This is a genomic window from Streptomyces sp. NPDC042638, assembly GCF_040647235.1.
In the GTDB taxonomy this organism is placed as follows: Bacteria; Actinomycetota; Actinomycetes; order Streptomycetales; family Streptomycetaceae; genus Streptomyces; species Streptomyces rameus.
In genome coordinates this window covers 1-57,671 of the sequence record NZ_JBEZBT010000014.1, presented here as the reverse complement: position 1 = coordinate 57,671, position 57,671 = coordinate 1, and the positions used below count along the sequence as shown (strand labels likewise).

At 72.1% G+C, this 57,671-nt stretch carries 45 protein-coding genes and 1 pseudogene (1 of these 46 running past the window's edge); 31 read left to right on the top strand and 15 right to left on the bottom strand.

Annotated elements, in window-relative coordinates:
• From AB0B40_RS14420 to AB0B40_RS14405, 4 genes are all read right to left on the bottom strand, one after another.
• On the bottom strand, nucleotides 1-954 hold the 5' portion of the coding sequence (locus tag AB0B40_RS14420; protein ID WP_362264018.1) for a hypothetical protein. It extends 561 nt beyond the left edge of the window; only the first 954 of its 1,515 coding nucleotides appear in the window; its start codon is at nucleotides 952-954; its stop codon lies beyond the left edge, outside the window.
• Nucleotides 936-1,676 carry an ATP-binding cassette domain-containing protein gene (locus tag AB0B40_RS14415; protein WP_345055215.1) on the bottom strand — a complete coding sequence of 247 codons (741 nt, stop codon included), beginning with the start codon at nucleotides 1,674-1,676 and terminating at the stop codon, nucleotides 936-938. Before AB0B40_RS14415 ends, AB0B40_RS14420 begins: the two co-directional genes overlap by 19 nt.
• A 209-nt stretch (nucleotides 1,677-1,885) precedes the next feature.
• Nucleotides 1,886-3,268, bottom strand: a complete 1,383-nt coding sequence (locus AB0B40_RS14410) for an aspartate aminotransferase family protein (RefSeq protein WP_345055212.1) — start codon at nucleotides 3,266-3,268, stop codon at nucleotides 1,886-1,888.
• Nucleotides 3,253-3,771, bottom strand: coding sequence for an Lrp/AsnC family transcriptional regulator (locus AB0B40_RS14405; protein ID WP_345055209.1), 519 nt, complete (start codon nucleotides 3,769-3,771; stop codon nucleotides 3,253-3,255). Before AB0B40_RS14405 ends, AB0B40_RS14410 begins: the two co-directional genes overlap by 16 nt.
• A 206-nt stretch (nucleotides 3,772-3,977) precedes the next feature.
• On the opposite strand from AB0B40_RS14405, the gene AB0B40_RS14400 reads away from it, so the two are divergent.
• Both AB0B40_RS14400 and AB0B40_RS14395 read left to right on the top strand, forming a co-directional pair.
• Nucleotides 3,978-5,417 (top strand): gamma-aminobutyraldehyde dehydrogenase, encoded by a 1,440-nt coding sequence (locus AB0B40_RS14400; RefSeq protein ID WP_345055207.1) that lies wholly within the window; start codon nucleotides 3,978-3,980, stop codon nucleotides 5,415-5,417.
• Nucleotides 5,418-5,600: 183 nt separating this feature from the next.
• Nucleotides 5,601-6,794 (top strand): extracellular solute-binding protein, encoded by a 1,194-nt coding sequence (locus AB0B40_RS14395; protein ID WP_362264017.1) that lies wholly within the window; start codon nucleotides 5,601-5,603, stop codon nucleotides 6,792-6,794.
• Between the two features lie 18 nt (nucleotides 6,795-6,812).
• Here AB0B40_RS14395 and AB0B40_RS14390 read toward each other — a convergent pair whose 3' ends face one another.
• The 3 genes from AB0B40_RS14390 to AB0B40_RS14380 form a co-directional block, all read right to left on the bottom strand.
• Nucleotides 6,813-7,973, bottom strand: coding sequence for a serine hydrolase domain-containing protein (locus AB0B40_RS14390; RefSeq protein ID WP_362264016.1), 1,161 nt, complete (start codon nucleotides 7,971-7,973; stop codon nucleotides 6,813-6,815).
• 288 nt (nucleotides 7,974-8,261) lie between these two features.
• The gene (locus tag AB0B40_RS14385) at nucleotides 8,262-8,951 is read right to left on the bottom strand and encodes a glycerophosphodiester phosphodiesterase (RefSeq protein ID WP_345055200.1); all 690 of its coding nucleotides are present in this window, start codon (nucleotides 8,949-8,951) and stop codon (nucleotides 8,262-8,264) included.
• 70 nt (nucleotides 8,952-9,021) lie between these two features.
• Nucleotides 9,022-10,146, bottom strand: a complete 1,125-nt coding sequence (locus AB0B40_RS14380; protein WP_345055230.1) for an adenosine deaminase — start codon at nucleotides 10,144-10,146, stop codon at nucleotides 9,022-9,024.
• Between the two features lie 98 nt (nucleotides 10,147-10,244).
• On the opposite strand from AB0B40_RS14380, the gene AB0B40_RS14375 reads away from it, so the two are divergent.
• A complete protein-coding gene (locus AB0B40_RS14375; protein WP_362264015.1) occupies nucleotides 10,245-11,168 on the top strand; it encodes a DUF4190 domain-containing protein in 924 nt (307 codons plus the stop codon).
• 61 nt (nucleotides 11,169-11,229) lie between these two features.
• Here AB0B40_RS14375 and AB0B40_RS14370 read toward each other — a convergent pair whose 3' ends face one another.
• Complete coding sequence (locus AB0B40_RS14370; protein ID WP_345055195.1) at nucleotides 11,230-11,799, bottom strand: NADAR family protein; 570 nt, start codon at nucleotides 11,797-11,799, stop codon at nucleotides 11,230-11,232.
• Nucleotides 11,800-12,008: 209 nt separating this feature from the next.
• Here AB0B40_RS14370 and AB0B40_RS14365 point away from each other — a divergent pair, with 209 nt between their 5' ends.
• From AB0B40_RS14365 to AB0B40_RS14340, 6 genes are read left to right on the top strand one after another with little or no spacing between them, the layout of a single operon-like run.
• On the top strand, nucleotides 12,009-13,538 hold the full coding sequence (locus tag AB0B40_RS14365) for a gamma-aminobutyraldehyde dehydrogenase (protein ID WP_345055192.1): 1,530 nt from the start codon (nucleotides 12,009-12,011) through the stop codon (nucleotides 13,536-13,538).
• 52 nt (nucleotides 13,539-13,590) lie between these two features.
• The gene (locus AB0B40_RS14360) at nucleotides 13,591-14,838 is read left to right on the top strand and encodes a spermidine/putrescine ABC transporter substrate-binding protein (RefSeq protein ID WP_345055190.1); all 1,248 of its coding nucleotides are present in this window, start codon (nucleotides 13,591-13,593) and stop codon (nucleotides 14,836-14,838) included.
• Nucleotides 14,835-15,998, top strand: a complete 1,164-nt coding sequence (locus tag AB0B40_RS14355) for an ABC transporter ATP-binding protein (RefSeq protein ID WP_345055187.1) — start codon at nucleotides 14,835-14,837, stop codon at nucleotides 15,996-15,998. The genes AB0B40_RS14360 and AB0B40_RS14355 overlap by 4 nt, the downstream gene beginning before the upstream one ends.
• Entirely contained in the window at nucleotides 15,998-16,927 is a 930-nt protein-coding gene (locus tag AB0B40_RS14350; RefSeq protein ID WP_345055185.1) for an ABC transporter permease, read from the top strand. Before AB0B40_RS14355 ends, AB0B40_RS14350 begins: the two co-directional genes overlap by 1 nt.
• Nucleotides 16,928-17,728: an ABC transporter permease gene (locus AB0B40_RS14345; RefSeq protein WP_345055182.1), complete on the top strand. Its 801-nt coding sequence runs from the start codon at nucleotides 16,928-16,930 to the stop codon at nucleotides 17,726-17,728.
• Between the two features lie 36 nt (nucleotides 17,729-17,764).
• On the top strand, nucleotides 17,765-19,195 hold the full coding sequence (locus tag AB0B40_RS14340) for an FAD-dependent oxidoreductase (protein WP_345055179.1): 1,431 nt from the start codon (nucleotides 17,765-17,767) through the stop codon (nucleotides 19,193-19,195).
• Nucleotides 19,196-19,199: 4 nt separating this feature from the next.
• Here the strand turns inward: AB0B40_RS14340 and AB0B40_RS14335 are convergent, their stop codons facing one another.
• Complete coding sequence (locus AB0B40_RS14335) at nucleotides 19,200-19,376, bottom strand: hypothetical protein (RefSeq protein ID WP_362264014.1); 177 nt, start codon at nucleotides 19,374-19,376, stop codon at nucleotides 19,200-19,202.
• Between the two features lie 130 nt (nucleotides 19,377-19,506).
• Between AB0B40_RS14335 and dnaA the strand changes: the two genes are divergently transcribed.
• The 3 genes from dnaA to AB0B40_RS14320 all read left to right on the top strand — a co-directional run bounded on the left by dnaA (nucleotide 19,507) and on the right by AB0B40_RS14320 (nucleotide 23,823).
• Nucleotides 19,507-21,348: a chromosomal replication initiator protein DnaA gene (gene dnaA / locus AB0B40_RS14330; RefSeq protein WP_362264013.1), complete on the top strand. Its 1,842-nt coding sequence runs from the start codon at nucleotides 19,507-19,509 to the stop codon at nucleotides 21,346-21,348.
• 122 nt (nucleotides 21,349-21,470) lie between these two features.
• Nucleotides 21,471-21,929, top strand: coding sequence for a hypothetical protein (locus tag AB0B40_RS14325; protein WP_345055173.1), 459 nt, complete (start codon nucleotides 21,471-21,473; stop codon nucleotides 21,927-21,929).
• Nucleotides 21,930-22,014: 85 nt separating this feature from the next.
• Nucleotides 22,015-23,823, top strand: a complete 1,809-nt coding sequence (locus tag AB0B40_RS14320) for a glycoside hydrolase family 18 protein (protein ID WP_362264012.1) — start codon at nucleotides 22,015-22,017, stop codon at nucleotides 23,821-23,823.
• A gap of 79 nt (nucleotides 23,824-23,902) precedes the next feature.
• Here the strand turns inward: AB0B40_RS14320 and AB0B40_RS14315 are convergent.
• Nucleotides 23,903-24,145 (bottom strand): annotated as a pseudogene (locus AB0B40_RS14315) (hypothetical protein); the annotation flags it as partial.
• A 663-nt stretch (nucleotides 24,146-24,808) separates the two neighbouring features.
• Nucleotides 24,809-26,143, bottom strand: a complete 1,335-nt coding sequence (gene gabT, locus AB0B40_RS14310) for a 4-aminobutyrate--2-oxoglutarate transaminase (protein WP_362264011.1) — start codon at nucleotides 26,141-26,143, stop codon at nucleotides 24,809-24,811.
• 291 nt (nucleotides 26,144-26,434) lie between these two features.
• Here gabT and AB0B40_RS14305 point away from each other — a divergent pair, with 291 nt between their 5' ends.
• From AB0B40_RS14305 to AB0B40_RS14290, 4 genes are all read left to right on the top strand, one after another.
• A complete protein-coding gene (locus AB0B40_RS14305; protein WP_362264010.1) occupies nucleotides 26,435-28,915 on the top strand; it encodes an ATP/GTP-binding protein in 2,481 nt (826 codons plus the stop codon).
• A gap of 108 nt (nucleotides 28,916-29,023) precedes the next feature.
• Nucleotides 29,024-30,601, top strand: coding sequence for a PucR family transcriptional regulator (locus AB0B40_RS14300; protein WP_345055164.1), 1,578 nt, complete (start codon nucleotides 29,024-29,026; stop codon nucleotides 30,599-30,601).
• 191 nt (nucleotides 30,602-30,792) lie between these two features.
• Nucleotides 30,793-32,238, top strand: coding sequence for an aldehyde dehydrogenase family protein (locus AB0B40_RS14295; protein WP_345055161.1), 1,446 nt, complete (start codon nucleotides 30,793-30,795; stop codon nucleotides 32,236-32,238).
• A gap of 305 nt (nucleotides 32,239-32,543) precedes the next feature.
• The gene (locus AB0B40_RS14290; RefSeq protein ID WP_362264009.1) at nucleotides 32,544-34,481 is read left to right on the top strand and encodes an acyl-CoA dehydrogenase family protein; all 1,938 of its coding nucleotides are present in this window, start codon (nucleotides 32,544-32,546) and stop codon (nucleotides 34,479-34,481) included.
• 12 nt (nucleotides 34,482-34,493) lie between these two features.
• On the opposite strand, the gene AB0B40_RS14285 is transcribed toward AB0B40_RS14290, so the two are convergent.
• Nucleotides 34,494-34,952 carry a lamin tail domain-containing protein gene (locus tag AB0B40_RS14285; protein ID WP_362264008.1) on the bottom strand — a complete coding sequence of 153 codons (459 nt, stop codon included), beginning with the start codon at nucleotides 34,950-34,952 and terminating at the stop codon, nucleotides 34,494-34,496.
• A 187-nt stretch (nucleotides 34,953-35,139) separates the two neighbouring features.
• Between AB0B40_RS14285 and dxr the strand changes: the two genes are divergently transcribed.
• The 6 genes from dxr to AB0B40_RS14255 all read left to right on the top strand — a co-directional run bounded on the left by dxr (nucleotide 35,140) and on the right by AB0B40_RS14255 (nucleotide 42,424).
• On the top strand, nucleotides 35,140-36,411 hold the full coding sequence (gene dxr / locus AB0B40_RS14280; RefSeq protein ID WP_345055155.1) for a 1-deoxy-D-xylulose-5-phosphate reductoisomerase: 1,272 nt from the start codon (nucleotides 35,140-35,142) through the stop codon (nucleotides 36,409-36,411).
• Nucleotides 36,408-37,709, top strand: a complete 1,302-nt coding sequence (locus AB0B40_RS14275; RefSeq protein WP_345055153.1) for a site-2 protease family protein — start codon at nucleotides 36,408-36,410, stop codon at nucleotides 37,707-37,709. The genes dxr and AB0B40_RS14275 overlap by 4 nt, the downstream gene beginning before the upstream one ends.
• A gap of 171 nt (nucleotides 37,710-37,880) precedes the next feature.
• Nucleotides 37,881-39,038 carry a flavodoxin-dependent (E)-4-hydroxy-3-methylbut-2-enyl-diphosphate synthase gene (ispG, locus tag AB0B40_RS14270; RefSeq protein ID WP_345055151.1) on the top strand — a complete coding sequence of 386 codons (1,158 nt, stop codon included), beginning with the start codon at nucleotides 37,881-37,883 and terminating at the stop codon, nucleotides 39,036-39,038.
• A gap of 173 nt (nucleotides 39,039-39,211) precedes the next feature.
• Entirely contained in the window at nucleotides 39,212-40,060 is an 849-nt protein-coding gene (locus AB0B40_RS14265) for a GNAT family N-acetyltransferase (protein WP_345055148.1), read from the top strand.
• Nucleotides 40,061-40,080: 20 nt separating this feature from the next.
• The gene (locus tag AB0B40_RS14260; protein WP_345055146.1) at nucleotides 40,081-40,611 is read left to right on the top strand and encodes a GNAT family N-acetyltransferase; all 531 of its coding nucleotides are present in this window, start codon (nucleotides 40,081-40,083) and stop codon (nucleotides 40,609-40,611) included.
• A 109-nt stretch (nucleotides 40,612-40,720) separates the two neighbouring features.
• Nucleotides 40,721-42,424 carry a proline--tRNA ligase gene (locus AB0B40_RS14255; protein WP_345055142.1) on the top strand — a complete coding sequence of 568 codons (1,704 nt, stop codon included), beginning with the start codon at nucleotides 40,721-40,723 and terminating at the stop codon, nucleotides 42,422-42,424.
• A gap of 150 nt (nucleotides 42,425-42,574) precedes the next feature.
• Here the strand turns inward: AB0B40_RS14255 and AB0B40_RS14250 are convergent, their stop codons facing one another.
• The 3 genes from AB0B40_RS14250 to AB0B40_RS14240 form a co-directional block, all read right to left on the bottom strand.
• Nucleotides 42,575-43,477 (bottom strand): aminoglycoside phosphotransferase family protein, encoded by a 903-nt coding sequence (locus AB0B40_RS14250; RefSeq protein ID WP_345055140.1) that lies wholly within the window; start codon nucleotides 43,475-43,477, stop codon nucleotides 42,575-42,577.
• A gap of 284 nt (nucleotides 43,478-43,761) precedes the next feature.
• Nucleotides 43,762-44,226, bottom strand: a complete 465-nt coding sequence (locus AB0B40_RS14245) for a ferritin-like domain-containing protein (RefSeq protein WP_345055228.1) — start codon at nucleotides 44,224-44,226, stop codon at nucleotides 43,762-43,764.
• A gap of 32 nt (nucleotides 44,227-44,258) precedes the next feature.
• On the bottom strand, nucleotides 44,259-44,765 hold the full coding sequence (locus AB0B40_RS14240) for a hypothetical protein (protein ID WP_362264007.1): 507 nt from the start codon (nucleotides 44,763-44,765) through the stop codon (nucleotides 44,259-44,261).
• A gap of 216 nt (nucleotides 44,766-44,981) precedes the next feature.
• Between AB0B40_RS14240 and rimP the strand changes: the two genes are divergently transcribed.
• From rimP to AB0B40_RS14195, 9 genes are all read left to right on the top strand, one after another.
• The gene (gene rimP, locus AB0B40_RS14235) at nucleotides 44,982-45,491 is read left to right on the top strand and encodes a ribosome maturation factor RimP (RefSeq protein ID WP_345060310.1); all 510 of its coding nucleotides are present in this window, start codon (nucleotides 44,982-44,984) and stop codon (nucleotides 45,489-45,491) included.
• Nucleotides 45,492-45,493: 2 nt separating this feature from the next.
• Nucleotides 45,494-46,480 carry a transcription termination factor NusA gene (nusA, locus tag AB0B40_RS14230; RefSeq protein ID WP_345060312.1) on the top strand — a complete coding sequence of 329 codons (987 nt, stop codon included), beginning with the start codon at nucleotides 45,494-45,496 and terminating at the stop codon, nucleotides 46,478-46,480.
• Nucleotides 46,481-46,570: 90 nt separating this feature from the next.
• Nucleotides 46,571-46,867, top strand: coding sequence for a YlxR family protein (locus tag AB0B40_RS14225; protein ID WP_345060313.1), 297 nt, complete (start codon nucleotides 46,571-46,573; stop codon nucleotides 46,865-46,867).
• Between the two features lie 145 nt (nucleotides 46,868-47,012).
• Nucleotides 47,013-50,102 (top strand): translation initiation factor IF-2, encoded by a 3,090-nt coding sequence (gene infB / locus AB0B40_RS14220; protein WP_362264006.1) that lies wholly within the window; start codon nucleotides 47,013-47,015, stop codon nucleotides 50,100-50,102.
• 194 nt (nucleotides 50,103-50,296) lie between these two features.
• On the top strand, nucleotides 50,297-50,590 hold the full coding sequence (locus AB0B40_RS14215) for a DUF503 domain-containing protein (protein WP_345055441.1): 294 nt from the start codon (nucleotides 50,297-50,299) through the stop codon (nucleotides 50,588-50,590).
• 40 nt (nucleotides 50,591-50,630) lie between these two features.
• Nucleotides 50,631-51,086, top strand: coding sequence for a 30S ribosome-binding factor RbfA (gene rbfA / locus AB0B40_RS14210; protein ID WP_345055443.1), 456 nt, complete (start codon nucleotides 50,631-50,633; stop codon nucleotides 51,084-51,086).
• The gene (truB, locus tag AB0B40_RS14205; RefSeq protein ID WP_345055445.1) at nucleotides 51,083-51,988 is read left to right on the top strand and encodes a tRNA pseudouridine(55) synthase TruB; all 906 of its coding nucleotides are present in this window, start codon (nucleotides 51,083-51,085) and stop codon (nucleotides 51,986-51,988) included. Before rbfA ends, truB begins: the two co-directional genes overlap by 4 nt.
• A 368-nt stretch (nucleotides 51,989-52,356) precedes the next feature.
• A complete protein-coding gene (locus AB0B40_RS14200) occupies nucleotides 52,357-56,394 on the top strand; it encodes a hypothetical protein (protein ID WP_362264005.1) in 4,038 nt (1,345 codons plus the stop codon).
• Between the two features lie 131 nt (nucleotides 56,395-56,525).
• A complete protein-coding gene (locus tag AB0B40_RS14195; protein WP_345055449.1) occupies nucleotides 56,526-57,473 on the top strand; it encodes a bifunctional riboflavin kinase/FAD synthetase in 948 nt (315 codons plus the stop codon).
• Nucleotides 57,474-57,671: the final 198 nt, after the last annotated feature.

Below are 57,671 nucleotides of genomic sequence, written 5' to 3'. Positions count from 1 at the left end.
GGCGGGCGCTGCCCGGGGAGGCTGCGGGTGAGGGGCGGCCAGGTCGGCGTCCGGTGCGGCCGGGTCGGCCTCGGTCACGCCGCCCCGCGCGGGCCGGCTGCCCTCCCTCACCGCCGCGGCGGCCGTACGACCGTCCGCGGGATGACGCGCGGACCGCTCGCCGTCGTCCCCGTCACCCGCGCGCGGGCCGCCGGGCCGCTCGCTCTCGTCGGTGCTCCCCGCATCGCGGCGGCCGGGCAGTTCTCCCTCGTCGGTGCTCCCCGGCGGCCGTGCGCCATCGGTGGTGCGTCCCGGCGGCCGTGCGCCATCGGTGGTGCGTCCCGGCGGCCGGTGGCCGAGGCGGGCGCCGAAGCGTCCGTACGTCCCGAACGTCTCCTTCGCCGTCGCGTCGCCGTACGCCCCGAAGCGGCCGAAGCCCCGGGCTCCCCGGACGGCCGGGCGGGGGTCCCGGGGGCGCAGGGTCACGGCCACCGCCGTGGTCGCCGTGGCCGGGAGCAGGGCCAGCAGGGTCAGCGTCGCCGGGACGGGAAGCGGGCGGTCAGCGGCCAGGAGGTCCGCCGCCGCGCCGTCGAACGGCATGCCCGACAGGTCGCCGCGCAGATGCAGGAAGACCAGCAGGGCGAGCGTCGAGCCCAGGATGCTGGACAGGGCCGTCGTCAGGGCGGAGACGGCCATCAGACGGGCCGGTCCGAGACCCACGGCGGACAGCCCGGGACGCGGCCGGGTGCCGGGATCGGTGCGGGCGACGGCGAGCGCGAGGTACACCGTGGCGGCGAGCGGCCCCGCGCACCAGGCGAGACGCTGCGCGGCGGCGCCCGCCGCGTCCGGGTGGTCCAGGGCGTGGGCGAGGCAGGCCAGGAGCAGGAAGCCGGTGCCCGCCGAGGCGGCGGCCACCAGCAGGCGGCGCAGCTGGACCGCGGGCCGGGCGGCGCGGGTCAGGCGGAGAGCGAGCACGCGGCCCGGCCTTCCGCGTCGGGTGCCTCGGGCAGGTGCACGGTGTGGACGTGCCGCCCGTCCAGCAGGGCCACCGTACGGTCGGCGAGGGCGGCGGTGTCGGGGTCGTGCGTGGCGAGGACGACGGTGATGCCGTGCGAGCGGGCGGCCGAGGCCAGGGTGCGCAGCACATGGGTGCGGTCGGCGCGGTGCAGGGCGGCCGTGGGCTCGTCGGCGAAGAGGACCGTGGGCCCGGGGGCGAGCGCGCGGGCGACGGCGACGCGCTGGCGCTCGGCGTGCCGCAGCTCGTGCGGGCGGCTGCGGGCCTTGTCGCCGACGTCCAGGCGCTCCAGCCACTCCAGCGCCGCCGCCTTGGCCCGGCGGCGGCCGGCGCCGCGCAGCATCAGCGGGAGCGCGGCGTTCTCCCAGACGTTCAGCTCGGGCACCAGGACCGGCTCGGGGTCGATCCAGCCGAAGCGCTCCCGCCGCAGCCGCTCGCGGGCCATCGGACCGAGGGTGTGCACGGGGGAGCTGTTGAACCAGACCTCTCCGCAGCGCACCGGCACCAGGCCGGACAGGCAGCGCAGCAGAGTCGTCTTGCCGCTGCCGCGCGGCCCGCTGACGGCGAGGATCTCGCCCTCACGCACGCCGAGCGAGACCCCGGCGAGTCCGGGGGAGCCGTCGCGGTGCGTGAAGTGCAGGGAGCGTGCCCAGAGCACGTCGTTGTCCGGCGGGGCCTCCATGGGCGTACACCTCGGTTCTGATCCGTTTTCCCGTGCCTGTTCCCCCGTCCGGGGGAACGAAGGCTGGGCTGATCGGTCACTGGAACGCTAGGCAGCCGTCACCGGGAGGCCGGACAGCACACGGCCCCGGGCCGCCGTTCCCACTCGAACGGACGGCACCGGGGCCGGGTCGATCATCCGATCGGATGATCACAGTCGCCGCTGGCGGCTCAGAGCTTGGTCCACGCCTCCGTGAGGGTGGCCCGCAGGATCTGCTCGATCTCGTCGAACGTCTCCTGGTTGGAGATCAGCGGCGGCGCGAGCTGGATGACCGGGTCGCCGCGGTCGTCGGCACGGCAGTACAGGCCGTTGTCGAACAGCGCCTTGGAGAGGAAGCCGTACAGGACGCGCTCGGTCTCCTCGTCGTTGAAGGACTCCTTGGTGGCCTTGTCCTTCACCAGCTCGATGCCGTAGAAGAAGCCGTTGCCGCGGACGTCGCCGACGATCGGCAGGTCGTGCAGCTTCTGCAGGGTCTGCAGGAAGGCGCCCTCGTTGTCCAGCACGTGCTGGTTGATGCCCTCGCGCTCGAACAGGTCGAGGTTGGCCACGCCCACCGCGGCGGAGACCGGGTGGCCGCCGAAGGTGTAGCCGTGCAGGAAGGTGTTGTCGCCCTTGTAGAACGGCTCGGCGAGCTTGTCGGAGATGATGCAGGCGCCGATCGGGGAGTAGCCCGAGGTCATGCCCTTGGCGCAGGTGATCATGTCCGGGACGTAGCCGAACTTGTCACAGGCGAACATCGTGCCGAGGCGGCCGAAGGCGCAGATGACCTCGTCCGAGACGAGCAGCACGTCGTACTGGTCGCAGATCTCGCGCACCCGCTGGAAGTAGCCGGGCGGCGGCGGGAAGCAGCCGCCGGCGTTCTGCACCGGCTCCAGGAACACGGCGGCGACCGTCTCCGGGCCCTCGAAGAGGATCTGCTGCTCGATCTGGTCGGCGGCCCAGCGGCCGAAGGCCTCCGGGTCGTCGCCGAAGAGCGGCGCACGGTAGATGTTGGTGTTCGGCACCTTGTGCGCGCCCGGGACGAGCGGCTCGAAGGGTGCCTTCAGGGCCGGCAGGCCGGTGATGGACAGGGCGCCCTGCGGGGTGCCGTGGTAGGCGACCGCGCGGGAGATGACCTTGTACTTGGTCGGCTTGCCCTGGAGCTTGAAGTACTGCTTGGCCAGCTTCCAGGCGGTCTCGACGGCCTCGCCGCCGCCGGTGGTGAAGAAGACCTTGTTCAGGTCGCCCGGGGCGTAGTCGGCGAGGCGCTCGGCCAGCTCGACGGCCTTGGGGTGGGCGTAGGACCACACCGGGAAGAAGGCCAGCTCCTGGGCCTGCTTGAAGGCGGTCTCGGCGAGTTCCGTGCGGCCGTGGCCGGCCTGGACCACGAACAGGCCCGCGAGACCGTCGAGGTAGCGCTTGCCCTTGTCGTCGTAGATGTAGGTGCCCTCGCCCCGGACGATGGTCGGGACGGGGGAGTTCTCGTACGAGGACATGCGGGTGAAGTGCATCCACAGGTGGTCGTACGCGGTCTTGCTGAGGTCCTTTGAGCTCACGGTTATCGGGTTCCCCACATGTAGGTCTGCTTCTTCAGCTTCAGGTAGACGAAGCTTTCGGTGGAGCGCACGCCGGGCAGGGCCCGGATGCGTTTGTTGATGACGTCCAGCAGGTGGTCGTCGTCCTCGCAGACGATCTCGGCGAGGATGTCGAACGAGCCCGCGGTCATCACCACGTACTCGACTTCCGACATGGCGGTCAGCGCGTCCGCGATCGACTCGACGTCGCCCTCGACGTTGATCCCGACCATCGCCTGCCGGCGGAAGCCCACGGTGAGCGGGTCCGTGACGGCGACGATCTGCATCACGCCCTGGTCCAGCAGCTTCTGCACGCGCTGGCGCACGGCCGCCTCGGACAGGCCCACGGCCTTGCCGATAGCGGCGTAGGGCCGGCGTCCGTCCTCCTGGAGCTGCTGAATGATGGCGAGGGAGACGGCATCCAAGGTAGGGGTGCCGTTCCTGGACTCGCGGGACGAGTCCCTCTGGTCTGCGCTTCGACTGGCCACGACGTCACTGTGCACGAGGTCTCGACAGTTTTGCAAGCCCTGAGCGATGAAATTCGTTGTCTGGGAGCCCAGAGTGTGCGGATTTCGCAGAAGTGATGGCAGCGGGGGTGTTGAAAACGTCGGTATGGCGATTAGGGTGGGGTGTCTCAGCGACTGGACAGCCGGAGCAGGCTGCACCGGCTGAGCCGCTCGAACCCTCGAACCAGATCAGGAGGCCGGCAGTGAGCACCGAGCTGCGTCGTCTGCGCAACTACATCGACGGTGAGTTCCGGGACGCCGCCGACGGACGGACCACCGAGGTGGTCAACCCCGCGACGGGCGAGGCGTACGCCACCGCGCCGCTGTCCGGGCAGGCGGACGTGGACGCCGCCATGGAAGCCGCGGCCCGCGCCTTCCCCGCCTGGCGCGACACCACGCCGGCCGAGCGGCAGAAGGCCCTGCTGAAGATCGCGGACGCGTTCGAGGAGCGAGCCGAGGAACTGATCGCGGCGGAGGTGGAGAACACGGGCAAGCCGGTCGGGCTGACCCGCTCCGAGGAGATCCCGCCGATGGTCGACCAGATCCGCTTCTTCGCGGGTGCGGCCCGGCTGCTCGAGGGCCGCTCGGCCGGCGAGTACATGGAGGGGCTGACCTCGATCATCCGCCGTGAGCCGGTCGGCGTCTGCGCGCAGGTCGCCCCGTGGAACTACCCGATGATGATGGCCGTGTGGAAGTTCGCCCCGGCCATCGCCGCGGGCAACACGGTCGTTCTGAAGCCGTCGGACACCACCCCCGCCTCCACCGTGCTGATGGCCGACATCATCGGTTCCGTCCTCCCCAAGGGTGTCTTCAACGTCATCTGCGGCGACCGCGACACCGGCCGCGCGATGGTCGAGCACCCGACCCCGGCGATGGCCTCCATCACCGGCTCCGTCCGCGCGGGCATCTCGGTCGCCGAGTCCGCCTCCAAGGACGTCAAGCGGGTCCACCTGGAGCTGGGCGGCAAGGCCCCGGTCGTCGTCTTCGAGGACACCGACATCGCCAAGGCCGTCGAGGACATCTCCGTCGCGGGCTTCTTCAACGCCGGCCAGGACTGCACGGCCGCGACCCGCGTCCTCGTCCAGGAGTCCATCCACGACGAGTTCGTGGCCGCGCTCGCCAAGGCCGCCTCCGAGACGAAGACCGGCCAGCCGGACGACGAGGACGTCCTCTTCGGCCCGCTGAACAACCCCAACCAGCTCAAGCAGGTGGCCGGCTTCATCGACCGGCTGCCGGCCCACGCCAAGGTGGAGACGGGCGGTCAGCAGGTCGGCGACAAGGGCTACTTCTACGCCCCGACCGTCGTCTCCGGCCTGAAGCAGGACGACGAGATCATCCAGAACGAGGTCTTCGGCCCGGTCATCACCGTCCAGTCCTTCTCGGACGAGGAGCAGGCCGTCGAGTGGGCCAACGGCGTCGAGTACGCCCTCGCCTCCTCGGTGTGGACCAAGGACCACAGCCGCGCGATGCGCATGTCCAAGAAGCTCGACTTCGGCTGCGTGTGGATCAACACCCACATCCCGCTGGTCGCCGAGATGCCGCACGGCGGCTTCAAGAAGTCCGGCTACGGCAAGGACCTGTCGGCGTACGGCTTCGAGGACTACACCCGCATCAAGCACGTGATGACGTCGCTGGACGGCTGATCCCCGGCACAGCAGCGCGGCCCCGGACGGGACATCTCCCGTCCGGGGCCGCCGTGTTGCCGCTCCCGTCCTCCCCGCCGCTCCCCGCCGTCCCCCAGGTGTCGACAAGGTGTCGGGCAGGCACCGGCGCGCTCGACGCAGCGTCGATTGTCCCCCCGCCGCGCGGGGCGGCATGCTTCCGGGGTGGCCCAGACATCCTCTCGTACGACCGCGTTGTCCCGCCGTTCCCTGCTGCGCGCCCTCGGCGGCACGGCGGGGCTCGGTGCCCTGGCCGGCTGCGGCGTGCCGGCAGCCTACGTCCAGCCCGGCGACCGGGCCGTCACCGACGAGTCCGCCGCCGACAAGAAGCTGACCTGGGCCAACTGGCCGCTCTACATCGACACCGATGACGACAACCCCAACCGGCGGCCCACGCTGGAGGGGTTCGAGAAGCGCACCGGGATCTCCGTCGACTACGTGGAGGAGATCAACGACAACGACGAGTTCTTCGGCAAGATCAGCCCCTCGCTGATGAACCACCAGTCCACCGGCCGCGACCTGATCGTCATCAGCGACTGGATGTGCGCCCGGTACGTCCGGCTGGGATGGGTCCAGGAGATGGACCGCGCCCGGCAGCCCAACGTGGCCAGGTACCTCGACCCGCTGCTCCGCTCGCCCGCCTTCGACAAGGGCCGCCGCTGCACGGTGCCCTACCAGTCGGGCATCACCGGCATCGCCTACAACCACCGCAAGCTCGGCCGCGAGATCCGGAACGTGCGGGACCTGTGGGCCAAGGACCTCAAGGGCCGCGTCACCCTGCTGTCCGGCCTGGACGAGTCGTTCGCGCTGCTCATGCAGGGCAACGGCGTGGACATCACCCGCTGGCGAGCGGACGACTTCCACGAGGTCTGCGACCAGATAGAGCGGGAGGTCCACCGGGGCCAGATCCGCCGCTTCACCGGCAACGACTACACCAAGGACCTGGTCAGCGGGGACGTCCTCGCCTGCCAGGCGTACTCGGGCGATGTCATCCAGCTGCAGGCGGACAACCCCGACATCCGCTTCGTCGTCCCCGAGGAGGGCGCCGAGCTGTGGTCGGACTCCCTGATGATCCCCAACCGGGCCCGCCACAAGGCCAACGCCGAGCGCCTGATCGACTACTACTACGACCCCGAGGTCGCCGCGAGGCTCGCCGCCTGGGTCAACTACGTCTGCCCCGTCCCGGCGGCCCGGGAGATCCTGGCCGACGCCAAGGACGAGGCCACCGCGGCCCTCGCCGGCAACACCCTGATCTTCCCGGACGCCGGGATGCGCAAGCGCCTCGCCGTCGCCCGGGACATCACCTCCACGGAGCGGACGGAGTACGCCCAGCGGTGGAACAAGATCGTGGGCTTGTAGCGGACACGCCGCGGGCCGTCAGCGGTTGAACGCGGGGTACGCGAAGCGCTCGGCGACGGCCTGGCCGTCGCCCTTCGCGTCCGTGGAGTCGACCGAGTACACCAGGGTGCGGGACAGATCGGGGGTCGCGGCGATCACCGTGGCGTAACCCGGCCGCGAGCCGGTCTTCCCCCAGATCACCTTGCCGTTCAGCTCGAACCGCTCCAGCCCCGCGCCGTACCGCGCCCCGGGCACGTCGGGCAGCGTGAACATCTCCCTCAGCTGCGGCTCGGGCACCACCCGCCCGCGGAACAGCCCCACCAGCAGCCGCTCCAGGTCGGCCGTCGTCGAGATCAGGTCACCGGCGGCGAAACGGTCGGTCATGTTCCAGTCGGTCACGTCGACCAGCTTGCCGCCGATCCAGTCGTACCCCCGGTTGTGCGGCCCGTGGATCCGGGGGTCCGCCCCGGCCGGGAACGAGCTGTCGCGCATGCCCAGCGGCCGGAAGATCCGTACCGCCGCCTGGTGCGCGTAGGAGTCGCCGGTCACCTTCTCCACGAGCATGCCGAGCACGGTGTAGTGGATGTTGCCGTAGTCCTGCCGCGTACCGGGCTCGTACGCCGGTCTCTCCGCCACGGACGACGCCACCACCTGGCGGGGTGTCAGCGTCTCGAAGCGGTGCGGGTAGCCGTCCTCGACGGTGTCACCGAGAGACGCACCGGGGCGCAGGCCGCTGGTGTAGTTCAGCAACTGCCGTACGGTGATCGGCTCGAAGTCCTCGGTGAGCAGGCCCGGCAGATACTGCTGCACGGTGCCGTCGAGGTCGATCCGGCCCTCCGCCGCCAGTTGCAGCACGATCGCGGCGGTGACCACCTTCGTCACCGAACCGGCCCGGAACCGCGCGTTCTCCAGGGCCCGCGCCCCGGTGCGGATGTCCCGTACCCCGGCCGTCCCGCGCCAGGTGCCGTCACCGCCGACCCGGAGCAGCGCCGCGGTGGCGTCGTGGTCGGGCAGTCCGGCGATCGCGGCGGAGAGGGCCTCGGCGTCCGGCCCGGCCGTGGTCCCGGCGAAGGTCACGGAGGAGGGCGCGGCGGACGGGGCCGGCGCGGGCGTGGCGAAGGCGGGTGCGGCCAGCGGGCCGGCGGCCAGCGCGGTGACGAGACCGGCGGCCAGGAGGGCGGAACGACGGGTACGGCGCATGACGGGCTCCTGGAGGAGATCGGGTGCGGATGCGTGATCATCCTCCGGTGGCGGCACGGCACCCCGGATCCTCACGGAGGAGGGCGCGCGACCCTTGCCGTACCCCGAACAACCCGTCCCCGGAACACGGCAGTTGTCCGGGATGGCCCCTAGGTGTGCACGAATCCTGCCGGCGTGGGCACGCCGAGACGATCACCTCTGAAGTAAGGGAAGCGCCTTGCCGAGACCTCCTTCCGCACGCGCGCCCGAGGGGCGGCCCGGGGCCGCCCCGCTCAGCGCGCGGCCCGGCTACCGGTCCGAGGTGCGCAGGGCGTGCAGCGTGTCGATCCGGTTCGTCGTGATCGAGTCGGCGCCCAGGTCCAGCAGGCGGCTCAGCGAGCGGCGGGTGTCCGGGGTCCACACGGACAGGAGGTACCCGTCCCGGTGGACGCGGGCGGCCAGCTCCCGGCTCACCAGGGAGAAGCGGTAGTTGAGCCAGCGCGGGCGGACCGCCGCCAGCAGCGCGGGCCGCGGCGGAGCCAGGGTCGTCCAGGTCAGGGCGATCTCGGCGGCCGGGTCGGCGGCACGGACGGCGAGCATCGCCTCCGCGTGCGCGCTGTAGTAGACGCGGTCCCCGGCCCCGCATCCCCGGACCACGTCCAGGGTCCGCTCGACCGTCCGGCGGTCGACCCGCCCGCACAGGTCCACCATCACCCGGCTGTCACCGGTCGCGGCCAGTGCCTCCGCCAGCGTCGGCACACCGCCGGCCGTCAGCCCGCGCAGTTCCTCCGCGGACAGCGTGCCCAGCGGCCGGTCGACCTCCCACAGCCGCCGCAGCGTCTCGTCGTGCAGCAGCACGGGCACGCCGTCACGGGTGAGCCGTACGTCGATCTCGACGGCGTCCGCGCCCCGGTCGAGCGCGGAACGCAGGGAGCCGAGGGTGTTCTCGCGGAAGCGATAGGGGTCGCCGCGGTGCGCCACGGCGGTCACGGTCTGCATGGCCCCCATTGTGGCCGTCCCGTGGCACCGCGCGGACCCGCGGCGGGTCCGGCGGCGGACCCACGTCGGCTCAGTGGGTGAGCCAGGCGGCCGTGTAGGCGTCGATCTCCTCCGCTATCCGCGCCTTGCCGGCCGCGTCCAGGAAGGAGGCCTCGACGGCGTTCTTCGCGAGGCCGGCCAGGCCCTGTTCGTCCAGCTCCAGGAGGCGGGCGGCCACCGCGTACTCGTTGTTCAGGTCGGTGCCGAACATCGGCGGGTCGTCGGAGTTGACCGTCACCAGTACCCCGGCCCGCGCGAACTCCTTGATCGGGTGCTCCTCCAGGGTGCGCACCGCGCGGGTGGCGATGTTGGAGGTCGGGCAGACCTCCAGCGGGATGCGGTGCTCGGCGAGGTGGGCGAGCAGCTTCGGGTCCCGCGCGGAACTCGTGCCGTGCCCGATCCGCTCGGCGCGCAGCTCGGTGAGCGCGTCCCACACCGTCTCCGGGCCGGTCGTCTCCCCGGCGTGCGGCACGGAGCGCAGCCCGGCGGCGACGGCCCGGTCGAAGTACGGCTTGAACTGCGGCCGGGGCACGCCGATCTCCGGCCCGCCGAGCCCGAACGACACCAGGCCCTCCGGGCGGATCCGGTCGTCGGTGGCCAGCCGCGTCGTCTCCTCGGCCGCCTCCAGACCGGCCTCGCCGGGAATGTCGAAGCACCAGCGCAGTACGGTCCCGAACTCGGCCTCGGCGGACTTGCGGGCGTCCTCGATCGCCTCCATGAAGGCCCGCGCGTCTATGCCGCGCCGGGTGGAGGAGAAGGGGGTGAGGGTCAGCTCGGCGTACCGCACCTGCTGCCGGGCCATGTCGCGGGCCACCTCGTAGGTGAGCAGCCGGACGTCCTCGGGGGTGCGGATGAGGTCCACGACCGACAGGTACACCTCGATGAAGTGCGCGAAGTCGGTGAAGGTGAAGTAGTCGACCAGGGCCTCGGGATCGGCGGGGACCTTGGAGTCGGGGTGGCGGGCCGCCAGCTCCGAGACGATGCGGGGGGAGGCGGAGCCGACGTGGTGGACGTGCAGTTCGGCCTTGGGCAGTCCGGCGATGAAGGCGCGCAGATCGCGGTCGGCGGTGCCGACGGCGGGTACGGAGGTGTCGGTCAAGGGGTCCTCCCCGGGGACGGCGCCCGTGGACCGGTTGCGTGGTCCGGGCGCGGTGATCGGCTGATCGGTGGCGCGGGATCATCGTAGGCCCCGGGCCGGGCCGTCCCGCCCTGCCCGTAGCATGACGGGACGTCCACCAGAGGGGTTCCTTCACCATGTCCGACAAGGTGCCGCAGTCCACGCCGGCGGAGCAGACCGCCGGGCACCGGTCCGCGATACCCCCGGTGTCCCTGGACAAGGGAGCGGCGGCGCCGGCGGCGGACGAGGCTCCGGTGCGGGACGCGACCCCGGCCCCCGGCTCCGTCCACTACCAGCAGACCCTGACCTCGCTGCCGGCGCCCTCGGCTCCGGCCGCACCCATCGACGCCGCCCCCGCGCCGTGGGCGAGCCCCGCCGACGGCCTCGTGTCCCCGGCCCCCGAGCCGCAGCCGAGCCCGTTCGCGCCCCCGGCCTCCGTCCCGCGGCAGCCGAATCCGTTCGCACCTCCGGCACCCTCGCAGCAGAACCCCTTCGCGCCCCCGTCTGCCGGGCAGCAGCCGAGCCCGTTCGCGCCCCCGTCTGCCGGGCAGCAGCAGAACCCCTTCGCGCCCCCGGCCTCGGCTCCCCAGCAGCAGAACCCCTTCGCCCCGCCGGTGCCCCCCGCCGCGCCGTACGGCGGAACGGATCCGGTGCCCCCGCCGCCCATCGCCCCCGACGGTCCCGGCCAGGTGCCGTACGGCTACCCGGGCACCACGGCGGCGTACGGCACCACGGCGGCGTACGGCTACCCGGGCACGCCGAACGCTCCCTATCCCGCCGGGTACGGCTACGACTGGCCCGGTACGCAGCCGGTCCCGAGCAACGGCATGGGTACGGCCTCGCTGGTGCTGGGCATCCTGGCCGCGGTCCTCTTCCTGGCCTGGCCGGTCGCCCTGGTACTGGGCATCCTGGCCGTCATCTTCGGCGTGCTCGGCCGCGGGAAGGCGAAACGGGGCGAGGCCACGAACCCCGGCATGGCCCTGGCCGGTCTCATCTGCGGCGCCGTGGGCTTTGTGCTGGCGCTGGGCTTCTTCGTCCTCATCATCGTCGTGAACACCTGACGTGAACACCTGACACAGGCGGTCGACCGGGCACGGCGTCACCCGACGGCGCCGGTCCGCGTCACCCCGCCGAAGCCCCGCGGGACAGCCGCTCCCGCGCCTCCATCAGCGCGAACCCCAGCAGGTTCGCCCCCCGCCACCGCTCCGGGTCCCAGGCCGCGTCGTCGTCCGCCGCCAGGCCGATGCCCCATATCCGGTCCACCGGGCTCGCCTCCACCAGCACCCGGTCGCCGGTGTTCCGCAGGAACGTCCCGAGGTCCTCGTCGGCCGCGAACTTGTGCACGCTGCCCTCGACCACCAGCCGGAAGCGCTCCCGCTCCCACGTCTCCTCGTCGAAGCCCCGGACCAGCCGCCCCGCCTTCTTCGCCGCGGCGGGGTGCTCCGCGGCCAGCACCCGGCGCTCCGCCTCCGCGTCCCCGAACAGCCGGGCCTTGCCCGCCATCATCCAGTGCTCGGCCGTCGCGTACTCGACGCCGTCCACTACGAAGGGTGACGGCCACCACTGGCTCAGACAGCTCGCGCCGATCCGCCCGTCCGGCAGCGGCCGGTGCCCCCAGAAGTGCAGATACCGGATCCGGGATCCGGCCCGGACCTCCCTGATCAGGGCCTCCAGCCCGTCGATCTTCCCCATGCACGCGAGTGTGGCACGCACCACGGACACTCCGTCCGGCCTTTTCCACCCTGACTCGACACCTGGTCGACAGATTCCGTCGCGTAACCAAAAGGCAACAACGGAATCACTTGTTGGAGTCCTATTGCTCTGTCAGGATCGGCACTCAAATCGAGCTGGAGCTACGCCACCCACCCCCGGGACGGGGTGTACCGGCGGAGGAGAGCGACATGGACAACCCGGGCACCCCGGAACGATTCCCCGCGCGGGACCGGTTCGCGGACGGCGCGCAGTTCATCGCCGGACGGCTGACCAAGGGAACCTCGGGCCGCCACCACGCCGTGACCGACCCCGCCACCGGTGCGGAGGTCTACGCCTACGAGCTGGCCGGCACCGACGACGTCGACGCGGCCGTCGCCGCCGCGCGTGCGGCGTTCCCGGGCTGGGCCGCCGCCACGCCGGGCGAGCGCTCGGACGCACTGCACCGGTTCGCCGCCGTGCTCGCCGACCGCGCCGAGGACCTCGCCCGCGCGGAGTCCCTCCAGTGCGGCAAGCCGCTCAAGCTCACCCGCGAGTTCGACGTGCCCGGGACCATCGACAACACCGCCTTCTTCGCGGGCGCCGCCCGGCATCTGCAGGGGCAGTCCGCCGGTGAGTACTCCGGCGACCACACGTCGTACGTCCGGCGCGAGCCCATCGGGGTGGTCGGGTCGATCGCGCCCTGGAACTACCCCCTCCAGATGGCCGCGTGGAAGATCCTCCCGGCGATCGCCGCCGGCAACACCATCGTCCTGAAGCCCGCCGAGCTGACCCCGCTGACCTCGCTGCTGTTCGCCCAGGCCGCGACGGACGCGGGCATCCCGGACGGCGTGATCAACATCGTCACCGGGACCGGCAAGGGGGCAGGCGAGCACCTCGTCGGGCACCCCGACGTCGCCATGACCTCCTTCACGGGGTCCACGGGCGTCGGCAAGCGCGTCGCCGAGATCGCCACCGCCACCGTCAAGCGGCTGCACCTGGAGCTGGGCGGCAAGGCGCCCTTCGTGGTCTTCGACGACGCCGACCTGGAGGCCGCCGCGCACGGCGCCGTGGCGGGCTCGCTCATCAACACCGGGCAGGACTGCACGGCCGCCACGCGCGCGTACGTGCAGCGCCCGCTCTACGACGCGTTCGTGGAGCGGACGGCCGCGCTGATGGAGACCGTCCGGCTCGGGGACCCGTTCGAGGCCGGGACCGACCTGGGACCGCTGATCTCGCACGTCCAGCGCGACCGAGTAGCCGGCTTCGTGGACCGGGCCCGCGCCTACGCGCGCGTGGTGACCGGCGGCGAGGCCCCTCAGGGCGACCTGAAGAACGGCGCCTACTACCGGCCCACCCTGATCGCCGGCGCGGCCCAGGACAGCGAGATCGTCCAGTCGGAGATCTTCGGTCCGGTGCTGGTCGTACTGCCGTTCGACAGCGATGATGAGGGAATCCGGCTGGCCAACGACACTCCGTACGGCCTCGCCGCCTCCGCGTGGAGCACCGGCGTCTACCGCGCGAACCGGGCCACCCGCGAGATCAAGGCGGGCTGCGTCTGGGTCAACGACCACATTCCGATCATCAGCGAGATGCCGCACGGCGGCTACAAGGCATCGGGCTTCGGCAAGGACATGTCGGTGTACTCCTTCGAGGAGTACACGCAGGTCAAGCACGTAATGTTCGACAACACGGCGGTGGCCGAGAAGGACTGGCACCGCACGATCTTCGGGGACCGCTAGAGACGACCAGGCCGACGACCAGGCCGATCCCTCCCGAAAGGGCACCACGCGCATGGAGCAGTACCAGCCCGACCGTCTGACCCCGCCCCAAGTGGCCGCCATGCGGCGCAGCATGCGAAACGGCCGGGCCGCCCTGACCCGCCGTTCGCTGCTCCGGGCCACCGCGGGCGGCGCGCTCGCGGCCGGCGGCCTGGGGGCCCTGGGCGGCTGCGGTATCCCGGCGGCCGGCAAGGCGCAGGGCGGCACGTCCGCCGAGGACCACTCGGCCCGGGAGAAGAGCGTGAACTTCTCCAACTGGACCGAGTACATCGACGTCGACGACAGCGGCAAGCGCCACCCGACGCTGGACGCCTTCCGCAAGCGGACCGGGATCACGGTCAACTACACCGAGGACATCAACGACAACAACGAGTTCTTCGGCAAGCTCAAGCCGCAGCTCGCCGCGGGCCAGGACACCGGCCGGGACCTCATCGTCCTCACCGACTGGCTGGCCGCCCGCCTCATCCGCCTGGGGTGGGTCCAGAAACTGGACCCGTCCAACCTGCCGCACGCCTACACCAACCTGTCGCCCCAGTTCCGCAACCCGGACTGGGACCCCGGACGGGCCTACTCGTACCCCTGGCAGGGCATCTCGACCGTCATCGCCTACAACAAGAAGGCGCTCGACGGCATCGAGGTGAAGTCGGTCTCCGACCTGCTCGACAACCCCCGGCTCAAGGGGCGCGTCGGCTTCCTGTCGGAGATGCGCGACAGCATGGGCATGACCCTGCTCGACATGGGCAAGGACCCGGCGCGCTTCACCGGCGACGACTTCGACGCGGCGATCGCCCGCCTCCAGAAGGCCGTCGACAAGGGCCAGATCCGCCGCTTCACGGGCAACGACTACACCTCCGACCTCACCAAGGGCGACCTCGCCGCCTGTGTGGCCTGGGCCGGGGACGTGGTGCAGCTGAAGTCCGACAGCCCGGACGTCGACTTCGTCATCCCCGACAGCGGCTACATGACGTCGACCGACAACCTGTGCGTCCCCAACAAGGCGCGCCACAAGACGAACGCCGAGCGGCTGATCGACTTCTACTACGAGCCCGAGCAGGCCGCGGCGCTCGCCGCCTACATCAACTACGTGACTCCGGTCGACGGCGTGAAGCCCTACCTTGCGAAGATCGACAAGGATGCGGCGAACAATCCGCTGATCGTTCCCGACAAGGCCATGCAGGCGAGGTCCCATGCCTTCCGCTCCCTGAGCCAGAAGGAAGAGACGGCCTACGAAGAGAAGTTCGCGAAGCTCACAGGGGCGTGACGACGATGAAGACGACACCAGACAACAGCGGCGACGTCCGCCTCTCCGGTATCTCCAAGACCTACGACAACGGCTTCACCGCCGTGCAGCCGCTGGACCTGACCGTGCCCGAGGGCTCCTTCTTCGCCCTGCTCGGCGCCTCCGGCTGCGGCAAGACCACCACCCTGCGCATGATCGCCGGCCTGGAGGACCCCTCCTCCGGGACCGTGCGCCTCGGCGACCAGGACGTCACCCACCTGCCGCCGTACAAGCGTCCGGTCAACACGGTGTTCCAGTCCTACGCGCTCTTCCCGCACCTCGACATCTTCGAGAACGTCGCCTTCGGCCTGCGCCGACGCGGCATCAAGAGCGTGAAGAAGCAGGTCGAGGACATGCTGGAGCTGGTCCAGCTGGGCGAGCAGGCGCGCAAGAAGCCGCACCAGCTCTCCGGCGGCCAGCAGCAGCGGGTCGCCGTGGCCCGTGCGCTGATCAACCACCCGAAGGTGCTCCTGCTGGACGAGCCGCTCGGCGCCCTCGACCTCAAGCTGCGCCGCCAGATGCAGCTGGAGCTCAAGCGCATCCAGACCGAGGTCGGCATCACCTTCGTCCATGTCACGCACGACCAGGAGGAGGCCATGACCATGGCCGACTCGGTCGCCGTGATGAACGCGGGCCGGGTCGAACAGCTCGGCGCGCCGACCGACCTGTACGAGAACCCGCGCACCACCTTCGTCGCGAACTTCCTCGGCACCTCCAACCTCATCGAGGCCGAGGTCGACACGAAGAACGGCGACGACATCGTGCTCAGGGCGGGCGGCGGCAAGCTGGTGCTGCCCGAGGCGCGATGTTCCGCCCCGACCACGGCCGGCGGCAAGGTGCTGGTCGGCATCCGCCCGGAGAAGATCTCCCTCACCCACGCCGACGACGCCGGCTCCGTCCCCGAGGGCCGCAACCGCATCACCGGCAAGATCGCCGACGCCAGCTTCATCGGCGTCTCCACCCAGTACGTGATCGACACCCCGGTCTGCGACGAGTTCGCGGTCTACGTCCAGAACGTCGAGCGCGACGGCCGGCTCGTCCCCGGCGCCGACGTCGTCCTGCACTGGAGCCCGGCCCACACCTTCGGTCTGGACGCGGACCAGGACATCGACGCGGGCATCGAGGAAGAGGCGGCGGCCTGATGTCCACCCTCACCGAGGCACCCCCGCCGCTCGCCCCCGCCGAGCCGGAGCGGAAGCCACCGCGCAAGCGCGGCCGGTTCACTCCGTACTGGCTGCTGCTGCCCGGCATGCTGTGGCTGGTCGTCTTCTTCGCGCTGCCGATGGTCTACCAGGCCTCCACCTCCGTGCAGCAGGGCTCGCTGGAAGCGGGCTACAAGGTCACCTGGCACTTCGCGACCTACTGGCACGCGCTCACCGAGTACTGGCCGCAGTTCCTGCGGTCCGTCTCCTACGCCGCCGCCGCGACCGTGCTGTGCCTGCTGCTCGGCTACCCGCTGGCCTACCTCATCGCCTTCCGCGCGGGCCGCTGGAAGAACCTGATCATGATCCTGGTGATCGCGCCGTTCTTCACCAGCTTCCTGATCCGCACCCTGGCCTGGAAGACGATCCTCGCGGACAACGGCCCCGTCGTGCACACCCTGAACTCGCTGCACGTCCTGGACCTCACCAACTGGCTCGGCTGGACGGCCGGCGACCGGGTCCTCGCCACCCCGCTCGCCGTCGTCTGCGGACTGACGTACAACTTCCTGCCGTTCATGATCCTGCCGCTGTACACCTCACTGGAGCGGATCGACGGCCGGCTGCACGAGGCGGCCGGCGACCTGTACGCCAAGCCGTGGACGACCTTCCGCAAGGTCACCTTCCCGCTGTCCATGCCGGGCGTGGTCTCCGGCACGCTGCTGACCTTCATCCCGGCGGCCGGCGACTACGTCAACGCCGAACTCCTCGGCTCCACCGACACCCGCATGATCGGCAACGTCATCCAGACGCAGTTCCTGCGCATCCTGGACTACCCGACCGCCGCGGCCCTCTCCTTCATCCTCATGGCCGCCATCCTGGCCATGGTCACGATCTACATCCGCCGGTCCGGGACGGAGGATCTCGTCTAAATGCCCTTCGTCAACTGGTTCAAGCGCCGTCTCGTCGTCATCGCCGGGTTGCTGACGCTCGCCTATCTGCTGCTGCCGAACATCGTCGTCACGGTGTTCTCCTTCAACAAGCCGAAGGGACGCTTCAACTACGAGTGGCAGCGGTTCTCCACGGACGCCTGGAAGGACCCGTGCGGCGTCGCCGACATGTGCGGCTCGCTGTCCATCAGCCTCCAGATCGCCGTGTGGGCGACGGTCGGCGCCACGGTCCTCGGCACGATGATCTCCTTCGCGCTGGTCCGCTACCGCTTCCGCGCGCGCGGCGCCGTCAACTCGCTGATCTTCCTGCCGATGGCGATGCCCGAGGTCGTCATGGCCGCCTCGCTGCTCACGCTGTTCCTCAACATGGGCGCGCAGCTCGGCTTCTGGACGATCCTGATCGCCCACATCATGTTCTGCCTCAGCTTCGTCGTCACCGCGGTCAAGGCGCGCGTGATGTCGATGGACCCGCGCCTGGAGGAGGCCGCCCGGGACCTGTACGCCGGTCCCGCGCAGACCTTCCTGCGGGTCACCCTGCCCATCGCGGCACCCGGAATCGCCGCGGGCGCGCTGCTGTCGTTCGCGCTCTCCTTCGACGATTTCATCATCACCAATTTCAACGCCGGCTCGACCGTCACCTTCCCGATGTTCGTATGGGGCTCGGCGCAGCGCGGAACTCCCGTGCAGATCAACGTGATCGGTACGGCCATGTTCCTCATCGCCGTTCTCCTCGTCCTGACCTCGATGGTCGCCGGCAACCGCCGGAACAAGCAAAAGGCATAGCCCTTTTCGGCAAGTCCTCTGTAGGGAGTTGAAATCATGGCCCCAAGCGCCATGAGCCGTGGCACAGACAAGTGGATCGCCTCACTCTCCGAAGCCCAGCCGGTCCCGTACTGGCTGGAAGACCCCGGGAAGCCACACGCCGAACCCGCCCTCACCGGCACCGAGACCTGCGACCTGCTGGTCGTCGGCGGCGGCTACAGCGGGCTGTGGACCGCGCTGAACGCCAAGGAGCGCGATCCGCAGCGCGAAGTGGTGCTCCTGGAAGGCCGCGAGGTGGGCTGGGCCGCCTCCGGCCGCAACGGCGGCTTCTGCGCCGCCTCCCTCACCCACGGCCTGCCCAACGGCCTCACCCGCTGGCCCGACGAGATCCACAAGCTGGAGGAGCTGGGCCGGCGCAACCTCGACGGGATCGAGGACGCGATCAACCGGCACGGCATCGACTGCGACTTCGAACGCACCGGTGAGATCGACGTCGCCACCGAGACCTACCAGGCGTGGGAACTGCGTGACTGGCACCGCGAGCTGGAGGAGAAGGGGCTCGCCGACGGCGTCGAGTTCCTCGACACCGACGCCGTGCGCGAGCAGGTGAACTCGCCCACCTTCGAGGCGGGCCTGTGGGACCGCCGGGGCGTGGCCATGCTGAACCCGGCCAGACTGGCGTGGGGGCTGAAGCAGGCGTGCCTCCGGCTCGGGGTACGGGTGTACGAGCACACACCCGCCCTGACCTTGAAGAACTACGGCGCCGGGATGGCCGTACGCACCCCGTACGGCGCCGTCCGCGCGCGCAGGGTCGCGCTCGGCACGAACATCTTCCCGAGCCTGCTGCGGCGCGTGCGGTCGTACACCGTCCCGGTCTACGACTACGCGCTGATGACCGAGCCGCTGAGCGAGGACCGACTCGCCGAGATCGGCTGGAAGAACCGGCAGGGGCTGGGGGACAGCGCCAACCAGTTCCACTACTTCCGGCTGTCCGCGGACAACCGCATCCTGTGGGGCGGCTACGACGCGATCCACCACTACGGCGGCCGGGTGCGCGCCGAGTACGACGACCGGCCCGAGACGTACGCCAAGCTCGCGGGCCACTTCTTCACCTGCTTCCCGCAGCTCGAGGGCGTCCGCTTCACCCACGCCTGGGGCGGCGCGATCGACACGTGCTCCCGCTTCTCGGCGTTCTTCGGCACCGCCCACGACGGCCGCGTGGCCTACGCCGCGGGCTACACGGGCCTCGGCGTCGGCGCGACCCGGTTCGGCGCGGACGTCATGCTGGACCTGCTGGACGGGGAGCGCACCGAGCGCACCGAGCTGGAGATGGTCCGCAAGAAGCCGCTGCCGTTCCCGCCGGAGCCCTTCGCCTGGACCGGGATCGCCCTCACCAAGTGGTCCCTGGCCCGCGCGGACGCGCACGGCGGCCGGCGGAACCTGTGGCTGCGGACGATGGACCGGCTGGGGCTGGGCTTCGACAGCTGATCCCTCACGCGTCCCGGTCCCCGGAGGAGCTCTCCCCCCGCCAGGCGGCGTACAGCGTGGACAGACCGATCGCCACGATGGACACCGCCTCCGGTGCGACGCCGGACAGGACGAGGATGACTCCGGTCGACAGGACCGCGAGAAAGGCGACAAGATCGGTTCGCCCTCGGGGGCCGCGCATTGGTATCCCTTTCTGGTCTCCGGTGCGGGGGACAGGACAAGAGACTGGTGCGGTCGTCCGGTGTTGCGCCAGGCGGCACAGTTGCCACCTGCCGCAACACCGGGACGCCCGGCGCGCGAAGGGGGAGGGCATGAGCGTTCTGGTGCCGTTGGGCGGGGATCTCCCGGAGGAGTCGCGGGCGTTGGCGGAGGCGTTACGGCGCCTCTTCGACGGCCTCGGCATCAGTGTGCGGCGCTACGCGGCCCGCCGGCACCGGGACCCCGGCTCCCTCTCCCGGTTCCTCAACGGCACCCGCATACCCCCCTGGGAGTTCGTGCACGACCTGATCCGCGACGTCGCCGAGGAACAGGGCCGCGCCCCGACCCCCGAGGCCATCGAGCTGTTGCGCCGGCTGCACCGCACCGCACTGGCGTGCGGCGGTTCCGCGCTGAACCGGGTCCAGGCGCTGGAGGACGAACTCGCCGACGCCGACCGGCAGTCGATGCGCTCCGCGGCCCTCGTCCGGGCGCTGGAGGGAGCCCTGGCCGACGCCCAGCACCGCGCCGCCGACCTGGAGCTGCAGATCCGTCAGCTGCACGGCCACCAGGACCGCTCCGCCGCCGAGCGGGACAAGACCCTGCGTCTGTACGAGGACCAGGTGACCGCCCTGCTGAGAGAGCGGCAGGACCTCATGGAGCAGGTGGAGGCACTCGGCGAGGATTTGAAGGACGCCCACGCCCGGCGGGTGCGGGCCGAGCGGCGCTGCGAGGAACTGGAACGCCAGCTCGTCGCGGCCGAGGAACACGGGGAGGGGGAGAACCCGCCGGTCGCGGATGCCGCACTCAGGGATGCCCCACCCACGGATGCCCCACCCACGGACGCCGCAGCGAAGGACGCCGTCCCGCGCGGGCCGGTGGCCGAGGACACCGAGGCCCGCCACGGCCTCGACCCGCGCTTCGTCTTCGGCACGTTCGTCGTGGGCGACACCAACCGGTTCGCCCACGGGGCCGCCCGGGCCGTCGCGGAGGCGCCGGCCACCCTGTACAACCCGCTCTTCGTCTACGGGACGTCCGCCATCGGCAAGACGCACCTGCTCTGCGCGATCGGCCACCAGGCCCGGCGGGCCCGGCCGGGCACGCGGGTGCGCTATGTGACGGCGGAGGCGCTCGCCGACGAGTACCGCGGCGCCGGCCGGGGCGCCGGCCTCGACGCGTTCCGCCGGCGCTGTCTGGAGCCGGACCTGATCCTCGTGGACGACATCCAGTACCTCCCGGACCTGGGCGGCCTGCACGAGGAGTTCCGTCACCTCTTCGACGAACTGCACGGCGCGCACAAGCAGATCGTGGTCTCCTCGGACCGACCGCCCAAGCAGCTCACCCACCTGGGTGACCGGCTGCGGGCCCGGCTGGAGTCCGGGCTGATCACCCATGTCCGGCCGCCCGAGCAAGCGGTGCGGGTCACCCTGCTGCGGCGCAAGGCGGAGCAGGAGGGCATCACCGCGCCGCCCGAGACGCTCGACTACATCGCCTCCCACGTCGAGCGCAACGTCCGGGAGCTGGAGGGCGCGCTCGTCCGGGTCCGTGCGTTCGCGGCGCTGAACCGGCAGCCGATGGACGTCCAGCTGGCCGCGGTCGTGCTGCGCGACCTGGTCCCGGACCGCGGCCCCTCCCGCGAGGAGGAGGCGGCCCGCCGGATCATCGAGCTGACCGGAGACTACTTCGGGGTGACAGCCGCCGACCTGCGCGGGAAGGAGCGCGGCCGGGCCCTGGTCACCGCCCGCCAGATGGCCATGTACCTGTGCCGCGAACTCACCGACCTGTCGCCGCCCAGGATCGGCCAGCTCTTCGGCGGCCGTGACCAGTCGGCCGTCGACTACGCGGACCGGAAGCTGCGCGCGATGATGGCGGAACGGCGGTCCATCTACAACCAGATGACCGAACTGACCGCGAGGATCAAGGCCGTCGGCGGGCCGCGCCCCGACGGATGGGTGTGAGCCGGCTCACCCCAACGGGTCGGGCGAACCCGCGTAATGCCTCCGGAGAGTCCCCCTCTCTTCTCCCGACGCGACCGCGTCGCACGAGAGCACGAGAGCGCGAGAGAGAGGGAGGCTTTCTGATGACTGGGGCGAAGACGGCGGTCGAATGGCTGGCATCCGTCGCACCGGACCCCGAGGCCTGCCGCTGGGAGTGGGAACGCAACCCCCTGGGGGTCGCCCTGCTGCCCGCGGGCAGGGCGTGGGACGTCCTGATCCTGCCGGGTGACCTCGGCTGTCCGACCCTGGACGTACTCACCCGGGTCCTGGACCGGCCCGGACCGGTGCTCGTCGACTCCGGCGACAACCGGGTCGGCTTCTTCGTGCCCCCGGGCACCGCGGCCCGGTGGCTCGGCACGGGCATCCGCACCGCCGGACCGGGGACCTGGATCGTCGTGCCGTATCCCGGCCGGGCGACCCACGGTGTGCGCTGGCTGGTGCCGCCGGACGGCTCGGGCACGCTGACCGATCCGGCGCTGCTGGAGCTGGCGATGCACGAGGCGGCGGCGGGGCCGGCCCGGGAGAGGGGCGAGGGCGGGTAACGTCCGCACACCTTGACAACAGGATTGGTCTGGACCAAGTTGTGTGCGCTCCGCTCCTCCAACTCCCCTGATCCCGGAGGCCCTTGTGGACCGCGCCAGATGTCCCAGATTCGTCCTCGCCGCGCTCACGGCCGCACTGCTGGCCCTGCCCGGCATCACCGCGCTCTCGTCGGCCGCCCGTGCGGCCGACGTGGACGTCGCGGTCAACGGCGGCTTCGAGTCCGGCCTGACCGGCTGGACCTGCACCGCCGGCACGACGGTGAACTCACCGGTGCACAGCGGCGGTTCGGCGCTGCAGGCGACCCCGGCGGGCAGCGACGACGCCCAGTGCGCCCAGACGGTGAGCGTCCAGCCGAACGCGCAGTACACCCTGTCCGGTTACGTCCGCGGCTCCTACGTCTACCTCGGCGCGAACGGCACCGGCACCACCGACGTCTCCGCCTGGACCCAGTCCGCCCCCGACTGGCAGAAGCTGAGCACCACCTTCCGTACCGGCGCCGCCACCACCAAGGTCACGATCTACACCCACGGCTGGTACGGCACCGGCGCCTACCAGGCCGACGACATCACCCTGACCGGCCCCGGCGGCAGCGGCACCGGACAGCCGCCCGCCCCGCCGGCCGGCCTCAGGGCCACCTCCGTGACCGCGTCCTCCGTCGGCCTCTCCTGGTCGGCGGCGACCGGCGCGACGAGCTACGCGGTCTACCGCGACGGGGTCAAGGCGCTGACGATGACCGGTACTTCGGCGACCGTGTCCGGCCTCACGGCCTCGACCGCGTACAGCTTCCAGGTCACCGCGGTCAACGACGCCGGCGAGTCCGCGAAGTCCACCGCCGTGACCGCGACGACCAGCGCCGGCGGCGGCGGTGGATCGGGCGGCCTGCCCGCCCACGCGCTCGTCGGCTACCTGCACGCGAGCTTCGCCAACGGCGCCGGCTACACCCGCCTCGCCGACGTCCCCGACAGCTGGGACGTCATCGACCTGGCCTTCGGCGAGCCCACCTCGGTCACCTCCGGCGACATCCGGTTCAACCGCTGCCCCGTCACCGAGTGCCCGAACGTGGAGAGCGACGCCGACTTCAAGGCGGCCGTCAAGGCCAAGCAGGCGGCCGGCAAGAAGGTGCTGATCTCCATCGGCGGCCAGAACGGGCAGGTCCAGCTGACCACGACCGCGGCCCGCGACACCTTCGTCTCCTCCGTCTCGAAGATCATCGACACCTACGGCCTCGACGGCCTCGACATCGACTTCGAGGGCCACTCGCTGTCGCTGAACGCGAACGACACGGACTTCAGGAACCCGACGACCCCCGTGATCGTGAACCTCATCTCGGCCCTGAAGACCCTGAAGGCGAAGTACGGCTCCTCGTTCGTGCTGACCATGGCCCCGGAGACCTTCTTCGTGCAGAACGGCTACCAGTACTACGGCACCGGCAAGTGGGGCGGCCAGGACCCGCGCTGCGGCGCCTACCTCCCGGTCATCCACGCCCTGCGCGACGACCTCACCCTGCTGCACGTCCAGGACTACAACTCGGGTCCCGTCATGGGCCTGGACAACCAGTACCACTCCATGGGCGGCGCCGACTTCCACATCGCCATGACCGACATGCTCCTCACCGGCTTCCCGGTCGCCGGCGACCCGGCCAACGTCTTCCCGCCGCTCCGTCCCGACCAGGTCGCGATCGGCATGCCGGCGTCGACGAACGCGGGCAACGGCTACGTCTCCCCGTCCGAGGTCACGAAGACCCTGGACTGCCTGACGAAGAAGACGAACTGCGGCTCGTACGCGACCCACGGGACCTGGCCCGCCCTGCGCGGCCTGATGACCTGGTCGGTGAACTGGGACCGGTACGCGAACTGGGAGTTCGAGAAGAACTTCGACGCCTACTTCGGCTGAGGCCGCAGACGAGGGACAGGGTGGTCAGCAGCACGGTGCACAGACACCAGCTGGCCACCACGTCCAGCGGCCAGTGCCAGCCCCGGCGGACCAGGCCGTACGACACCCCGAGCACCAGGACCGCACAGCCGGCCACCAGTGAGCGGCGGGCGGCCGGCGAGCGGAGCCAGGGGAGCAGGAGCAGGGTCGCGGAGCCGTAGGCCACGGCCGCCGTGGCCGTGTGCCCGGACGGGAAGTAGCCGACTGCCGGGGGCACCACAGGGGTCCCCGGCCTCGCCGTCCACTCCTTCAGCGGTACGACGATCAACGGGACCAGCGCCATCAGGACGGCCGCGGCGAGCGGCGGCAGCCACCACCGGTCCGTGCCCGCCGCCCGGCCCCGCCACAGGACGCGGGCCACGGCGAGCGCGAGCACCGGGACGGCGACCTGGATGTCGCCGAGGTCGGACAGCAGCTCGGAGAACCGGTCGGGATGGACGAGGGCCCGGCTGAGCCGCGCGTCCAGGCCGAGCAGCGGGCCGTGGGCGAGGACCTGCCAGGTCGCCAGGGTGAGGAGCAGGGCCGGAAGGACCAGGAGCAGCACACGGCGGACGACGGTCGACACGGCGCCCAGCTTGGCAGACATACCCGGACGCGCCGGGAAGGAGGTCGGCCGCCCCGGAACAGGGGGGGTAGTTCCGGGGCGGCCGACCGGACCGGAACGTCGCTCGCCCCGGGGGGTTTGGGGCGGCGACCGTCCGATCGGTGAGGAGATCCCGGCGTCAGGCGCCGGTTGTGTGCGCGAGGGCACGACCAGGTCGAAGCTGGGGAGGCCCCGGCCTGGAGCCGCCCACAGTCCCCTGTGGGCGGGGTGTATCTCTCATCTGGGAAGAACCTACGACAGGCCGAGGCGCTTGGGCAGACGGAATCCATTCCCGTCATCCACCCCGCACACCTTCTTCACACGGCCTGCCGCAGGCGCCCGTCAGAGGTGCGGACCCGTCGCTCAGACGCGCGCGAAGGCCTGCTCGATGATGTCGAGGCCCTCGTTCAGCAGGTCCTCGCCGATGACCAGCGGCGGCAGGAAGCGCAGCACGTTGCCGTAGGTGCCACAGGTCAGGACCAGCAGGCCCTCGGCGTGGCAGGCCTTGGCCAGGGCGGCGGTGGCCTCCGGGTTCGGCTCCTTGGTCGTACGGTCCTTGACCAGCTCGATGGCGATCATGGCGCCGCGCCCACGCACGTCACCGATGACGTCGAACTTCTCGGCCATGGCGGTGAGGCGGCCCTTCATGACCTCCTCGATGCGCTTGGCCTTGCCGTTGAGGTCCAGCTCCTTCATGGTCTCGATGGCACCGAGCGCACCGGCGCAGGCGACGGGGTTGCCGCCGTAGGTGCCACCGAGGCCACCGGCGTGCGCGGCGTCCATGATCTCCGCGCGCCCGGTGACGGCGGCGAGCGGCAGACCGCCGGCGATGCCCTTGGCGGTCGTGATCAGGTCCGGGACGATCCCCTCGTCCTCACAGGCGAACCACTGCCCGGTCCGGCAGAACCCGCTCTGGATCTCGTCGGCGACGAAGACGATGCCGTTGTCGTTGGCGAACTTCACGATCTCCGGCAGGAAGCCCTTGGCCGGCTCGATGAAGCCGCCCTCGCCGAGCACCGGCTCGATGATGATCGCGGCGACGTTGTCCGGGCCGACCTGCTTGGTGATCTGGTCGATGGCCTGCTTGGCGGCCTCGGGGCCGGCGTTCTCGGCACCGGTCGGCCAGCGGTAGCCGTACGCCACCGGCACGCGGTAGACCTCGGGCGCGAACGGCCCGAACCCGTGCTTGTACGGCATGTTCTTCGCCGTCAGCGCCATGGTGAGGTTGGTCCGCCCGTGGTAGCCGTGGTCGAACACCACGACGGCCTGCCGCTTGGTGTACGCACGCGCGATCTTCACGGCGTTCTCGACGGCCTCGGCGCCCGAGTTGAACAGCGCGGACTTCTTGGCGTGGTCACCGGGGGTCAGCTCGGCCAGGGCCTCCGCGACCTCCACGTAGCCCTCGTACGGGGTGACCATGAAACAGGTGTGGGTGAAGTCGGCGAGCTGGGCGCTCGCGCGCCGCACGACGGCCTCGGCGGACGCGCCGACGGAGGTCACGGCGATGCCCGAGCCGAAGTCGATCAGCCGGTTGCCGTCGACGTCCTCGATGATGCCGCCGCCCGCGCGCGCGGTGAACACGGGCAGCACGGAGCCCACGCCCTGCGCGACCACGGCGGTGCGGCGAGCCTGAAGCTCCTGCGACTTCGGGCCGGGGATGGCGGTGACGACGCGGCGCTCCTGCGGAAGTGCGGTCATGGGGGGCTCCCTGATGATCTTGCGTACCGGGCGTTCCCGGGCGGTTCCGGGCGGTGCGTTTACGGACGCATACCTTCTTTTCTCGCAGGCTAAGACCGCTTCCGGGGGGTGGGCATGCTCCATGTGGGCGTTGTCGGCGCCTGCCCTTGTCCGCGATGGACATAGCCCGCCCGGGCGGCAGCCGGCCCTCTCGGCCACGTAAGCGGTGAACTCCCCTTGCTTGGGCGTTAGATTGGCTCGCTGATGCTGGACGAAACGGCGGACGGAACGGCTGGTCAGGGGGCAAGGTCGATGGAAAGCGACGGAACGCGGGACACCCGCGGCACGCACCCGAACCCAGTACCACGGCCGACGGCGCCGCCGGGCGCGCCCGCGGCCCCGCCGAGCGTGCCGCCGTCGTACACCGGCGGCGCCGCGGCCTACAGCGACTCCGCCGTGCCGCCGAGGCCGACGCGGGCACCGGGGACGCCGACAACCGGCGGCAGGCCACCCTCGGCCGCGCCCGCTGAGCCTCCCCGCTCGCCCGTCGCCGACTGGCTCGACGAGCCGCGCCCGGCGGCCGAGCCCGGCATCTGGCGCTACGGCTACCGCGTGCCCGAGGCCGCGCGCCAGGAACAGCGCCTGGCCCCCGTCACCATCGTGGGCTTCTTCGTCCCCCTTGCCGCGGGGCTCTTCGTGTGGTCCCTGTGGCGGCACGGCAGCATCCCCTACCAGTGGGCCGTCCTGAAACTCCTCACCCCGGACGACTGGTGGTGGGGCGGAACCACGTCACCGAAGGGCTACCAGGGGGCAGAGGCCATCACGGTCGCCGACGGCGTGGCCTTCGCCGTCATCCTCTTCGCCATGGCGCACCTCGGCAGCTGGCCGGACATCATCCGGCACGTCGTCACCCGCCGCGCACAGCCGGGTCGCGCCCTGATCGCGGCCTTGGGCGCGCTGGTCGCCCTCGCCTTCGTCTTCCCCAGCGCCTTCGGCCTCGGCTGGAACGCCCTGCCTGTTCAGGATCCGCTGTTCTCCCTCATCGTTCTGATCACCGGCAACTACGAGGTGTTCGGGTCGGTGCTGCTCACGGACGGGTTGTATGCGCTGATCACCCTGCTGGTGCTGTGGCCGTTCGCCCGGATCGGCGGTTGGTTGCCCCTGGCGAAAGAGGCGATCGCCGCACGCGGGCAGGCCCAGATCGCCCAGGTCGCCGAGCCGGCCGTCGACCGGCGGCCGTCACACTGGCCCGAGCTGCGCGAAGCCGGCCAGCACCAGGCAGCGGACGTGCTCACCAGTGAGCTGCACACCGGCCGGATGAACGATGTGGACTGCGTGAGGGTCGGCCACAGGTGGACCGTCGCCCGGACCAGTGCGCGGCTCTCCTCGTTCACCGAGACAGTGCTGCGCGAAGGTGGCGCTGCCTGGACCCACCCCTCCGGCGACCGCGACCTGTCGGGCCGCTCCGCCCGGCACGACCTGCTGGCCGGGCAGGTACGCATCGGGCGCTGGCCGGCCGGAGACCGCACCCCGCTCGTCTACGGCGGGGCCGGAGCGGCGCTCGGGCCCGACACCCTCGGCACTTCGCTACTGGCCGTGGGACCCTCCGGATCCGGCAAGACACGCCACCTGGTCCGGCCCGTCGTCGAGTCGCTCGCCCTGCAGGCCCTGACCGGAGAGTGCGCTGTGGTCGCCGTCTGCGCGGCCGGCACCCCGCTCGGGCCCGACTCCGCCTTCGACGTCGTCGTACGCCTCGGAGACCCGGCGTCCGTGTACGACCTCGACCCGTACGCGGACACCAGCGATCCGGACGAGGCGGCGGCCTTCCTCGCGGAGGGCCTGGCCGGTGACCTGGACGCGGTCAGCGGTCAGCGGGCTGTCACGACCCTGGCCCAGCTCCTCGGCCCGTACCGAGCGGCGTACGGACGTTTTCCCGCGCTGCCCCAGCTCCGCGAGCTGCTGGAGGGCGACCCCTCGGCCCTGGCCGCACTGCGTGCGGCACTCGAGGGGGAAGAGCACACCGCGATGCGCCGAGAACTCGACGCCCGGGCTCGGCAGACGGGCAGCGCAGGCGATCCCGGTCCGGTACTGGCCGACCGGCTGGCCGTTCTCGACCGCCCGGCCTTCGCCGGATTCTTCGGCGCCGACCAAGGGGCCCGGCCGTTCTCGCTGAGTGCCGTCGCCCAGCATCCGCTGCGGGTCAGGATCGACCTGCCCGACCGTGGGTACGAGGAGGCGTCGCGCCTCGTCACCCGGCTCCTGCTCGCCCAGTTCGGTGGCGTGGCGACGGCGGGTGAAAGGACGCACTTCGCCTGCCTGGTCCTGGACGACGCCACCGGCGTCGTGACGGCCGAGTCGGTGCGGCGCATCCAGCGTCTGCGCTCCCGCAACGCGGGTGTGGTACTCGCCCTGCGCACCGTCGGTGACGTGCCCGAGGCGCTGCACGGACCGCTGTACGCGGCCGTGGGCTGCCGGATGGCGTTCTCCGGAGTCACCACCTGGGACGGCAGCCGGTTCGCGGACGCCTGGGGCACCCAGTGGGTGGAGGCGCGGGACGTGGCCCGGCACACCGTCTTCGCGAACCAGCCGATGACCCGGGCTATTCATGCCTTGCGCAAGCTGGTGACCGGAAAGGCGGTCACCACGGAGGCTGTCACCGTTCGGCAGGTCGAGCGGGAGCGGTGGTCGCCTTCTGAGTTGGCTCATGGGGTGCCGCCGGGGCACGCGGTGTTGTCGTTGACCACCGTGCGGGGTGAACACGCGCCGCCGTTGCTGGTGGATCTGCGGAGCTGAGGGCGCCAGCGGGCCGTCGTACGGTGAGGCAGAATCGGCGTAGGCCGTTCATACGCGGCGGCCAAAAGATCACCGTGATCGCCGGATCTCCCTCACCGTGAAGGCCCCATGCCCCCGACTCTCGCCTCGCTCGTCCACCACTCCGCGCTCAAGCTGACCGTGCGCGCCGGCGAGGACCGCCTGGACGTGCCCGTCCGCTGGGCGCACGTCAGCGAGCTGGCCGACCCCGTGCCCTACATGGAGGGCGGCGAGCTGCTGCTGATCACCGCGCTGAAGCTGGACGCGGACGATCCCGAGGCGATGCTGCGGTACGTGCGACGGCTGGTCGGCGCGGGAGTCGTCGGACTCGGGTTCGCCGTCGGCGTCAACTACGAGGAGACCCCCGAGCCCCTCGTCGACGCCTGCGCGCAGGAGGGGCTCCCCCTGCTGGAGGTGCCCCGCCGCACCCCCTTCCTCGCCATCAGCAAGGCCGTCTCCGCGGCGATAGCCGCCGACCAGTACCGCGCGGTCACGGCCGGCTTCGCCGCCCAGCGCGAGCTGACCAGACAGGCGCTCACCACCGGCCCCGAGGGCGTCCTCACCGCACTCGCCGCGCAGGTCGACGGCTGGACGGCCCTGTACGACGCCTCGGGCGCCGTCGTCGCCGCCGCGCCGGAGTGGGCCGGCCGCCGCGCCGCCCGCCTCACCGGCGAAATAGAACGGCTCCGGGAACGGGCCGCCCCCGCCTCCTCCGTGGTCGGCGGACCCGAGCACGAGGACCGCGTCGAGCTGCACTCCCTGGGCACCGGCCGACGCCCGCGGGCCGCCCTCGCCGTGGGTACGGCCGCCACGCTGGGCACCGCCGAGCGGTACGCCGTCCACTCCGCCATCGCCCTGCTCACCCTCACCACCGAACGCTCCCGCTCCCTGCACGCGGCCGAGCAGCGCGTCGGCACGGCGGTGCTGCGGATGCTCCTCGCCGGCGAACCCGACCACGCCCGCGCCGTCGCCGGGGACCTGTACGGCGGGCTGCTGGACGCCCCGTTCCGGATGATCCTGGCCGAGTCCGGGTCCGGCCCCGCGGGCGAACCGCTCAGCGACCTGGCGGAGACCGTGGAGTCCGCCGCCGCCCGCTCCGGGGAGGCCGTGCTGGTCGTGCCCGAGGGCGAGCGGCTGGTGGTGCTGGCCGCCGACGAGGGCACGGCGGTGGCCGCGTGCGCCGCGTACGCGACGGCGCGGGAGGCCGAGCGGACGGCGCCCGAGCAGGGACGTGCGGACGAGGACGAACTGGTCGTCGGCCTCTCGGCGCCCTCCGGGCCGATCGCGGCCGCAGCGGCGTACAAGCAGGCCGAGCAGGCGCTGTCGGTGGCGCGGCGGCGCGGGCGGGTCTTCGTGGAGCACGAGCAGCTGGCGGCGGGGTCGGTGCTGCCGCTGCTGGCCGACGACGCGGTGAAGGCGTTCGCCGACGGGCTGCTGCGGGCGCTGCACGAGCACGACGCGACCGGGCGGGGGGACCTGGTCGCCTCGCTGCGGGCGTGGCTGTCCCGGCACGGGCAGTGGGACGCGGCCGCGGCCGACCTGGGCGTCCACCGGCACACGCTGCGGTACCGGATGCGCCGCGTCGAGGAGATCCTCGGCCGGAGCCTGGACGATCCCGACGTCCGGATGGAGCTCTGGCTCGCGTTGAAGGCGACGTCGGGGGAGTGACGTGCGGGGGAGTGACGCCGGGGGAGCAGCGGGCTGCCGGCCCGGGCTGCGCAGTCCCCCTATGACGCCAAAGCGGAGCGGCCCCGGCCGCGACTGCTACGACTCGGACAAACGCCCCCAGGGCGCCCCCGCCCTACCGTGGACCACGCAAGCCAAGCACACCCCCAACGCGGAAGGGCCGGGACTCGTACATGACTTCCACCCATGCCTTCTGGCTCGCCGGCCGCCAGGTCACCGGCGAGGACACCTTCGACGTCACCTCGCCGTGGGACGGCCGGCTCGTCGGCAAGGTCAGCGTGCCGACCGACGCCCAGGTCGAGGAGGCCGTGGCCGCCGCGTACGCCGTGCGGGACGAGTTCGCCGCCACCCCGGCGCACGTACGTGCCGCCGCCCTCGACCACGTCAGCAAGCGGCTGGCCGAGCGCACGGAGGAGATCGCCCAGCTGATCTCCGGCGAGAACGGCAAGCCGATCAAGTGGGCCCGGGGCGAGGTCGGCCGCGCCGTCTCCGTGTTCCGGTTCGCCGCCGAGGAGGCCCGCCGGTTCAACGGCGGCGAGGCCCAGCGCCTCGACACCGACGCCGGCGGCCAGGGCCGCCTGGCCCTCACCCGGCGCTTCCCCAAGGGTGTCGTGCTCGGCATCGCGCCGTTCAACTTCCCGCTGAACCTGTGCGCCCACAAGGTCGCCCCGGCGATCGCCGCCGGTGCCCCCATCATCCTGAAGCCGGCCCCGGCCACCCCGCTGTCCGGCCTGATCCTCGGTGACCTGCTCGCCGAGACCGACCTGCCGGCCGGCTCCTGGTCGATCCTGCCGGTCGCCAACGACAAGATGCCCGCCCTGGTCCAGGACGAGCGCCTGCCGGTCATCTCCTTCACCGGTTCGGAGAAGGTCGGCTACGCGATCATGGACTCGGTGCCGCGCAAGCACTGCACGCTGGAGCTGGGCGGCAACGGAGCCGCGGTCGTCCTCGGCGACTACGCCTCCGACGCCGACCTGGACTGGGCCGCGACCCGCATCGCGACCTTCTCCAACTACCAGGGCGGCCAGTCCTGCATCTCGGTGCAGCGGGTGATCGCCGACGCGTCCGTGTACGACCGGCTGCTGCCGCGGATCGTCGCCGCGGTCGAGGCCCAGGTGACCGGCGACCCGTCCGACGCCAAGACCGACGTCGGCCCGCTGGTCAGCGAGGACGCCGCCAAGCGCGTCGAGGCGTGGGTGAAGGAGGCCGTCGAGGCCGGCGCCACGCTCCACACCGGTGGCGACCGTGACGGCGCCTCCTACGCGCCGACCGTCCTCACCGGCGTCCCGGCGACCGCGACCCTCGCCTGCGAGGAGGTCTTCGGCCCCGTCCTCACCGTGACGAAGGTGGACGGCGAGGCCGAGGCGTTCGCCGCGGTCAACGACTCCAAGTACGGCCTCCAGGCGGGCGTGTTCACGCACGACCTCCAAGTCGCCTTCCGTGCCCACCGCGCCCTCGAGGTCGGCGGTGTGGTGGTCGGCGACGTCCCGTCCTACCGCGCCGACCAGATGCCGTACGGCGGCGCCAAGCAGTCCGGTGTGGGCCGCGAAGGCGTGCGGTTCGCGATGGAGGACTACACCTACGAGCGCGTGCTGGTCCTCACCGGTCTCGCGCTCTGACCTGCCACGGACAGGTCAGAAAAGGAAACGGCCGCAGCCCACTGTGCGGGGGCTGCGGCCGTTTCCGGCTGCGGTGACGAAGCGGGCCGTGGAGTCCGGCCGCCAGGAGGGCCCGCGCGGGTCCCGGATCGAGGTCGCCACCTCCCGGCCCTGACCCCGGCGCCGAACCCCGGTCCGGAACCCGTGTGACCCGATCGGACCGCGAGGGGTGGTGGGGGCGGCCCGTTTCAGGTACCAACGATCCAGTAGCACTGGTCGGTATGGAACGGTCCGCAATCATCCCTCTTCGCGGCGAGGTGAGCCTCATGTCCGCCCCCACCACCCAACGCACCACCGTCACCGAACGCGAGGCACGTCAGGTGGCGGAGGCCGCCCGGCAGCAGGACTGGCACAAGCCCAGCTTCGCCAAGGAGCTGTTCCTCGGGCGCTTCCGGCTCGATCTCATCCACCCGCATCCGCTCCCCGACGCCGAATCCGTCCGGCGCGGCGAGGAGTTCCTGGCGAAGCTGCGCGCGTTCTGCGAGACGACGATCGACTCCGCCCGCATCGAACGGGAGGCCCGCATCCCCGACGAGGTGGTCGCGGGCCTGAAGGAACTCGGCGCACTCGGCATGAAGATCGAGCCGAAGTACGGCGGCCTGGGCCTCACCCAGCTCTACTACAACAAGGCCCTCGCCCTGGTCGGCTCCGTCAGCCCCGCCGTCGGCGCGCTGCTCTCCGCCCATCAGTCGATCGGTGTACCGCAGCCGCTGAAGCAGTTCGGCACCCAGGAGCAGAAGGACGCCTTCCTGCCCCGCTGCGCCCGGACCGACATCTCCGCGTTCCTGCTCACCGAGCCGGACGTGGGTTCCGACCCGGCCCGCCTCGCCACCACGGCCGTACCCGACGGCGACGACTACGTCCTCGACGGGGTGAAGCTGTGGACCACCAACGGGGTGGTCGCCGACCTGCTCGTGGTCATGGCCCGGGTGCCGAAGTCCGAAGGCCACAAGGGCGGCATCACCGCGTTCGTGGTGGAGGCGGCCTCGGAGGGCATCACCGTCGAGCACCGCAACGCCTTCATGGGCCTGCGCGGCATCGAGAACGGCGTGACCCGCTTCCACCGGGTCCGGGTGCCCGCGGCCAACCGGATCGGCCCCGAGGGCGCGGGCCTGAAGATCGCGCTCACCACGCTGAACACGGGCCGGCTGTCGCTGCCCGCCATGTGCGCGGGTGCCGGCAAGTGGTGCCTGAAGATCGCCCGTGAGTGGGCGGCGGAGCGCGAGCAGTGGGGCAAGCCGGTCGCGCTGCACGAGGCCGTCGGCTCCAAGATCAGTTTCATCGCGGCCACCACGTTCGCGCTGGAGGCCGTGCTCGACCTGTCCTCCCAGATGGCCGACGAGGACCGCAACGACATCCGCATCGAGGCCGCCCTGGCCAAGCTCTACGGCTCCGAGATGGCCTGGACGATGGCCGACGAACTGGTCCAGATCCGCGGCGGACGCGGCTACGAGACGGCCGAGTCCCTCAGGGCGCGCGGCGAACGCCCGGTCCCGGCCGAGCAGATCCTGCGCGACCTGCGGATCAACCGCATCTTCGAGGGCTCCACGGAGATCATGCACCTGCTGATCGCGCGGGAGGCCGTGGACGCCCACCTCTCGGTGGCCGGTGACCTGATCGACCCCGACAAGTCGCTGGCCGACAAGGCGAGGGCGGGCGCGGGGGCGGGCGTCTTCTACGCCAAGTGGCTGCCGAAGCTGGTCGCCGGACCAGGTCAGCTTCCGACCTCGTACAGCCAGTTCAAGCAGGGTGTCGACCTCTCCGGCCACCTGCGCTACGTCGAGCGCACCGCCCGCAAGCTGGCCCGGTCCACCTTCTACGCCATGTCCCGCTGGCAGGGCCGGATGGAGACCAAGCAGGGCTTCCTCGGCCGGATCGTGGACATCGGCGCCGAGCTGTTCGCGATGAGCGCGGCCTGCGTCCGCGCCGAGCGGCTGCGCGGCGAGGGCGAGCACGGCCGTGAGGCGTACCAGCTGGCCGACGCCTTCTGCCGCCAGGCCCGCATCCGGGTGGACGAACTCTTCACGCGCCTGTGGACCAACACCGACGACCTGGACCGCAAGGTGGTCAAGGGGGTCCTCGGCGGGGCCTACACCTGGCTGGAGGAGGGCATCCTCGACCCCTCGGGGCAAGGCCCGTGGATCGCCGACGCGACCCCCGGAGCCTCGGCCCACGAGAACGCCCGCCGCCCCTTCGGCGGCTAGGCGGTCGGGCGGCTAGCAGTACTTGTCGCTCGGGTCCCGCGTCGTCCAGGAGCAGGAGGAGACCTTGGTGCCGCTCGCCCTGGTCAGCGTGGCCGTGTCCCTGTCGTTGTTCCAGACGTAGGCACGCCGGTCCTGGTACTTGTCCGACGCGGTGTCCGAGCCGCTGCCGGTGTGGACCTTGAGGTACTTCCCGGCGCCGATCCTGACGTCCGGGAAGACGTACCGGTGGTTGGAGGCGTCCTTCAGCACCCAGCCCCTGAGCGAGACCGCCGAACGGCTGGTGTTCCTCAGCTGCACCCACTCGCCGTTCAGGCTCTTGTTGGAACGGTTGTCCGAGCCGGGGCTGTCGAACCACACGTGGTGGATCCGCACGCCCCCGGCGGCCTCGGCCGGAGTGCTGAGCAGGGTGCCGGTGAGCAGGGCCGCGCCGGCGAGGGCGGGCAGGGCAGCGCGCAGCCGCACAGTACGCATGGAGAGATCCCCCCAGGATGTCGTCCGCGAGAACATGTGGAAGGAAGTGTTATCACATGATCTTCACGGTGACTCCACATCGGGAGAACGACAGGAGCACCGCTCCGCCCGGCGGGGAAGGCCGCCGGTGCACCCGCCCGGGGGACGCACTGTCCAGGCCGTCACCGCTTGCGGCAACAATGGGGGGATGACCGACAGTCCCGCCAGTCCGGCACCCCTCGCGGACCCGCACCTCGTCTACGACCCCGTCCCCGGCGACGGCCCCAAGGACGTGGTGATACTCGGCTCCACCGGATCCATCGGCACCCAGGCCATCGACCTCGTGCTGCGCAACCCCGACCGCTTCCGGGTCACCGCCCTCTCCGCCAACGGCGGCCGGGTGGCCCTCCTCGCCGAGCAGGCGCACCGGCTGCGGGTGCGGACCGTGGCGGTCGCCCGCGAGGACGTCGTACCCGCGCTGCGGGAGGCGCTCACCGCCGAGTACGGCAGCGGGGAGCCGCTGCCCGAGATCCTCGCCGGGCCCGACGCGGCCACCCAGGCCGCCGCCTCCGACTGCCACACCGTGCTCAACGGCATCACCGGCTCCATCGGCCTCGCGCCGACCCTGGCCGCCCTGGAGGCGGGCCGCACGCTCGCGCTGGCCAACAAGGAGTCGCTGATCGTCGGCGGCCCGCTGGTCACCGCGCTCGCCAAGCCCGGCCAGATCATCCCGGTGGACTCCGAGCACGCGGCCCTCTTCCAGGCACTCGCCGCCGGCACCCGCGCCGATGTCCGCAAGCTCGTCGTCACCGCCTCCGGCGGCCCCTTCCGCGGCCGGACCAGGGCCGAGCTGGCGCACGTCACCGTCCAGGACGCGCTCGCCCACCCCACCTGGGCGATGGGCCCGGTGATCACGGTCAACTCCGCGACCCTGGTCAACAAGGGACTGGAAGTCATCGAGGCACACCTCCTCTACGACATTCCCTTCGACCGCATTGAGGTGGTCGTGCATCCCCAGTCGTATGTCCACTCGATGGCCGAGTTCACCGACGGATCCACGATCGCCCAGGCGACGCCCCCCGACATGCGCGGGCCCATCGCCATCGGTCTGGGCTGGCCCGAACGCATTCCCGACGCGGCGCCCGCCTTCGACTGGAGCAAGGCTTCCACCTGGGAGTTCTACCCGCTGGACAACGAGGCGTTCCCCTCGGTGAACCTCGCCCGGCACGTGGGGCAGCTCGCGGGGACGGCTCCGGCGGTGTTCAATGCGGCCAACGAGGAGTGCGTCGAGGCCTTCCTGGGCGGCGCGCTGCCCTTCAACGGGATCATGGAGACCGTCACCCGGGTGGTCGAGGAGCACGGCACCCCGGGCACGGGAACCTCACTCACGGTGTCGGACGTCCTCGAAGCGGAGACCTGGGCCAGAGCCCGGGCCCGCGAACTCACAGCCACGACGGCGACCGCGGAGGCGCGTGCATGACGACCTTGATGTTCATCCTCGGCATAGCGGTCTTCGCGGTGGGCCTGCTCGTCTCGATCGCGTGGCACGAGCTGGGGCACCTGTCCACGGCCAAGCTCTTCGGCATCCGCGTCCCGCAGTACATGGTCGGCTTCGGCCCGACCGTCTGGTCGCGCGACAAGGGCGAGACCGAGTACGGCATCAAGGCCATCCCGCTGGGCGGCTACATCCGCATGATCGGCATGTTCCCGCCCGACGACCAGGGCCGGGTCTCCGCCCGCTCCACCTCCCCGTGGCGCGGCATGATCGAGGACGCCCGCTCGGCGGCCTTCGAGGAGCTCAAGCCGGGTGACGAGACGCGCATGTTCTACACGCGCAAGCCGTGGAAGCGGGTCATCGTCATGTTCGCGGGCCCCTTCATGAACCTGGTGCTCGCGATCGGCCTGTTCTTCACCGTGCTCATGGGCTTCGGCATCCAGCAGCAGACCACCACCGTCGCCTCCGTCTCCCCCTGCTCCATCGAGCAGAGCGAGCACCGCGACACCTGCAGGAAGTCCGACCCGGTCTCCCCGGCGGCCAAGGGCGGCCTGAAGGCGGGCGACAAGATCGTCTCCTTCGACGGCGTGCCGACCAGGGACTGGAACACGCTCTCGGACCTCATCCGGGACAGCGCGGGCAAGAACGTCGCGATCGTCGTCGACCGCAAGGGCCGGGAGATGACCCTGCACACGACGATCACGACGAACAAGGTCGCCAAGAAGGACTCCAGCGGCCAGTACACCAAGGGCTACGTCGAGGCCGGCTTCCTCGGCTTCAGCGCCGCCACCGGCGTCGTCAAGGAGGACTTCGGCGGGTCCGTCTCCTGGATGACCGACCGGGTCGGCGACGCCGTCGACTCCCTCGCCGCGCTGCCCGCCAAGGTCCCCGCCCTGTGGGACGCAGCCTTCGGCGACGGCCCGCGCGAACCGGACTCACCGGTCGGCATCGTCGGCGCGGCCCGCATCACCGGTGACATCGCCACGCTCGACATCCCCGCCTCCCAGCAGGTGGCGATGTTCGTGATGCTGCTCGCCGGGTTCAACCTGTCCCTGTTCCTGTTCAACATGCTCCCGCTGCTGCCGCTGGACGGCGGACACATCGCGGGCGCGCTGTGGGAGGCGCTGCGGCGGAACCTGGCCCGGGTGATGCGCCGGCCGGACCCCGGTCCGTTCGACGTCGCCAAGCTGATGCCGGTGGCCTACGTGGTGGCCGGGATCTTCGTCTGCTTCACCGTCCTGGTGCTCATCGCGGACGTGGTCAACCCGGTGAAGATCTCCTAGCCGTCCGACGTTCCAGGGGGCCCGGAACCCAGCGGTTGCGGGCCGCCTACCTTCGAGTGGGTTTGCGGGTGGGATGTGCCGCCCCCCACCCCCGTGCCGTAATCTCGGAGGCTGGGGCCCGCGCCGTTCACGGGACCGGAGCTTGATCCACGACTTGGGGTTGCACAGCAGATGACTGCGATTTCTCTCGGCATGCCGTCCGTTCCGACCAAGCTCGCCGAGCGCCGCAAGAGCCGGCAGATCCAGGTCGGAAGCGTCGCGGTCGGCGGAGACGCGCCCGTCTCGGTCCAGTCGATGACCACGACCCGTACCTCCGACATCGGCGCCACCCTCCAGCAGATCGCCGAGCTGACCGCCTCCGGCTGCCAGATCGTCCGCGTGGCCTGCCCCACCCAGGACGACGCCGACGCCCTCGCCACCATCGCGAGGAAGTCCCAGATCCCCGTCATCGCGGACATCCACTTCCAGCCCAAGTACGTCTTCGCCGCCATCGAGGCCGGCTGCGCCGCGGTCCGCGTCAACCCCGGCAACATCAAGCAGTTCGACGACAAGGTCAAGGAGATCGCCAAGGCCGCCAAGGACCACGGCACCCCGATCCGCATCGGCGTCAACGCCGGCTCCCTGGACCGGCGCCTGCTCCAGAAGTACGGCAAGGCCACCCCCGAGGCCCTGGTCGAGTCCGCCCTGTGGGAGGCGTCCCTCTTCGAGGAGCACGACTTCCGCGACATCAAGATCTCCGTCAAGCACAACGACCCGGTCGTCATGATCGAGGCCTACCGCCAGCTCGCCGCGCAGTGCGACTACCCCCTCCACCTCGGCGTGACCGAGGCCGGCCCGGCCTTCCAGGGCACGATCAAGTCGGCGGTCGCCTTCGGCGCGCTCCTCTCCCAGGGCATCGGCGACACCATCCGCGTCTCCCTCTCGGCCCCGCCGGCGGAGGAGGTCAAGGTCGGCATCCAGATCCTGGAGTCGCTGAACCTCAAGCAGCGCGGCCTGGAGATCGTCTCCTGCCCCTCCTGCGGGCGGGCCCAGGTCGACGTCTACAAGCTCGCCGAAGAGGTCACCGCGGGCCTCACCGGCATGGAGGTCCCGCTCCGCGTCGCCGTCATGGGCTGTGTCGTCAACGGCCCCGGCGAGGCCCGCGAGGCCGACCTCGGCGTCGCCTCCGGCAACGGCAAGGGCCAGATCTTCGTCAAGGGCGAGGTCATCAAGACCGTCCCCGAGTCCAAGATCGTGGAGACCCTCATCGAGGAGGCCATGAAGCTGGCCGAGCAGATGGAGGCCGACGGCGTGGCCTCGGGCGAACCGTCGGTGTCGGTGGCGGACTGATCTCTCCCGGCACCGCCGGGGGCGGGCGCCCGTCCGAGGCGGGGAGTATGGCGCGGGCGGCCACGGCGGACCGGTCGCGCCCACGGACCCCGCCGCGGAGTTCGACTGCGCACCGCCAAGGCGGCGCAGTTATAGTGCCGGGACCAGCAGAACCCCAGGGTGAGGCCCCGCACGTGTTGACCCAGACCACCTCCCGGGTGCTCGAACCGAGCGACCTTGATGCCGCGCTCGCCGTCCTCGACCGCGAGCCGGTCGCGAACGCCTTCGTGTCCTCCCGGGTCCAGGTCGCCGGACTCGACCCCTGGCGCCTCGGCGGCGAGATGTGGGGCTGGTACGAGGACGGCATGCTCACGTCCCTGTGCTACGCGGGCGCCAACCTCGTCCCCGTCTGCGCCACCCCGCGCGCCGTCCGCGCCTTCGCCGACCGCGCCCGCCGGGCCGGCCGGCGCTGCTCGTCCATCGTCGGCCCCGCGGAAGCCACCGCCCAGCTGTGGCGGCTGCTGGAGCCGCACTGGGGCCCGGCCCGCGAGGTCCGCGCCCAGCAGCCGCTGATGGTCACCGACAGCATGCCGGCGGACATCGCCCCCGACCCGTACGTCCGCCGCGTCCGCAAGGACGAGATGGAGACGATCATGCCGGCGTGCGTGGCGATGTTCACCGAGGAGGTCGGCGTCTCCCCGCTGGCCGGCGACGGCGGCCTGCTCTACCAGGCCCGGGTCGCGGAACTCGTCGGCTCCGGCCGCTCCTTCGCCCGCGTCGACGACCGGGGCCGGGTCGTGTTCAAGGCGGAGATCGGCGCGGCGACCCGCGACGCCTGCCAGATCCAGGGCGTGTGGGTGGCCCCCGAGTACCGGGGCAAGGGGCTGGCGGCCCCCGGCATGGCGGCGGTGCTGCGCTACGCCCTGACGGACGTGGCCCCGGTCGTCAGCCTGTACGTGAACGACTTCAACACGGCGGCCAGAAGGACATACCGCAGGGTGGGCTTCCAGGAGGTGGGAGCCTTCATGAGCGTACTGTTCTGACTCCCCTGTACCCTCCCGGCATGGACCTCGTGATCGGTGCCCTGGACCTCGCAGCCCACATCGACGAGGCCCTGGCCGTCCAAGCCCTCGCCTTCGGGCTCGGCCCGGAAGAAGTCGCCGTACGCCGTCAGATCGTCCAGCGCCACATGCAGTACCAGGGCGCCCGTGCCCTCGGCGCCACCAGCCGCGGACAGCTGCTCGGGTTCGTCTACGGCATGCCCAACAGCCGCACCCACTGGTGGTCCACCGTCGTGGAGCCCTACCTCCGCGCGGGCGGCCACGACGACTGGCTCGACGACTCCTTCGTCATCACCGAGCTGCACGTCCACCCCGACCACCAGAACCGCGGCATCGGCCGGCGCCTGATCACCGCCATCACGGACACCGCCGCCGAGCCCCGCTCGATCCTCTCCGCGATCGACACCGACAGCCCCGCCCGCGGGCTGTACCACTCCCTCGGCTACGTCGACCTCGCCCGCCGGGTCCACTTCCCGAGCGCACCACGGCCCTACGCCGTGATGGGCGCCCCGCTGCCGCTGCGCAGGCGATAACCGATTTCCACCGGCCCAGTCCGCCCGGCTAACCTCCTATGCCATCACCCTCCCCACGCTCGGCCTCGCCCGCGCGGGGGGACCACCATCCGGCAGGAGTACGACAACCATGGCGAACGCACCGGTCCAGCGCATGTCCCAGTTGATGGCGAAGACTCTGCGCGACGACCCGGCCGACGCCGAGGTCCTCAGCCACAAGCTCCTCGTCCGCGCCGGCTACGTCCGCCGCACGGCCGCCGGCATCTGGAGCTGGCTGCCCCTGGGCAAGAAGGTCCTCGCCAACGTCGAGCGCATCGTCCGCGAGGAGATGGACGGCATCGGCGCCCAGGAAGTCTCGCTGCCGGCCCTGCTGCCGCGCGAGCCCTACGAGGCCACCGGCCGCTGGGACGAGTACGGCCAGGAGCTGTTCCGGCTCAAGGACCGCAAGGGCGGCGACTACCTCCTCGGCCCCACCCACGAGGAGATCTTCACCCTCCTGGTCAAGGACCAGTGCACGTCCTACAAGGACCTGCCGGTGATCCTCTACCAGATCCAGACCAAGTTCCGCGACGAGGCGCGCCCCCGCGCCGGCATCCTGCGCGGCCGTGAGTTCCTGATGAAGGACTCGTACTCCTTCGACCTGGAGGACGAGGGCCTCGCCCGGTCCTACGCCCTGCACCGCCAGGCCTACCAGCGGATCTTCGAGCGCCTCGGCCTCGACTACCGCATCTGCGCGGCCACCGCCGGCGCCATGGGCGGCTCCAAGTCCGAGGAGTTCCTCGCTCCGGCCGAGGCCGGCGAGGACACCTTCGCGGACTGCCCCCACTGCGACTTCGCCGCCAACACGGAAGCGATCACCTACGCGCTGAAGCCGGTCGACGGCTCGGCCGTGCCCGCGCTGGAGGAGATCCCCACCCCCGACACCCCGACCATCGAGACGCTCGCCGCCTCGCTCGGCGTCCCGGCCTCCGCCACGCTGAAGAACCTGCTGGTCAAGGTCGACGGCGAGATCGTCGCCGTGGGCGTGCCCGGCGACCGTGAGGTGGACCTGGGCAAGGTGGAGGCGCACTTCGCCCCGGCCGCCGTCGAGATGGTCACCGAGGCGGACTTCGCCGGGCGCCCCGACCTGGTCCGCGGCTACGTCGGCCCGCAGGGTCTCGGCGAGAAGGTCAAGTACATCGCCGACCCGCGCGTGGCCCCCGGCACCGCCTGGATCACCGGCGCCAACAAGGAGCACACGCACGCGAAGAACGTCGTCGCCGGCCGGGACTTCGAGGTCGACGAGTACGTGGACGTCGTCGTCGTACAGGACGGCGACCCCTGCCCGAAGTGCGGCACCGGCCTGAAGCTGGACCGCGCCATCGAGATCGGCCACATCTTCCAGCTGGGCCGCAAGTACACCGACGCCCTCAAGCTGGACGTCCTCGGCCAGAACGGCAAGCCCGTCCGCGTCACCATGGGCTCCTACGGCATCGGCGTCTCCCGCGCCGTCGCCGCGCTCGCCGAGCAGACCGCCGACGACAAGGGCCTGGTCTGGTCCAAGGAGGTCGCCCCGGCCGACGTGCACGTCGTCGCCGCCGGCAAGGCCCTGCAGACCGAGCTGGCGCTGGACGTCGCCGGGAAGCTGGCCGCGGCGGGCGTCCGCGTCCTGGTGGACGACCGGGCCGGCGTCTCCCCGGGCGTGAAGTTCACCGACGCCGAGCTGATCGGCGTCCCCCAGATCCTGGTCGCCGGCCGCCGCTCCGCCGAGGGCGTGGTGGAGCTGAAGGACCGCAAGACCGGTGAGCGCGAGGAACTCTCGGTCGAGGACGCGATCGCCCGCCTGACGGCCTGATCGCCGCCCGCCCCCGCAGCTGTGCACCGGCCCGCTCGCCGCAGGCGAGCGGGCCGCTCGGCATGCCGGCAGGCCACAGCCGGCCGCCGTGACGCCGTGAGCGGGCGCCGGCACACCGCCGGCGGCCGGGGACACCGTCACGCGGCAGCCTCAGGAGAGCCAGCCCGCGAACTCCAGCAGCAGCTCCCCGTCCTTCGGCCGTCCCACGCGCAGCGCACGCACACCGGACTCCACCGCACGGAACAGCGTCCACCCCCGCAACCGCTCCTGGTCCACCTCGAGGGACTCCGCGAGCCGCTTGATCCGGCGCCGGGTGGTGGCCGGTCCGGACGGCGTCGCGATCAGGTCCTCCACCCGGTCCCGGACCAGCCGCGCCAGGTCGAAGGCGCTCTCGCCGACCACCGGGTCCGGGCCCACCGCGAGCCACGGCATCCGCTCGCCCGCGAGCACCTTGCTCTGCCGGAACGTGCCGTGCAGCAACAGCTGCTCGGGCGGTTCGGCCAGCAGCTCCTCGCGGGCGGCGAGCGCCGGATCCACCAGGGAGGCGGTGTCCGGATCCGTCCCGGCGCTCGCCCGCATGGCGGACGCCTGCCGCCCGGTGCGCTCGGCGACGGTCTCGAAGGCGTGCCCGGCCGGCGGCGTCACCCACAGCCTGCGCAACGTCCCCGCCGCCTCCAGCAGTGCCTTCGCCTCCGGCAGCGAGCGCACGGACACGTCCGGGTGCAGCCGCTCCAGCAGCAGCGCCCCGTCGTCCGCACCGCCCTCCAGTAGCTGTACGGCGCCCAGCCCGGCCCAGTGCGCCAGTGCCGCCCGCTCGCTCTCCGGACGGGCCCGGGGCGGCGCCAGCTTCAGCACGGCCGGGGTGCCGTCCGGCCGCCGCACGAGCACGACCAGACTGCCGCGACCGCCCGGCACCTGCACCCGCTCGACGGTCAACTCGCGCCGGGCCACGGCCCGCTCGGCCGCCGTGGGCAGCTGCGCCAGCCAGTCGTCCCCGGCCGGCGCCGTCTCACCGAGCGCACGCACCAGACGCGGCGGCGGTTCGAAAGCCATGCGCGAGTCTTTCCCTTCCTGTCGCGGCCTGTCGCGGCCTGTCGGGCCGTGCCCGGCGGCCGGTCCTGTCCGCGGACCGACCCGGGTCCGACCCGAGTCCGGCCGGCTCCTGGCCGGCCGTCCGCGGTCCCACCGGGTCCTTCGTGCGGCCCGTCCTGCTTCCGAGGCCGATCCGTGGGCTGCCCGCGGCCTTTCCCGGGCACGTTCCTGCCGTCCTGCCGTACGGGCCCTCGTCCCGCGCGCGGTCCGTCCCACCGGCCCGGTGCGGGCCGCCGTGCCCTCGCCTAGCGTTTCGCCGAGGCGGAGGCCGACGCGGTGGTGCCGGCGGCGCCCGCGTGCTCGCCGGACCGTTCGGTGAGCCCAGGGAAGGCTACGCTCTCCCCGCTCCAGCGCACCGCCCGCACCGCGGACTCCCGCAGCGCCCCGGCGGCGTCGGCCCGCCGCGCGCCGGTCGCCGCGCGCACCAGGTCCGAGTAGACCCCGGCGACCCGCTCCTCCAGCCGCGCGGCCAGCCGCACCGCGGCCGTCCCGTCCTGGACCGGGAACGGCAGCGCGTAACCGGCGCTCGCGGCGAGCGGGGTGCCGCCCAGGTCCCGCACCGCCCGCACCAGCGCGTCCCGGCGGGCCCGGTGGGCGTCGTACGCCGCCCGCGCCTCGGCCCGGTGCGGCTCGCCGATCCGCCCGCCGACGACGCCGTAGCCGTACACCGCCGCGTGCTCCGCCGCCAGCGCCGCCTGCAGCGCGGTCATCTCGGCCTGGTCGGCCTGGTCCGTCCCGTCGCTCACCGGGCACCCTCCGTCAGCAGGTAGGCGTGTGCGGCACCGGCCGCCGCGACCGACGCCAGCAGCCGCGCCAGCTCGCCCGGCACCGTCAGCAGTTCCCTGGCCCGCCGGTCGGCCAGCGCGCGCTCGGCGGCCGCCAGCCCGGCGACGGCGTCCTTCTCGGCGGCCGGGACGGGAGTGGCGGAGGCCGACGGGCCGGCCGTCGCCGCGGCGGTGGCCGGCGCGCCCTCCGCGAAGGCCGTCGCGTGCGCGGCGACCTGCGTACGCAGCGGGCCCAGCCGGTCCGCCAGCGCGGGATGCGCGGCGAGCACGGCGTCGTACCGGTCCAGCAGCCCCCGGCTGTCCCGGGCCGCACGCGCGCGTGCCCGGGCGGCGGCCGACGGGCCGTCGTCGCCGGAGTCCGGACCGGCCGAGCAGCCCGCCAGCAGGGCGGCGCCGGCGGCCGAGGCGAGCAGGGATCTTCTGCGCGGCCCCGAGCGGGTGCGCGGCGGTGGGGGATACGGCACTGCAGACGTCCTCGGGAGCTCGTACGGAGGGAACGGCGAAGGCGGCACAGCCGGCGGGCGGCACGCCCGTGATCACCGTACCCGCGCGTCCCGCGCGCACCACTCACCGGCACCGCCCGGCCACGGGTGGACGGCAACAGCCTCCGCGACCGGATACCCTTTGACCTGACACGCGACCCATCCCACAACAGCACACGCGGCCGAGGAGTCACCCGGATGAGCACCACCCAGAGCGAGAGGCTGCGAGAGCTGCTGGAACCGCTCGTCACCTCCCAGGGGCTGGATCTCGAAGAGATCGCCGTGGACTCCGTAGGACGCAAGCGGGTGCTGCGTGTGGTCGTCGACTCCGACACCGGGGCGGACCTGGACGCCATCGCCGATGTGAGCCGCGCGCTCTCGGCGAAGCTCGACGAGACCGACGCGATGGGTGACGCGACCTACGACCTGGAGGTCGGCACCCCCGGCGCCGAGCGCCTCCTCACCGAGCACCGCCACTACGTGCGCGCCACCGACCGCCTCGTGAAGTTCCAGCTGACCGAGGGCGGCGAGCTGGTCGCCAGGATCCTGGAGGTCGACGAGGACGGCCTCGACGTCGAGGTCCCCGGGGTCAAGGGCCGCAAGGCCACCACCCGCCGGCTCGGCTTCCCGGAGATCGACAGGGCGCGCGTGCAGGTCGAGTTCAACCGCAAGGACAAGAAGGACATGAAGGAAGAGGAGGAGGCGTAGCCGTGGACATTGACATGAGCGCCCTGCGGGGCTTGGTCAGGGAGAAGGAGATCTCCTTCGACCTGCTGGTCGAGGCGATCGAGTCGGCCCTCCTCATCGCCTACCACCGCACCGAGGGAAGCCGCCGTCACGCGCGCGTGGAGCTGAACCGGCAGACCGGTCATGTGACCGTGTGGGCGAAGGAGGACCCGGAGGACGTCGAGGAGGGCCAGGAGGTCCGCGAGTTCGACGACACCCCGTCCGGCTTCGGCCGCATCGCCGCCACCACCGCCAAGCAGGTGATCCTGCAGCGGCTGCGCGACGCCGAGGACGACGCGACGCTCGGCGAGTACGCCGGCCGCGAGGGCGACATCGTCACCGGCGTGGTCCAGCAGGGCCGCGACCCGAAGAACGTGCTCGTGGACATCGGCAAGCTGGAGGCCATCCTGCCGGTGCAGGAGCAGGTGCCCGGTGAGACCTACCCGCACGGCATGCGGCTGCGGTCGTACGTCGTCCGCGTCGCCAAGGGCGTCCGCGGCCCGTCCGTGACCCTCTCCCGTACCCACCCCAACCTGGTGAAGAAGCTCTTCGCCCTGGAGGTGCCGGAGATCGCCGACGGCTCGGTGGAGATCGCGGCCATCGCCCGCGAGGCCGGTCACCGTACGAAGATCGCCGTACGGTCCACCCGTTCGGGTCTGAACGCCAAGGGCGCCTGCATCGGCCCCATGGGCGGCCGGGTGCGCAACGTGATGGGCGAACTGAACGGCGAGAAGATCGACATCGTCGACTGGTCGGACGATCCGGCGGAGATGGTCGCGAACGCCCTGTCACCCGCTCGGGTGAGCAAGGTGGAGGTCGTCGACATGGCCGCCCGCTCCGCACGGGTGACCGTGCCGGACTACCAGCTGTCGCTGGCGATCGGCAAGGAGGGCCAGAACGCCCGCCTCGCCGCCCGGCTGACCGGCTGGCGGATCGACATCCGGCCCGACACCGAGCCGGCCGGGGAATAGATCCAAGCCGAACGTCGCTGAGATCACGACAACGACCGTTCGATTCTTGCCCCGAAGGGGTGAGGTCGGTACGGGGAGGTAGACTTAAGAGTGTCTGGCCGGACGCACACCCGAGCATGCCCTGAACGCACCTGTGTGGGGTGTCGGGAGCGGGCGGCCAAGAACGATCTCCTGCGGATCGTGAGGATCGAGGATGCGTGCGTCCCCGATCCTCGCGGTACGCTGCCCGGCCGGGGTGCTTACGTGCACCCCGCCCTGGTCTGTCTCGACCTGGCGGTTCGCCGCCGGGCGTTCCCGCGGGCACTGCGCGTCCCGGGAGCGCTCGACACAAAGGCGTTGCGCCGATACGTCGAGCAGACAAGAGTTGCCGAGCAGGCAACACCGTAAGACGTGTCGTACGGAACCCCGTGCGGCTTGGTACCTCGCGAGTCGAAAGCAGGTCGAGATTGCGATGAGCACTCGATGAGTACGCGATGAGTACGCCCATGAACTAGCGACGGTCCGGCTTCAACCCGGACCTCAAAGGAGCGAAGTGGCTAAGGTCCGGGTCTACGAACTCGCCAAGGAGTTCGGTGTCGAGAGCAAGGTCGTCATGGCCAAGCTCCAGGAACTCGGTGAATTCGTCCGTTCGGCGTCTTCGACCATCGAAGCGCCGGTTGTACGCAAGCTGACCGACGCCTTCCAGGGCGGTGGCAACGGCAAGTCCGCCGGCAAGCCCGCCCCGCGCAAGGCCGCCCCCAAGCCCGGCGCGCCCTCTCCGGCGCAGTCGGCACGTCCGGCTGCCCCGAGGCCGCCGGCTCCCAAGCCTCCGACCGCGCCGGCCGCCCAGCAGCCCGCTGCCCCGGCGGAGCAGCCCACCACCCCGTCGGCCCCCGCGCCGGCCCTCGGCCAGCGTCCGGTGCCGGGCCCCAAGCCCGCGCCGCGCCCGGCTCCGGCAGCCCCGGAGTTCACCGCTCCGCCGGCCGCTCCGGCCGCCCAGACCCCGCAGGCCCCGGCCGCGCAGGGTCCGCGTCCCGGTTCCCGTCCCGGCGCCCCGAAGCCCGGTGGCCGTCCGGCTCCCGGTCAGGGTCAGGGCCAGGGCCGTCAGGGCCAGGGTGCCCAGCGTCCCGGCGGCCAGTCGCCGCGTCCGGGTGCCCGTCCGTCGGGTCCGCGTCCGGGCAACAACCCCTTCACCTCCGGCGGCAACGCCGGCATGGCCCGTCCGCAGGCTCCGCGCCCGCAGGGCGGTCCGCGTCCGGGTGGCCCCGGTGCCCCCGGTGGCGGCCCCCGTCCGCAGGCGCCCGGCGCCCAGGGCGGCGGTCCGCGTCCGCAGGCTCCCGGCGGTCCCCGTCCGTCGCCGTCCGGCATGCCCCGTCCGCAGGGCGGCGGCCCGCGTCCCGGCCCGGCCGGTCCGCGTCCCAACCCCGGCATGATGCCGCAGCGTCCCGCTGCCGGCCCGCGTCCGGGCGGCGGTGGCCCCGGCGGCCGTGGTCCCGGTGCCGGCGGCGGTCGTCCCGGTGGCGGCGGCGGTCGTCCGGGTGGCGGCGGCTTCGCCGGTCGTCCGGGTGGCGGTGGCGGCGGTTTCGCCGGCCGTCCGGCTGGTCCCGGCGGTGGCGGTGGCGGCGGTTTCGCCGGCCGTCCCGGTGGTCCCGGCGGTGGCGGCGGTGGCCGTCCCGGCTTCGGCGGCCGTCCCGGTGGTCCCGGTGGCCGCGGTGGCACGCAGGGCGCCTTCGGCCGTCCCGGTGGTCCCGCGCGTCGTGGCCGCAAGTCGAAGCGGCAGAGGCGCCAGGAGTACGAGGCCATGCAGGCCCCGTCGGTCGGCGGCGTGATGCTGCCTCGCGGCAACGGCGAGACCATTCGCCTGTCGCGCGGTGCCTCCCTCACCGACTTCGCGGAGAAGATCAACGCCAACCCGGCGTCGCTCGTCGCGGTCATGATGAACCTCGGCGAGATGGTCACGGCCACGCAGTCCGTCTCCGACGCGACCCTCGAGGTCCTCGCCGGCGAGATGAACTACACGGTTCAGATCGTCAGCCCGGAGGAGGAGGACCGCGAGCTGCTCGAGTCCTTCGACATCGAGTTCGGCGAGGACGAGGGCGACGAGGAGGACCTGGTGGTCCGTCCGCCGGTCGTCACCGTCATGGGTCACGTCGACCACGGTAAGACCCGACTGCTCGACGCCATCCGCAAGACGAACGTCATCGCGGGCGAGGCCGGCGGCATCACGCAGCACATCGGTGCCTACCAGGTCTCGACCGAGGTCAACGACGAAGAGCGCAGGATCACCTTCATCGACACCCCGGGTCACGAGGCGTTCACCGCCATGCGTGCCCGTGGTGCGAAGTCGACCGACATCGCGATCCTGGTCGTCGCGGCCAACGACGGCGTCATGCCGCAGACGGTCGAGGCGCTCAACCACGCCAAGGCGGCCGACGTGCCGATCGTGGTCGCGGTCAACAAGATCGACGTCGAGGGTGCCGACCCGACCAAGGTGCGCGGTCAGCTGACCGAGTACGGCCTGGTGGCCGAGGAGTACGGCGGCGACACCATGTTCGTCGACATCTCCGCCAAGCAGGGTCTGCACATCGACTCGCTGCTGGAGGCCGTGGTCCTCACCGCGGACGCCTCGCTCGACCTGCGGGCCAACCCGAACCAGGACGCGCAGGGCATCTCGATCGAGTCCCGTCTCGACCGCGGCCGCGGTGCCGTGGCGACGGTCCTCGTCCAGCGAGGCACGCTGCGGGTCGGCGACACGATGGTCGTGGGCGACGCCTACGGCCGCGTGCGCGCCATGCTCGACGACAACGGCAACAACGTCGCCGAGGCCGGCCCGTCGACGCCGGTCCAGGTCCTGGGCCTGACCAACGTCCCGGGTGCGGGCGACAACTTCCTGGTGGTGGACGAGGACCGTACGGCCCGTCAGATCGCCGAGAAGCGTGCCGCCCGTGAGCGCAACGCCGCGTTCGCCAAGCGCACGCGCCGCGTGTCGCTGGAGGACCTGGACAAGGTGCTCAAGGCCGGCGAGGTCCAGCAGCTGAACCTGATCATCAAGGGTGACGCCTCTGGTTCCGTCGAGGCCCTCGAGTCCTCGCTGCTCCAGCTGGACGTCGGCGAAGAGGTCGACATCCGCGTCCTGCACCGTGGTGTCGGTGCGGTCACGGAGTCCGACATCGACCTGGCGATGGGCTCCGACGCCATCGTGATCGGCTTCAACGTCCGCGCGGCCGGCCGCGCGGCGCAGATGGCCGAGCGCGAAGGCGTGGACGTCCGGTACTACTCGGTCATCTACCAGGCGATCGAGGAGATCGAGGCGGCCCTCAAGGGCATGCTCAAGCCGGAGTACGAAGAGGTCGAGCTGGGCACGGCGGAGATCCGCGAGGTCTTCAAGTCGTCCAAGCTGGGCAACATCGCGGGTGTTCTCATCCGCTCCGGCGAGGTCAAGCGCAACACCAAGGCGCGCCTCATCCGCGACGGCAAGGTCATCGCGGAGAACCTCAACATCGAGGGTCTGCGTCGCTTCAAGGACGACGTCACCGAGATCCGCGAAGGCTACGAGGGTGGTATCAACCTCGGAAACTTCAACGACATCAAGGTCGACGACGTCATCGCGACGTACGAGATGCGCGAGAAGCCGCGGGCGTAACGCCTACGGTCCGTGCCGGCCGACGGGACTTTCGGTCCCGTCGGCCGGCACGCCGTTTGCGGCCCGCATCCACGGTCCACGGAGCGTAATATCCGTCGATCGTGCGGGCCGCTTCGTTGTACGGTTCTTGATGTCCCCGGCCACACGGACCCGGGGCCATCGATCCCGTACCGGCGGGTGAACCGGTTACACACATGTACGTGGGGACTCTGTCCTTCGACCTCCTCCTCGGCGACGTCCACTCGCTGAAGGAGAAGCGCTCCGTCGTCCGCCCGATCGTCGCCGAACTCCAGCGGAAGTACGCCGTGAGCGCGGCCGAGGTGGACCACATGGACCTCCACCGGCGAGCGATCATCGGCCTGGCCATGGTCTCCGGCGACCCGGCGCACGTCACCGACGTACTGGACCGGTGTGAGCGGCTGGTCGCCGCCCGCCCCGAGGTGGAGCTGCTGTCCGTGCGACGGCGCTTCCACGGCGACGACGACTGACCACGAAACGCAAGCAAGAGAAAGAACGGGAGACGGACCAGTGGCCGACAACGCGCGGGCGAAAAGGCTGGCGGACCTCATCCGGGAGGTGGTGGCCCAGAAGCTGCAGCGCGGGATCAAGGACCCGCGGCTCGGCTCGAACGTCACCATCACGGACACCCGGGTCACGGGTGACCTGCGGGAGGCGACCGTCTTCTACACGGTCTACGGCGACGAGGAGGAGCGGAAGGCGGCGGCAGCCGGCCTGGAGAGCGCCAAGGGCGTCCTCCGCTCGGCCGTGGGAGCGGCGGCCGGTGTGAAGTTCACGCCGACGCTGACCTTCGTCGCGGACGCCCTCCCGGACACCGCCCGGACCATCGAGGACCTGCTCGACAAGGCGCGCCAGTCCGACGAGAAGGTGCGTGAGGTGTCCGCGGGCGCCGCATACGCCGGTGACGCGGACCCGTACCGCAAGCCGGGCGAGGAAGACGACGGGACGGACGACGCCGCCGAATGACCAGCAAGCCCACACCGCCCGACGGCCTCGTCATCGTCGACAAGCCGTCGGGCTTCACTTCGCACGACGTGGTCGCGAAGATGCGCGGAATCGCGAGGACCCGCCGCGTCGGCCACGCCGGCACCCTCGACCCCATGGCGACCGGTGTCCTGGTCCTCGGGGTCGAGCGCGCCACCAAGCTCCTCGGGCACCTCGCGCTCACCGAGAAGGAGTACCTGGGCACCATCCGCCTGGGCCAGAACACCCTCACCGACGACGCCGAGGGCGAGCTGACCTCGTCCACCGACGCCTCCAAGGTGACCCGGGACGCCATCGACGCCGGTATCGCCAAGCTCACCGGCGAGATCATGCAGGTGCCGTCCAAGGTCAGCGCCATCAAGATCAACGGCGTACGGTCGTACAAGCGGGCCCGCGAGGGCGAGGACTTCGAGATCCCCGCCCGGCCGGTGACCATCTCCTCCTTCACGGTGTACGACGTCCGGGACGCGGTCGCCGAGGACGGCACGCCCGTGCTCGACCTGGTGGTGTCGGTGGTCTGCTCCTCCGGCACCTACATCCGCGCGATCGCCCGCGACCTGGGCGCCGACCTGGGAGTGGGCGGCCACCTGACCGCGCTGCGCCGGACGCGCGTCGGGCCGTACAAGCTGGACGCGGCCAGGACCCTGGACCAGCTGCAGCAGGAGCTGACCGTGATGCCGGTCGCCGAGGCCGCCTCCGCGGCGTTCCGGCGCTGGCAGCTCGACGCCAAGCGGTCCCGGCTGCTGCTGAACGGCGTCCGGCTGGAGATGCCGGACGAGTACGCGGGCGCGGGCCCCGTGGCCGTCTTCGACCCCGAGGGCCGCTTCGTCGCGCTCGTGGAGGAGCAACGGGGCAAGGCGAAGAGCCTGGCGGTCTTCGGCTGAGCGCGGGGGCTCCGCCCGGGCGTTACGGGGGGGCCTCGCCCGGGCCTTCGGGGGCTCCGTCCTGGCCCTGAGCGGGCGACGTCCCAGCCCTCCGCGGGCTTCGTCGGAGCGCCGTCGGGCGGTTCCCGGGCTGTCTGCCGTGGAGCGGCGGCCGGCCACGGGTGGGCCCTGCCGCCGCTCCACGATCCCCCCTCGGTTCCCCCACCCCTAGGGTTATCCAGCAGCCTTCGCCTATTCACCCGTCCGGGCAGGCGCTCGGAGTGAACCGGGGGAGCGGAAGGGGGCGCGTTCGCCGCGCGATCTGTCCTGCCGATCATCACGCACCTACCGTCGATGACAGGGAACGGGGACGGGCGGGAGGTACGGCCATGGCGGGACGGGGCCCGCGCACCGGAGGCGGGCGCCGGGATGACGGGGACGGCTCCGGGCAGTGGGGTCGCTCCGGGCACTCTCGTCGCGCGGACGGTCGCCGGACGCAGGAGGGACGCACGGAACAGGGGCGCACGGAACAGGGGCGTGCGTTCGGGCGCAGTGTGTACGGGGAGGGCACGTACGGGGGACCGGGTGCGTACGGGGGACCGGGTGCGTACGGCGGACCGGGCGGCGACGGCGGGACCCGGGACGAGACCGGGGATCCCGGTGACGCCGGTGCCGTGGACACCGCCCGCGTCGATGCCGCCCTCGTACGGATCCGGGACCTGGCCGGCCGCGTGCGCGGCCTGGGCTTCCTCGCCGACCACGAGGGCACCCTGCTCACCAGCCACGAGACCGTCGACGGCCTGGCCCGGCTGGTGCTGCACGCCACCGGCGACCGCACCTGCCTGGTCGCCGCCGACGCCGTCACCCCGCTGCCCGACCTGAACCTCGCCCTGGTGCGCACCGAGGGCCTCGACGTGGAGCCGCTGCCGCTGACCGAGCGGGAACGGATCGACGCCGGCACCTACGTCCGCATCCTCGCCGGCTGCTGGCGCGAGGCACGGGTGCTGGCCGCCACCGAGGTGACGTACACCGCCACCGACCGCTTCCACCTGCTGGACGGCGCCCTGGAGCTGGCCATCGGCACGGCGGGCCGGGACGCGCTCCGGCTCGGCGGCGGCGCGGCCGGCGGACCGGTGCTCGACGCCCGCACCGGCGCTGTCATCGGCGTCCTCGGCACCGCACTGCACACGGCCGAGCGCGACGCGGGCTTCGCGGTCCCGCTGCGGCCCGCCGACGGCGCCCTCGCCGCCCTGCTCGCCCGCAACGCGGCCACCGTGCCCGGTTACGGCGCCGACCTCAACCTGGCCGGCATCCTCCAGCTCACCACCACCTCGGTGGGCCAGGACGGTCCCCCGGACGCCCTCACCGGCCACCCGGACGCCGTCGCGCCGGTCGAACGCGCCGACATCGCCCGGGAGCTCGCCGCCTTCACCGACGCGGACCGTCCCGTGCTCGGCCTGGTGGGCGCCCCGGGCAGCGGTCGTACGACGGAGCTCGCCGCCCTCGCCGCCCGCCGCGCCCGGGGCGAGCGGCCCGCCCCCACCCTCTGGCTGCGCGGCGCCGACCTGACCGACGCCGACGACTCGGTCGCCGACGCCGCCCGCCGCACGCTGGCCCGTGCCGCCCGGATCGTCGCCGCCTCCCGCGCTGTCCGGCCCGAGGACCTCGGCGACGTCACCCCCGAACACCTGGCCCGCCTCGCCGCCCGGGCCGGCCGGCCGCTGCTGCTCCTCCTCGACGGTCCCGAGGAGATGCCCCCGGTGCTCGCCCATCGCCTGGCCGACTGGACCCGGGGCACGGCGGCCTGGCTGCGCGAGACGGGCGCACGCCTGGTGGTGGCCTGCCGGGAGGAACACTGGGAACGCGCGGGAAGTGCGTTTCCCGCGGGGTTGCTCCACATCCCGGAGGGCGGGAGCGGGCAGACGTGCACGGCCGCGGGTTCCGGCTGTCCTGGATGTTCCGGATGTTCCGGCTGTTCGGGGTGGTCCGGGTCTCCGGCGGGCGGTGCGCAGGCGGGCGGTGCCGAGGCGGCCGGTGCCCCGGTCGGCCGGGCCGTTCCCATGGAGGAGGGCGAGCCGGTGTGCGTGCCCGGTGACGCCGGTGATCCCGCCGGTGGAGAGGGCGTCACCGGGGCTGGTCCGGGAGGGGCCGCCGGTTCCCTTCCGCCCTGTGTGCGGGTGGGTGACCTCACCGACGACGAGGGACGGTGGGCCCGGGCCCGGTACGGGATTCCGGACGGCGCGCTCGGCGAGCGGGACGCACGGCATCCGCTCACCCTCCGGCTGCTGTCCGAGGTCCGGGCCGCCGTTCCCGACGCGCCCGCCACCGGCCCCCTCGACCGGCACGACGTCTTCGCCGCCTACCTCGACCTGATGTGCCTGCGCGTCGCGGTCCGCCTCGCCGCCGCCGGCGGCCTGCGCGGCACGGCCGTACGACGGCTCGCGGCGCGGGTGGCCGGGCAGGTGCACGAGGCGGCCCGCCGCAGCCTCGGAGCGGGGCAGGGGGAACTGGACCGCACGTCGTTCGAGGCGGTGTTCCCCTGGGGACCCGCCCCCGCCCGGCTCGGCGGCGGCACCGGGTGGGCCTCCGCCGTCCTCACCGAGGGCCTCCTCGTGCCGGCCGGCGGCGGCTACCGCTTCGCCCACGAGGACCTGGCCGACTGGATCCAGGGCATGCACCTGGACCTGGACGAGGCCCTGCGCGCCCTGGTGCACCGCGCGAGCCGGCCGTGCGAGACCCGCACCCCCGTCCCGGTGCCGCACCACCGCGTCGGCCCCGTCGTACAGGCCCTGCTGCTCCTGGACCGCCAGCACGGCCCCCACCAACTCGGTCCGCGCCTGCGGGAGTTGCTCGACGCACTGGACCACGACACCGATTCCTGGTGGGCCGCCCGGCTGCTCGCCCGGACGCTGCTCCAGGTCCCGGACGCGACGCCGTACACCGAGGTGCTGCGCCTGCTCTGCGACCGCGTCGTCGCCTGGCGCCGCGCCCGGCGGCCCGTACCGGCCGAGTTCGGCCCCGCCTTCTGGACCGCGCTCCCCGTCTCCGACGCCGAGCGCCTCGACCTGCTGCGCCGGCTCGTCCTGGCCGACCCGGCACCGCCCGCGGCGGGCGACCGCTACCTGGACGTCGTCGCCGGACTGCTCGTGGACGCCCCGGGCGTCGTACAGCCCCTGCTCACGCACTGGTTCACCGACGAGCGGCCGTTGCCCGCGACACCGCACGCCACCGTGGCCACCGCGGCGCAGGCGTTGCTGCACACCCACCGGCACCGCGCCCTGGACCAGCTCACCGAGGTGCTGGTGGCCTGTGCCCACCGGCGTGCCGACGAACTGCTCGAGGTCCTCGCCGAGGAGGAGCCGTCGGCCGTCTGCCGGGCGGTCGACCGCTGGGCGCACGACGAACGCCCCGCCCGTCGGGTGGCGGCGGTGGCGTTCGGACTGCGTGCGGCCCCGCACCTCCGTTCCGGGGCGGACCGCGAGCTGCTGCGCCACACCGCCCTCGCCCTGCTCGCCCGCCCCGCAGACTGCACCCTGCACGGCGGTGCGCTGGCGCTGCTGGTCCACGACCCGCACACCCGCGACGGGTACCTGTCCGCCGCGCTGCGTCACTTCGCCGACGGCGACCCGCAGTTCCCGCCGAGCGCCCTGGTCCCGGCCCTGACCACGCATCCGGAACCGGTCCTGGAGGCGTTCCGCGCCCGGCTGCGCGCCCCGGACACCGGCGGCCCGGAGGCCGGAGCCGCCCTGCGCACCCTCGCCGAGGTCACCACCCCGGCCCTCGCCCGCCGGGTCGCCGACCTGGTCCAGGAGGCGGTGCGGCTGCGCCCGGAGAGCGCCGGGCATGTCGCCTGCTATGTCGACCGCCGCCTCGAACAGGGCCCCACGGCCCGCCCGGTCCTGCTGCCCCTCGTCACCGGCCTGCTCGACGGCGGGCCGGAGCAGGTCCGGTCGGCCCTCGCCACCGTCCTGGCCGCCGCCGGCACACCGGCCTCCCGCCCGCTCCGCCGCGAGCTGCTGGAGTTCCTGCTCGTCCGGGAGCAGGACCCCGCCGTTCTGGCCGCCGTCCTGCACGCGGCGGCGGCCCAAGGGGACGGCGAGGGGGACCTCGGCGTCGACCGGAGCCGGAACCGGAGCTGGAGCGTGAGCGGGGACGGGGGTGCGGGCGGTGACTTCGGTGACGGTGGGTACCGCCGGGAGGACGAGGTGCGTGGTCTGGTCCACCGCACCGGGATGCTCCTCGTCCGTACGCCCGAGGGCGCCACCCGCTTCGACCGCGGTCTGGTCGACCTCGGCCGGCACGTGCCCGGTTTCGCCGTGCGCATGGCACGCTGGCTGACCGACGCCCCCGACGACTGGGCCGCCGTGGTGGGACCCAGTGCCCGCCGCATGATCGAAAACCTTGCGGGCGTACGCGTACCGGCATGATCGGCACGGCGGAACGTGCGCCCCGTCACAGCCCCCATGCCGATGCCGACCGGGGGCATCCGGCATGGCACCCTTAGACCTGCACAACGCGGTCAAGGTAGATACGGACAAGGGTTCGAGGAGCGGTCACAGTGCAGCGCTGGCGTGGCTTGGAGGACATCCCCCAGGACTGGGGGCGCAGCGTCGTCACCATCGGTTCCTACGACGGCGTCCACCGCGGCCACCAGCTGATCATCAAGCACGCCGTCGACCGCGCCCGTGAACTGGGCGTCCCGGCCGTCGTGGTCACCTTCGACCCGCACCCCAGCGAGGTGATCCGCCCCGGCAGCCACCCGCCCCTGCTGGCCCCGCACCACCGCCGTGCCGAACTGATGGCCGAGCTGGGCGTCGACGCGGTGCTCATCCTCCCGTTCACCACCGAGTTCTCGAAGCTCTCGCCCGCCGAGTTCGTGGTGAAGGTCCTGGTCGACAAGCTGCACGCCAAGGCGGTCGTGGAAGGCCCCAACTTCCGCTTCGGTCACAAGGCGGCCGGCAACGTCGAGTTCCTCACCGAGCAGGGCAAGATCTACGACTTCGAGGTCGAGGTCGTCGACCTGTACGTCACCGGTGAGGCGGGCGGTGGCGAGCCGTTCTCCTCGACGCTGACCCGCCGCCTGGTCGCCGGGGGCGACGTCGAGGGCGCCCGCGAGATCCTGGGCCGCCCGCACCGCGTGGAGGGCGTCGTCGTCCGGGGCGCCCAGCGCGGCCGGGAACTGGGTTTCCCGACGGCCAACGTCGAGACGCTCCCGCACACCGCGATCCCCGCCGACGGCGTGTACGCCGGCTACCTGCACGTGCAGGGCGAGGCCATGCCGGCCGCGATCTCCGTCGGCACGAACCCGCAGTTCGACGGCACCGAGCGCACGGTCGAGGCGTACGCGATCGACCGCGTCGGCCTCGATCTGTACGGCCTGCACGTCGCCGTCGACTTCCTCGCCTACGTGCGCGGCCAGGCCAGGTTCGAGACGCTGGCGGCCCTGCTGGAGCAGATGGCCGTGGATGTGCAGCGCTGCCGGGACATCGTCGCCGCCGAGGCGTAGGTCCCCGCGCGGAGGCGGGGAGAGGCTGAGGCGCGAAGAAGCTGAGGCGCGAAGAAGCTGAGGCGCGGAAGAAGCTGAGGCGTGGAAAAGGGCGGCCGGTGCGGTGAGCACCGGCCGCCCCGGGGCATGCCGTCCAACAGGAGCCGGGGGGGGGGGGGCGGGGGGTGGTGGTGTGACGGGGGCTGGGGGGGGTGGGCG

Excerpts from the sequence above, each read along its gene's own strand:
- AB0B40_RS14415 (WP_345055215.1), bottom strand. The coding sequence starts at position 1,676 with ATGGAGGCCCCGCCGGACAACGACGTGCTCTGGGCACGCTCCCTGCAC.
- AB0B40_RS14390 (WP_362264016.1), bottom strand. The coding sequence starts at position 7,973 with ATGCGCCGTACCCGTCGTTCCGCCCTCCTGGCCGCCGGTCTCGTCACC.
- AB0B40_RS14385 (WP_345055200.1), bottom strand. The coding sequence starts at position 8,951 with ATGCAGACCGTGACCGCCGTGGCGCACCGCGGCGACCCCTATCGCTTC.
- AB0B40_RS14375 (WP_362264015.1), top strand. The coding sequence starts at position 10,245 with ATGTCCGACAAGGTGCCGCAGTCCACGCCGGCGGAGCAGACCGCCGGG.
- AB0B40_RS14370 (WP_345055195.1), bottom strand. The coding sequence starts at position 11,799 with ATGGGGAAGATCGACGGGCTGGAGGCCCTGATCAGGGAGGTCCGGGCC.
- AB0B40_RS14365 (WP_345055192.1), top strand. The coding sequence starts at position 12,009 with ATGGACAACCCGGGCACCCCGGAACGATTCCCCGCGCGGGACCGGTTC.
- AB0B40_RS14360 (WP_345055190.1), top strand. The coding sequence starts at position 13,591 with ATGGAGCAGTACCAGCCCGACCGTCTGACCCCGCCCCAAGTGGCCGCC.
- AB0B40_RS14350 (WP_345055185.1), top strand. The coding sequence starts at position 15,998 with ATGTCCACCCTCACCGAGGCACCCCCGCCGCTCGCCCCCGCCGAGCCG.
- AB0B40_RS14345 (WP_345055182.1), top strand. The coding sequence starts at position 16,928 with ATGCCCTTCGTCAACTGGTTCAAGCGCCGTCTCGTCGTCATCGCCGGG.
- AB0B40_RS14340 (WP_345055179.1), top strand. The coding sequence starts at position 17,765 with ATGGCCCCAAGCGCCATGAGCCGTGGCACAGACAAGTGGATCGCCTCA.
- AB0B40_RS14335 (WP_362264014.1), bottom strand. The coding sequence starts at position 19,376 with ATGCGCGGCCCCCGAGGGCGAACCGATCTTGTCGCCTTTCTCGCGGTC.
- dnaA (WP_362264013.1), top strand. The coding sequence starts at position 19,507 with ATGAGCGTTCTGGTGCCGTTGGGCGGGGATCTCCCGGAGGAGTCGCGG.
- AB0B40_RS14325 (WP_345055173.1), top strand. The coding sequence starts at position 21,471 with ATGACTGGGGCGAAGACGGCGGTCGAATGGCTGGCATCCGTCGCACCG.
- gabT (WP_362264011.1), bottom strand. The coding sequence starts at position 26,143 with ATGACCGCACTTCCGCAGGAGCGCCGCGTCGTCACCGCCATCCCCGGC.
- AB0B40_RS14305 (WP_362264010.1), top strand. The coding sequence starts at position 26,435 with ATGGAAAGCGACGGAACGCGGGACACCCGCGGCACGCACCCGAACCCA.
- AB0B40_RS14300 (WP_345055164.1), top strand. The coding sequence starts at position 29,024 with ATGCCCCCGACTCTCGCCTCGCTCGTCCACCACTCCGCGCTCAAGCTG.
- AB0B40_RS14295 (WP_345055161.1), top strand. The coding sequence starts at position 30,793 with ATGACTTCCACCCATGCCTTCTGGCTCGCCGGCCGCCAGGTCACCGGC.
- AB0B40_RS14290 (WP_362264009.1), top strand. The coding sequence starts at position 32,544 with ATGTCCGCCCCCACCACCCAACGCACCACCGTCACCGAACGCGAGGCA.
- AB0B40_RS14285 (WP_362264008.1), bottom strand. The coding sequence starts at position 34,952 with ATGCGTACTGTGCGGCTGCGCGCTGCCCTGCCCGCCCTCGCCGGCGCG.
- dxr (WP_345055155.1), top strand. The coding sequence starts at position 35,140 with ATGACCGACAGTCCCGCCAGTCCGGCACCCCTCGCGGACCCGCACCTC.
- AB0B40_RS14275 (WP_345055153.1), top strand. The coding sequence starts at position 36,408 with ATGACGACCTTGATGTTCATCCTCGGCATAGCGGTCTTCGCGGTGGGC.
- ispG (WP_345055151.1), top strand. The coding sequence starts at position 37,881 with ATGACTGCGATTTCTCTCGGCATGCCGTCCGTTCCGACCAAGCTCGCC.
- AB0B40_RS14260 (WP_345055146.1), top strand. The coding sequence starts at position 40,081 with ATGGACCTCGTGATCGGTGCCCTGGACCTCGCAGCCCACATCGACGAG.
- AB0B40_RS14255 (WP_345055142.1), top strand. The coding sequence starts at position 40,721 with ATGGCGAACGCACCGGTCCAGCGCATGTCCCAGTTGATGGCGAAGACT.
- AB0B40_RS14250 (WP_345055140.1), bottom strand. The coding sequence starts at position 43,477 with ATGGCTTTCGAACCGCCGCCGCGTCTGGTGCGTGCGCTCGGTGAGACG.
- AB0B40_RS14245 (WP_345055228.1), bottom strand. The coding sequence starts at position 44,226 with ATGACCGCGCTGCAGGCGGCGCTGGCGGCGGAGCACGCGGCGGTGTAC.
- rimP (WP_345060310.1), top strand. The coding sequence starts at position 44,982 with ATGAGCACCACCCAGAGCGAGAGGCTGCGAGAGCTGCTGGAACCGCTC.
- AB0B40_RS14215 (WP_345055441.1), top strand. The coding sequence starts at position 50,297 with ATGTACGTGGGGACTCTGTCCTTCGACCTCCTCCTCGGCGACGTCCAC.
- truB (WP_345055445.1), top strand. The coding sequence starts at position 51,083 with ATGACCAGCAAGCCCACACCGCCCGACGGCCTCGTCATCGTCGACAAG.
- AB0B40_RS14200 (WP_362264005.1), top strand. The coding sequence starts at position 52,357 with ATGGCGGGACGGGGCCCGCGCACCGGAGGCGGGCGCCGGGATGACGGG.